Here is a 56,510-nt window from a genome sequence, read left to right as displayed (position 1 = left end):
ACTTTATGAATATGCAGACAAAACATTAAAGTCGAGACTAAGCTCAATTGATGGTGTTGCCTCTGTTGACGTATTTGGTGGCCGTGAGAGACAAATTAATGTTGAACTAGACAACAACCTTCTCATTCAAAACTATCTTTCAATTCAAGATGTAATCTCTTCAATTGCAAGAAAAAACCTAAACGTTCCAGGTGGTTCAATTGACAGAAGTGATTCAAAAATTAACGTTCGATTTGTAGGTGAATTTGCTGATGTTAATGACATCGGCAATCTGGAAATTGTATCTCGTGAAGGTAAAATTCTAAAATTGAAAGAAATTGCAACAGTTACAGACAGCTATAAAAGAGTTGAAAAGATGGCCCTTTACAATGGAGAAGAGGTCGTTGGTCTGGATGTTAAAAAACTTTCTGATGGTGATGCTGTTAAGATCGTAAAAACGCTAAAAAAATCTCTTGAAGATATTAGAGCATCTCTCCCAGAAGGTATGACTCTAGAGCTAGCGCTAGATACGACTCAGGTAACTTTAGATGATACGATTAATACACTTAAAAGTATTGGTCTTGGGGTTATCCTAACAGTACTCATTCTCCTTACTTTTCTTGGTGATTGGAGAGGCGCGATTATCGCGGCCGTGGTTATCCCGACTTCCATTATTTCGACATTTTTCTTAATGGACATGTCAAACTTCACTATCAACATGATGACTCTTCTTGCTTTTGGTACATGTTTAGGGACACTCATTGCCAACGCTTTGATCATTATTGAAAACGTAAACAAACACCTTCTATTGGGTAAAGATTCTGTCAGCGCATCAGTAGATGGTACGAAAGAAGTTCTTCTTTCTGTATTCGCATCTTCAGGTACAAACCTTGTAGTATTCACTCCCCTAGCTTTTATGGGTGGGATTGTTGGTAAGTTCATGTTGCAATTTGGTATGACTGTTGTTTATACAACTCTCTTTTCAATTCTTGCATCAGTAACTCTAACACCAACACTTTGTGCTCTTTTACTTAAAGACCCTAGAACATTAAAAAGTCCATTTATGAAACTTTCAGGTTTTGTAGATAGAATTCTTGCTGCTGTAACAAGAGAATATAAAAGATTCTTTAATATGATGATGAAATTTCCAATCACGACAATCATCATTATGACAGCGATTTTCTTAACAGTAGTTTATCCAATTAAACGTCTGGGTGGAGAATTTGTTCCAAAATCAGATAAGGACCTTTTCAACATTAGTGTTTTGATGCCTGATGGAACTCCTGTTTCGAGAACGACAGAAATTGCCAAAATGATCGAGAAAAAAGCAAGAGAATATCCAGAAGTAAAATCGGTTCTAACAAACGTTGGATATGATGGTGAAGAAACAGCTCGTTTGTCTGTTAACCTTATCTCAAAGAGCGAAAGAACACGTGATTATAAAGTTTTAATGGATGATCTTCTTCCTAAAATTGCAATGATTCCTGAAGCTGAAATTACTCTATCAGGTGGTAGTTCTACAGCATCAAACTATGGTGATATCACTATTGATATTCGTGGAACAAGTTTCAAAGATATGGAAGACACAGCGATCAAAATGAAGCGTATTATGGAAAAAACAGGTTATTTCAGCTCAATTGAATCATCTTTCAAAGAGCCTAAAATGGAAGTGCGCTTTACTCCTGATCCAAAGTCTATGATTAAGCAAAATCTAACAAACTCAGAGGCCGGAACAGTCATTCGTGGACTTGTTAATGGTAACGACGATGCTACATATAAAGAAGGCGGAGAAGAATACGATATTAACGTAACTCTTGCTCCAGAGTTTAAGCAATCAATCGAAGACTTTGATAAATTTCTAATCTTAGGAAAAGACGGACTCCTTCCAATTTCAAAAGTTGGTAAAATTGAATATACAAAAGCAACATCTCCTCTCAAGAGAAGAGACAAGAGTAGAATTATTCAATTGAACGGTTATCTTGTTAAAGGTACACCAAGTGTTGTAACAAATGAGCTTAATGAGCAATTTGAAAAAGCAAATTTCCCAAATACTGTGAAGTATGCGTACACAGGTAACGCTGAAAACCAAAATGAATCAAACCAAGAGCTTGGTAAGGCCTTTATTCTAGCTGTAATTTTAACTTACATGCTTCTTGTGGCCGTACTTGATTCATTTGTTTTCCCTGTTTCAATTGGTTCATCAATTCTAACGTCATTTCTTGGTGTATTTCTTATGCTCTACTTCTTCGAACTTTCAATTAATATTGGTTCGATGATGGCCATTGTAATGGTTGTAGGTCTTGCGGTTAACAACGCGATCTTAATGATTGAGTATGCTCAGCAAAAACTGGAAGAAGGTGTTGAGATCGCAGAGGCCCTTTGGATTGGTGCTTCAGAGAAGCTAAAGCCAATTCTTATGACTTCTATTGCGATTATTGCCGGTACGGCCCCACAACTTTATGACCCAGATCAGATTAAGTCATCTATGGGTGCAGTAGTAATTGGCGGTATGATAGGTTCAATGTTCTTTACGTTCTTCATGGTTCCTTCGGTTCACTTGATTACGTATCGATTTAAGAGATTCTTTAAAAGAGTTCTCGCTGGTAAAGAGCCCGACTATCAATTAGATGAAAGCTTTTCCGAGTAAATACCTCGGGATAAAGGCCAGCTAATTTAAGCTGGCCTTTTTTTTCTCTTGAACTGAACAGCTGTCTAAATTATTGTATCAATATGCCTAAAGATATAAATAATCATATTCTCCTCGTTGATACAAAAGTTGCGAGACGTGACACTCTTGCCTCTCGTTTTCGTATGCAAGGTTTTACGGTTGATCTTGCAAATAGTGGCTTTCAAGCACTCAGTCTTATCGAAAACACTTATTACAAAAGCATTATTCTCTTAGATAATTTTCCAGATATGGGGGCCAATGAAACTATCGATCTTATAAGATCAATGGTTCCCAAAGAAAATTTACAAATCATTTTAGTGTCAAGAAACTCAGATCATGAGGAAGTAATGGAAGCGTATGCTCTAGGTGTTAATGAATATCTAGTTTACGATGAAAAAATCTTTATTCCACTACTTGAAAAAGTAAAATCATATAAATCACCAGGTGTTTATCAACGTCATTTTCTTGTGGAAAATCAATTAGATGATGCTCAAGAGATGGCAAAAGAAATCGATAAAAAATCCCAGCCTTGACACTCATTTATTTGCTCCCATCTTGCTATTAGCTATGAAGGAGCAAATATGAAAACACTTTCTGTATGTCAAAAATGTAATTCTCTAAATCAAGTAGATAGCGAAAAAGCAAAATCAAAAAAACCAACTTGTGGTAAATGCCAAAGCGAACTTCCTATGCACTCTCTCGTTTCTGAAGTTGATGCAAGTGCTCTAGAGAGAATTTTGAAAAAAGCAGACCGTCCCGTCATTGTTGATTTTTGGGCCTCATGGTGCGGACCTTGTAAGATGTATGGGCCAGAATTTGAAAAGGCCAGCACTATGACAGACAAGGCCATCTTTTTAAAAATCAACACTGAAACCAATCAGGCCCTAAGTGCAAAGCTTGGAATTAGAAGTATTCCCACAACAATCATTTTCAATCAAGGAAGTGAAATCAAACGTCAACCTGGCGCCCTATCGGCCAGTGGTGTGGTTTCTCTAATTTAAGACTCACAAAATTGGGAATCTCCAAATAGAAACAAAACAGTTTCAATTCAGGCTGATTCCCTTCATTGATATAAAGCCAGTACTGCTCTTCTGAATACTCATCATTATAAATTGTATCCCCAACTAGAGGATATCCAATCGATGCGAGATGAACACGTATCTGATGCAAACGACCTGTCACTGGATAAGCAACTCCAAGAATATAATCTTTAAAAGTTTCTATGCTGGATATTACTGTTTTTGATTTTTTACCACTTTTATCAATTTTTTGTTTCAAAGAAATAGAACTCAATCGATCGGTATCAATATTATTATCTATAACTCCTTCGCATAAGCGAGTTTGGTCTGAAATTTTCGTGAGAAAATAATATTTTTTTATGACTTGATTTGAATCAAATAATTGTCTTAAGTTCGTGGCCACTTTAGAGTTCTTAGCAAAACACAGTAGGCCACTTGTTTCTTTATCCAGCCTATGAACAGGATAGATCTTATGATTACAGTATTCTTCAATTAATACACTTGCAGCATTGAATAAGTGACGTCCTGTAGGGTGCGAGAGCATTCCGGCGGGTTTATTAATCACAACGATGTCATCGCTCTCAAAAACGATAGTATTTTTGATATCAAAAAAATTATTTTCATTAATATAAAATATTATTACTTTGTCTGATTCTACGATTCGCGAATGTGGAGCATTCTTTGTCTGTCTGGAAATAATTGAAATATTACCACCTCTGATCATCCTTTTTATGGATTCGCGTGATAAAGACTTTAAATAGCCCATAGCAAATTCATCTAAACGCTGGCCCTCCTCCTCTTTTTCAACAAGAAGGACAACTTCGGCCTTGGTATGAGTGTATTTTTTAGTGACTATCAACATATTTGTTTAAACTTTAGCCAATGCTATCAGAAGTTTTGCACTTTTTTACTACATATTTTCAAAAGATATGAATTTTACTGTCTAAAATTTGGCATCGACTTTGTATATATCTCAAACATCTGCTTGGAGGAAATTATGAATACAAAGAAAATTGCACTGACAATGTTTACCTTAACATTTGCGGCAGCCCCAATGTTTTACTTTGGTAAATCATTCGATTACAAAGATAGAGCACCTGCCTCTATTTATGAAGTAGACCTCCTGCATTTTGAAAACGTAAATCAGTCATTAGATTATTTTGAGTCTATTGGCAAAGACATCAAAAAAATTAAACAAATAAGAAAAGATATTCTTGAATCTAAAGAATCAAATCAAGCAAAGCTAGATGGGCTTAAAGATGTTCAAGAACAAATCGAAAAAATGAATAAAAACCTCGAGAAGGCCCTTATTAAAGATGTGGCCATTACGAAAGCTCAAAGAGATGAGCTTAAAGAGATTCACGAGGGAATTATTAAATCTGTCGAAGAAATCGATTCTTCCAAAGAAATTGCTTCATTAAAAGAAGAAATCGGCAGTGAAAGCGATGAGCAAAAGGACTGTAAAGCAAAAGAAAATCCAATTAAAAAATTGGCCTATGAATTTGATAAATTCTTTAAACAAAATGAAAGTATTCTTGCCATGTTTAGGACAACACCTACACAGCAAGGCCTAAATATTGGAAACCCGTTTCAACTTGTAAGTATGCAAGCTCAAATGCAAATGCAGTTACAAAACCAGATGCAGATGCAAATGCAAATGCAAATGCAGATTCAAATGCCAATGAATCCATTTAACCTCTTTGGTTTCAACCCACTATCGTCACTTGGAGGGAATCCTTCCTTCTCAAGGATGATGGCAATGGCGGCAACTAATACTCTTTTTAAACCTGCCAATGCATCGGCCCCTGTGATGGGAATGCGCATGGCCCAAGATGTTGTGGCCACAGATGTTGGGATTAGACCAAGTCTAAACTCTGGTCAAAAAAGAGAAAGTATCACTGTAGAAAGTTTTGACATCTTAAAATAACGTCTCCCCCCAAGCGAAAGAAGTGGAGTGCAAACTGTCTAATAGTTTGGCACTCCACTACTTTTTTACACATTGAGAATTCCATTGATATTCAATGCCCTGAAAATACATGTCAGTTCTTGGCACATCATTTGTATATATTAGATCATTACAATTACATAAAGCCTGGGGAGGATTTATGAAGAAGTCAGTGAACATGGCCGTTTTGGCATTTGCCTTATTATCGTCATCATATCTTGGTCAAGAAGCCAGAAAGATCCAATCACAACGTGCTCCTGCTAGTATCGTTGCAACAGCAGGAATAATGGCCTACATCCACCGTGATGACATCAAACAAAAATTTGAAGAAATTCAAACTAGAGCAGTTGAGATATTCAACTCAATGAAAGAAAAAAATAAAAAAGAACTTAGTCAAAATGAAGAACCTTCAAAGGTTGGAACTCCTGAAGAGCTCGTTACAGTAGTTGATGAAAAAATTGAAGAATCTGAATCAGATCTCAAAAAATTATATGAAGAGCAAAAAATTATCTCTGATGCACAAACTCAGCGTGCAGATGAGTTGGCCAAGGCCATCGACAAAATTGCTTCGGAAAAAGAAGAACTTCAAAAGCTAAAATCAGATTTAGAAGTCATGATTTCTGAAATAAAAACTTCTAATGATGAAATGAAAAAACAAATCGAAGAAAAAGATAAGGAAATTAGCGATCTAAAATGTATCGCAGATAAAAATAAATCTCTTGAGGAAGAAATTAAAAAACTTATTACTGAAAATGAAAAAGTTGCACAAAAAGTCGAAGAACTAGAGATCGCAAAAGAAGAAAAACGTGAAGAGAAACAAGAAGACAAAAAAGTAGCGAAAAAAGAGAGCAAAGAATCTGATAAGAAAAAAGAAAAACAAGAAGATCCAAGTGCTCTTGCAATGATTTTTGCGCAGATGATGGCCATGCAACAACAGCAGCAAGCGGCACAATTCGCTCAACCATTTTCAAATGTTGTTGGAATTAATTCACCATTCCAACAAACGGATAATATGTTTAATCAAATGATGATGCTTAGTATGCAAAAACAAATGTTCGAAAGCATCATGAATAAAAACTCTTATGGATGGACAGACATGTATCAATCTCCATGGGGTGGATTTAAACAACAAGGAATGAATACGTTTCCTCAAGGATACGCAGGACTAAGACAATACTCTATTATCGAAGATACTTATGGAATTGATCCATACATGGGCTCACTCCCATACCCTGGTGTAAGTTCAATCGGTGGTGCTTTTAACTTTGGTGGCAACCCGATGGACATGGCCGGATTCTAATTAAAAGACTTACTTCTCCCTCCCTCCCCTCATATTAATGGCCGAGTAATTTCGGCCATTATTATTTTTTTCTTGGAACTTTTTTCCGCTTTTTTCTAAAAGATTTCTCAATTTGTTCGATGAGACTAACGAGGTTGTCCAATGGATTGGAGAATCAAAACAAATGCAGTGGAAGCATGTTTAAAAGGATATAACAATGAAACAAGAAGTTGAGCTTAGGAAGTCCACGCGTGTCCTCATCAAAAAATGCCATGTTTGTGGAAATTTAATGGAAGCAGTTAGAGAGATTGAAAAGTGCGATTGTTGCGAAAAATCTTTCCTGCCATCAAATTACTTCTCTAAAGTGCATGCAAAGAACACGGAAGAGTTCAAAAACCTTTTTTGTTCAATTGATGAAATGCAAGAAGAAGACCTCATACGCGGTATTTCAGTTATTTGGTAAGCACATTTTGTGCTTACCATTACATCTCCCTAAATAACGCGTCGCCACTCACAATATTCCAAATATTTGAAACTCGTAAACTTACTTATCAATGCCTTTTCTCCGTGATATCTTTTACAGATGCACACACAAACACAATCCACATCGGCCCCTCAATTTTCACCAGTAATCACTCGCCTCTTTCAAAAAAGAGGGATGGGACCCAAAGAAATTTCTGAATTTCTGTCATGGGATCTTAAAAATTTACCCTCTCTAACTGATATGATCGATATGGATAAGGCCTGTGAGAGAATCATCAAAGCGATGGATCACAATGAGCTTATCGGAATTTACGGTGACTACGATGTCGACGGGACTACATCTTGTGCTCTATTTTTCCGCTTCTTTCAAATGATTGGACATAAAGTTGAACTTATTCAACCGAGCCGTTTTATCGAAGGATATGGTATTCACCCACCTTCCATTGATGCTGCTGTTGAAAAAGGGATAAAACTTCTTATTACTGTGGACTGCGGAATTACAAATAACGAAGCTGCTGACCATGCTAAGGCCATGGGACTAGATCTTATAATTACAGACCACCATAAAGATGCTCGCGATCAAATGCCTGATGCCTATGCTATCGTAAATCCAAATCGCAGAGATGAGCCGGAATCATCACCTTTAAGACCTCTTGCAGGTGTGGCCGTTGCTTTTGCCGTTTGTATGAGAGTTCGTGAACTTTTATTGGCTAGAGGAGAGAAGATTGAATCAATTTACCCTCTTCTTCAATATGTTGCGATTGGAACAATTTGCGATCTTGCAACTTTAACTCCTGCAAACTTAAAACTTGTTCGTCATGGCCTTAAACAAGTACCAACGACAAAGTATGAAGGAATAAAAGCATTTTTTACTCCAGATGAAAGAAAGCGTGGCTTTGTTCCAAGCGAGAAGCTTTCATTCAATATTGGGCCACTCATAAATTCAAAAGGAAGATTAGATCATCCAGAAATGGCCCTTAATCTTCTTATTAATGACGACTACCATGAGTGTGTAGGATTTTATAATCAACTTGAAATCTGTAACAAAGAAAGAAAGGCCATACAAAATGAAGTCTTTCTAGAAGCAAAAGAGCAAGTTCTCGATTCAATTCGTGATGAAGAGCATAGAATCAGTATTGTCTATGCACCACATTTTCATGAAGGTGTTATTGGAATTGTGGCCTCTAAACTTGTTGAAACTTTTAAAGTTCCTGCTGTTGTATTCTCAGATAGCGAACATGAGGGAATAATTAAAGCTTCGGCCAGAAGTGCTGGGCATTTGAATATGTTTGCCCTTTTAAATAACCTTTCTCACCTATTCATTAAATTTGGTGGTCATAAAGCGGCCGCAGGCCTTTCTATGCCTAAGGAAAATTTAGAAGAGTTTATGAATGGAATGAATGCTCAATTGGCAGAAATCCCTGCCATCGAAAGGACCGAGCAAGATTACTACGATGTAGATATTCTCCCACAGGAAATCACTCCAGCACTTCTTAGAGAGCTTGATAATCTCGAGCCTTTTGGAATGGGCAATGCAAAACCAATTTTTAAAATGAAAGACTTTGTCTTAGATTCCTATGATATTTTAAAAGATGTTCACGTTCGTTGGAATTTCAAATCAAATGACGGTAAACATAGATTGAAAGGAATTAGTTTCAACTATATCGGCAAATGGGGTCTTCAACACCCAGAAGATGTCTTCCAAGCACAACGCCTAGGTGGCCAATTGACGGCCTACTTCACTCTAGGAGTGAACCATTTTAATGGTAATCAATACATTCAACTAATGGTTGATAAAGTCAGCTCTGAAGACTTCTAACAAAAATCAAACGAAATCCTAAATCTACTTTATGCTTAGCTCCTGCTAGCATTTTAGTATTTGGAGGATTTCATTGATTGTAAGAGATCTTGAACATGGAATTGAACTTGACCTTGCTTTGCCTATTCTGGGTAAACTTATGTCAATTCCCACAGGGTCTAAAAATCACCAGAACATCCTTGTCGCCTTGGATTTCATCACAGCAGTTGCTAAGAATCATGTTGATGAAATTTTAGAAATCCCTTCTTCTCTCGATGACAATCCTCCACTTACAATTCTTCGCGTTCATGGTGAGACAAAAAGAAGAATGGCCTTTATCATGCACATTGATGCCGTCTCTAATAATACCAACTTTAAGATCGAAGATGATTTCTATATAGGTCAAGGCAGTGCTGACAATAAGGCCTCTATTGCATTGATTCTGACTCTCATTCAAACAGAACGATTTAAAGCAATTTCAAAATTTTATACTCTTGATTTTATCATCTCACCTAACGAAGAACTTGGTTCTCTTGGCCACCATGATAGTTTCAAGTACCTCTCAAATGATTTAGATTATGTCTTTGGGCTTGAACCTTCTCCATGTGAAGGGCACCTTATCAGTTCACGCAATGGAAATCGTTGGTACAATATCACTTTCCAAGGTATCGCTTCACATGCCGGCAGATTTGATGACCCTTCTCTGAACTCATGTCATGAAGCAAGTGTATTTATTTCTGAGCTCATGGCCAGCTTCTCATACTCCCATGAGTATAGAATCAATGTCGGCCATCTCGCGACAAATACATCTGGTTTTAATACTGTGCCAGAACAAACTACGCTTAAACTTGATACTCGCTTTAAAAAAATTGAACATGCCGATAAAATTGATCTAAAAATCAACGAACTTCTTCTTAAGAATTCATTTCGCTGTCATAAAACTGAGCGCATGACCTTTAAAGCGATCTCAATTGCAGATGATTGTCCTCCAATGGAAGAGAAGAAGATGCAAGGGCAGGATCTTGGAATCATAGAAAATCTAATTCAAAAATACGAACACACACCATTACAACTTATTCATTCAGGTGGGGCCGCTGATATTAACTATTTTGACGCTCGCTTTTCAAAACTTGATGGACTAGGACCTATTGGCGGGAAAATGCACACAAAAGATGAATTCATGAGTATTTCATCTTTAAAGACCCGAATATTTCTATTGAATGACTTAATAGAACAATTAGGCAATGTTAGGAGAGACTATTATGTTTTTAAGCGAAACACTACTTGATACCAAAGGTATTCAGTTCACTGAAACCGATGATGAGTATGCTATTTTTGACATCTTTAAAAGATCAAGACCTCATCTTAATATTTACGTTGAAACACCTAAGTACATTCTTAAAACCGCGAATACTTTCCCTGAATTTAAAAAGTTCTTTTCTCTAAGACATGCGATCTTTACTGGTGAATATGGAGCAAAAACAAAATCATCTCGCTATGATTTCGATGAGTATGATGCTCTTTGTGATCATCTTATCATTATCGATAGATCAAATGATGAAATTTGTGGCTACTATAGAATGATTAGTGATGTCTTCAGTCATTCCTTCTATTCTGAGTCGGAATTTAATATTGATAAAATAAAAGAATTATATGGGAACAAGCTTGAACTTGGAAGGGCCTGTATTGCTAAAGATCATCGCAATGGTCAAACAATAAGTCTTCTATGGAAAGGTATAGGAGAATATGCAAAGAACTTAAATTGCCGCTATATATTTGGCCTTTCATCACTTTCAACAGACTCTCTTTTGTTAGCGAGTGCTATGTATTTTCACTTTGAAAACAATGATCAAACCACGGCCATTCCTTTAGCGAGAGCAACTGGTGATTATAAAGTGTCCTTGGTCGTAGAAAATTTGGGTGATACAAATAATATAAATGAAGAAGTTCCAAATCTTCTAAAAATGTATATTGCTGCAGGTTCAAAAATAGTTGGTTACCCTGCCTATGACAGAGATTTTAATTGCTTTGATTTTCTTACAATGCTTGATTTAAATGAAGTTTCTCCAAGTTTTAAAAGAAGATACTTTTCATGAATCAACTAAAAGCATCTTTGAAGTTTGTTCAATTTACAATGGCCCTTGCAAGTTATTTCGCGACGGCCATTTTTGTAAATGTCTTTTCAACAAATAAAGAAAAACATCTTCAGTACGTAGTTTCTTTTTATTGCAAATTGGCCTTAAAAATATTCAACGTTAAACTGACAACAAATTTATACAAAAAAGAAGTAAAGGGCGCTCTTTTAGTAAGCAATCACCTTTCATATTTAGATATAATTGCAATATCTTCACTTATTCCTTCGAACTTCATCACTTCAACTGACATAGAAAGAACGCCCGTTCTTGGTCAAATTTGTAGATTGGCATCTTGTATATTTGTCGATAGAAGAGGCAGAATGAATAGGGCCAATGAATTATCTAAGATATCAAACAGACTCGAGTCTGGCGAAAATATTGTCATCTTCCCAGAAGCGACAAGTACAAATGGTGAAAAAATAATACCTTTTAAAAAAGGATTATTTGAGGCCGTCATTCAAAAAGATTTAATGATAAGTTCCTTGTGTGTTCAATATTTAAGAATCAACAATACCCCAGTAACAAGAGAGAATAGAGATATTGTCTGCTGGTATGGTGACATGGACTTTTTACCTCATCTTTGGCTCTTATTACAACAAAATGAAATCGTCATGAATCTCAATTATATCGAAGAATTTTTTGGTCTAAGTTTTGATAACACTTCAGAACTTGTTTCTAATATTGAGCAAAGTATCAGGAGTTCTTACTGCCCCATTGAACGTCATTCATAATAAGAATATAGTCAAAGAATGAAGAAAACTTATTCGCAAATTTGAAAATAATTTTTCTAAAAATCAAATTACGACTTAGCATTAATGCTAGCTTGACCCAAATGGCATAGTTTAAATAAATAAGTCCGATTTTTAATTTATGAATGAAACTAAAATTCTCAAAGTTCTTAGCGATGACAGTAGCGGCCTTCAATCCCAAAGATATACCTTCACCAGTAATACCATCTAGAAATTTGTAGGCATCTCCGACTAAGAAAACAGGTCCTTTTTTCATCGCCATAGAAACAGTATTAAAAGGCCCATAGGCCTTAAAATCGTTAAGTTTAGTTTTTCCTTTAACTTTATTAGAAAGCTCTGGGAAAAGATTAAAAAGCCTCTCCTCTAAGTAGGCACCTTTTTCAATACTCTTTTCAAACCAAAGAAAAGCAATTTCTATTTTATGATTACCGACAGGGGTGACATAGGCCTCAACTCCATTGTTCCAATAAACTTCAACTTTGTCACACCAAGGCTCACATTCGAAATGGACTCTGGCCCCCATTCTATGTTCACCTTTTCTTTTTACTTCAAGATCAAGTTTTCTTCTAAACGTAGAGTTTAATCCATCGCAAATAAAAACATAGTCAAATACTTCAAAATTATTATTTGTACTTATAGATACGGCTTTATCATAAAGGGAAAGTTCGTCCACTTTAGACTGATCTTTTAGAGTAATCTTTGAATCAAGAAGGGCCAATTGATGAAGCTTTGAAGATAGAACTTTCCTATCCATACCTAGACCTGGTCTTTTCAAACGTCCCTCAATGACATTGTCCCCATCAATATAGCGAACGCCAGAAAAAGAAAAAGATTCTTCATTGTTTACTTCAATACCAATTGTCTTTAAAAGCTCCACACCACTTGGCATAATACCCTGGCCACAGACCTTATCAACTGGCCATGTCCCTTTTTCAAAGACAGAAACATAATGTCCACTCTTAGCAAGTAAGATTGATAAATAAAGCCCAACTGGTCCGCCACCGATGATGGCCATTTTTTTAGACATTCTTTCCTTGGATATTGAAAACTTCTCTATATTTATTATGTTCAATTAGGCAGTGCTCTTCTAATCGTATTCTAAAGTAGAGAATGACAAAATTTGCTAGAGTAAAAAATAATGCGATTCCATAAAAAGATGCCATTAATGGTAATGCTGCAATTTCGAGTACAACACCTAAATAATTTGGATGACGAAAGTAGTTGTAGATTCCTTTTTTAATTGCAGGGGCTTCAGGCAAGATCACAATTCTCGTAGACCATCTTTTTCCCAAAGTCGAAATCGCTGTGATTCTTAAAAACTGACCAAAGACAAAAAAGACCAATGACCCATAAAAAAGCGCAGGATCAATTTGATAATCCATAAAAAATGCGCAGTATAAAATACTTGCGAGCCATGTAGTATGGAGAAGAACCATAAAAATATAGTTCTTCTCTGCAATTATTTTTCCACCAAGTCCAGTGATGTGCTTTTCATTACTTTTTGCAATGAAGAGCTCGATCAATCTTTGACAGGCAGTAAAGACAACAATGGCCTTAAAGATTAATTCCATTTAAATAATCCCATCTCTGCACTAAAGGCCGGTCCCATCGCTAAACTAAGCCCATAATGACCTTTAAGATCAGGTGTCCTGTGATCTAAGTTTCTTTTAAAAATATCTAGCACAGAAACAGAACTCATATTTCCATTCTCCGCTAAACTCTCCCAACTATGTTTTAGACCTCCTTGCGGAAGATCCAATACTTTCTCCATGGCCAGAAGAACTTTTGGCCCACCTGGGTGAGCAAAATAACTAGAAATATCTTTTAATTCTAGACCCTGTTTTGAGAGAAATGAATGTAGAGGAGCAGGAAGCTCTCCTTCTGTAACCTCTGGAACACCTTTACTAAGAATAATTTTTAATCCTTTTTCACCTACACCCCATCCCATCACTCTTTCAGTATCAGGAAAGAATACGCTTTCTGATGATAGCCACTGAAGATGTGCTTTTTTGGCCAATGGATGTTCATCACCAACCATTAAAACAGCTGCAGCACCATCACCAAACAATCCCGTTGAAACTAAATTAGCAGGGCTAACATCATCCATTTGAATCGTAAGAGAACAAAGCTCCACAGAAAAAAAGATCACGGCCTCTTTCGGATAGGCCTTAAGATAATCAGATACTCTATTGATACCTGCGACTCCCGCCATACAGCCAAGCCCTAAAAGAGGTACGCGTTTTGTATTTTTAGCAAAGGGAAGCAAATTCATAACTCTGGCCTCAAGACTTGGTATTGCAAATCCCGTAACAGTATTACTCCATAATGAGCTAATATCTGATGCCTCTAAATTATGAGTCTTAAGAATCTTAGTAATGGCCCCTGTTGCAAGTTTTAAAGCATTTTCAATGAAGAGATTATTTTTTTCATCAAAGCTTTTAAGCTCAAAGTACTTCTCTAGAGGAAGTGCAAGATGTCTTCCCTTTACAAGAACATTTGAATGAATTGATTCAACACGTGAAAGATTTGTTACCTTTCCCGACCAGGCCGTCGTTAATTTTTCAATAAGCTTTTCTTGTGTGTAATAGTTTTCTGGAAAACAAGTTTGGATATCAACTAAAAATGGCATAACGTCCTCTCTTACAATAATCTTTCGATTTTAATTTGAATGCGAATTTCATCTGACAACTTAGCAACAAGGATGCTTGGGTCAGGGATTTCCATTGTTTTTAATCCCCAAATTGTTTCACCTGATATAATCATTTTCCCGTTCTCTAAATGCTGTGACAATTCAATTTCAAATGGTTTTTCTTTTCCACGAATGTTAACTGAACCTTTGTACTTGTGTGTACGCGATTCTTTTAAAAATAATGGACCTGGAACTTTAACAATAATTTCAGGATAGTCAGTGTGAGATAAGCACAAATTATGAAGTTTAGTATCACGACTTTCATTATCAGTGTCCATAGTGGCCACTTTAATTTTAATAGTCATATCACTAAGTATCATGTGCTTCTCATCAAGCTTCGCCGTATAGGAAAACTCCTTCACATAACCATCAACATCTGATGCGAAAAGACCTGCTTTCGTACTTTCAACAATGAACTTCAGTTGTGAAGTCGCATTTTTTGCATCATCAAATGAGCTGTACTTCACAACTTCATTCAAATCTTTTGCATAAGTTGAAAAAGACAAAAATAGGAATAGAGATAAAATCATTTTCATCTTGGCTGCCCCCAAATTTTATAAGTTAAAAAATTATCCCATGATCTAGGCATAAAAGGAAACGCCGGGACTTCTTGAGAATAACTTTGGTATTTCTTATTTCTTCTTAATCTACGCTCTTTAAGTGAAGCGCCAAGTAAGATATAGGCCGTCCAAAAAAGTGACAAGTACAGTCGATCAATACTCACATTGGGACTGAACCAAATCATACCGATAAATGAGGCATAAATGGGATGGCGGCAAACACGGTAGGGACCATCACTTAACAATGTGTACTTTATCTTTTCGCCCTTTAAACTCTTCCACCACTCTTCAATTCCGCTTTGGCGAAACAGTCCCGTGGCCAGCATTGACCAGAACATGAATAGCCAGTTGAAGGCATAAAGTGCAATAACAACCCCTTCAGAAATCTGATCAAGGTTTAAAAGATTAGGCCCCATAGTGACCCAATAATTGTCCATCAAGACAATCCCAAGGCAAGCATGAAGGGAATAAAACGTCCCATAAAGAGCGTTGGGCATATATTGTAAAAACTTAACTTTTACCTTTGAATTAAGTAGCAAACTGTGAGGTGCACTAAAAAAGACAAGCAATGCCGTATTAATAACCAGCGCTAAAATTGGTGATTGGACTTCCAAGCGCCCAGAACTATTTAATAAAAAGAACCAAAGTCTTAAAATAGCATAGTGGAATAAGGCGATATTGAAGATCCCGATCCCAATAAAAACAAGCCTTTTACTCAATAACTCTTTCATAAAATTTTCCATTTTTTATCATGGCCTTTTGTTCGTCTTTCACAGTTTACGGAAAAATAGTAAAAGTTGATATCAGTCAATTTGCCTATTATACTGAAGTTACAATTACTTACACATAATATAGGTCAACCTTCCTATGAAAAAAGAACGATATCTCATTGGATTTTTACTCTTTGGAGTCGCACTGCTCACTATTCTAGACATGATCGAAGACTATTCCGAGGGGGCAGAAATCAGTCATTTATTCCTCGAGGGGGGAATTGCAATCTGTGCTCTTACAGCAATGATCTATCTCATCATGAGAATAAAGCGCGAGAAATATCTTACTAAAAAACTGACTGAAGAGAAAATCCTGCTTACAGAAATAGCTGAACAACACCATCAAAAGTCTAGAATTTTTATTGAGGGCCTAAGTGTCCAAATAGATCGCGAATTTGAGCAATGGTCACTATCCGATGCAGAAAGAGATGTGGCCCTTTTTCTTTTAAAAGGAATTGGTCCCAAGCAGATTGCTGAAATCAGAAATAGTAGTGAAAAAACTGTTCGTCACCAAATCAGCTCAATTTACAAAAAATCAGGACTTAAGGGAAGAGAAGAGCTCACTGCTCATTTTCTAGAAGATCTTCTCTCACCAATGGAAATGTAAAAAATGAAAAAGCATCAAATCTGGTCTGCCCTAATGACAATAGTTCTCATTCTATTAACCATTGGCGGTCTGATTTATGCCGATGATCTTGTTCAAAAAAATAAGGAAACAATCTTTCTAACCAGTGATGGGATTGAAAATTATGAACACTTTAAAGAGGCCTTCAATGAGAAGAACTTTATTGTGGCAAAGAAAGATTTCCCGAACGCTGTTAATGACGAAGATATTGCAACTTTTCAAGAAGAATTAGACAAGCTGCAAGAAAAGTGTGATGAACAATGTGAATTCATTACATCAAATTCACTACCTAATAACTTTGAAAGTATATTCCATCTCAGAGGCGACAATTTCCTTGGTGTCATTATTATGCTCTCTTTAGATGAGCATATAGTTAAAGATTTTTTCAAAAATATACAAAATTCACCCTACTGGGGAAAATATGGTCAGGAACTCCATCTCGTAGGTGTCCCCTACACTAATAGTCTTTTAAATAAATACTCTGAGAGTATTAAAAAGACACTTTTTCCCGCGCTTTTTATAGGAGTTCTCATCATCCTCATCGCAATTTTTAGGAGTTTGAAAACTGGACTGATCCTTTTCTTCCCTTGTCTGATGGCCTCTTCAATGAGTCTTAGTACGACGAAATTTTTCTTTCATGAATCAAATCTAATTAGCTCGATTGTCCCTCTTTTAATGTTTGTCATTAATCTCTCTTTGGTTCTTCATCTTTTTTATACGACATTGGAAAAGAAGGACTTCTCATTGGCACTCAAAGAAAAAATGAGACCGACTGTGCTCATGGTTATAACGACATTTATTGGTTTTCTCTCACTCTATTTTTCAGAGCTACAGGCCATTAGTCTCTTTGGTGTTCTCTCTGCTTTTCTTATCGTGGCCAGCGCATTGGTTTGTGTTCTATGGCTAAAAGGTGTCAATGATTCCATTGGCCTAATTCCAAAAGATCAGAAACAAAGTATCAAGCTCGATCTTTCAAAATATTTTGATCGTTTTTTCTCAGGAAAAAGCATACTACTCATTTCTTTTTTTGCCATTGTATTTGGAACTTATGCCTTTAAAGAAATTTCTATTCTTACAGATGCAACTCAATATTTTCCAAAAGACTCTGGTCTAAAAGAGAGCATCATCGATGTCTCACAAAACGTCCTAGGATCACCTTTAGTTGATATTGTTATTCATGAAGATCATGAATTTGATTTAGAAAAACTTAAAAATATTGATGAGGTGGAGACCGAGCTTCAAAAAAAGCTCTCAGAACTTGATGACCACTACAAAATGCTCTCACTTAATTTTTTTGTAAAAGGGGCCAATGAGGCCTATACCAAAGAGCGAGTTCTACCAAATCATATTATATCTTATCAAACTGTTCGCTCTAGAATTCCCGAATCAATTAAAGAAGGCTTTCCCCTTGAAAAAGACTACAGGATTACTATCCTTGGCCCTCCAATGAATGTAGCGAAATTTGAAGTCCTTCTTGCAGCAGTAGAAAGAACACTAACACAAAGAAAAATTAATCATTCATTTAATGGGCTGTACTATCATCTAATGATTGCGCAAAAGAAAATGATAACGACGTTATTCAAAAGCTTTCTTTTTAGTCTTATCATTATTTCTCTTATTGCTTACCTTACTTTTAAAAAGATTAAAGTGTTTTTTATCTTTATGTTCGTAAACATAATTCCAGTCTTTCTATCTTTTATTATTCTTAGAATCTTCAATTTGTCCTTTAATATTGCAACTGTCATGACTTACAGTATTTCATTAGGACTTATTGTTGATAGCTCTTTCCATATTTTGCACGTTCTAGAAAAAGAAGACATCACATATAATTATTTCTATAACACTGTTGTAAGACCAGTTTTGGGAGCGAGCCTTTTATTGAGTGCATGCTTTTTTATGTTTGCACTAAATGACTTCTTACCTATTCAACAATTTGGAATATGCTTGGGAATTATTATTTTTCTGGGTATGATTTTTGACTTAAAAATTCTTCCCTCTATTTTTCTAGGCAGAAAAAAGATATAAAAAAGGAACCCGAAGGTTCCTTTTTTTTATTTTCTTACGATTGTAACTTTTTCCATTACGACATCAGAAACGGGCTTATCCATATAATTAGTGTTTGTTACACCAATTTTTCTTACGATATCAAGACCATTAATAACTTTACCGAAAACAGTGTGACGACCATCTAAATGTGGAGTTGGTGCCAATGTAATGAAGAATTGTGAACCATTTGTTCCTGGACCTGCGTTGGCCATAGAAAGGATTCCTTCGCTATCGTGACGAAGAGCTGGAGTACACTCATCTTTAAACTTATAACCAGGACCACCCATTCCACTTCCATCTGGACATCCACCTTGGATAACGAAACCAGAGATAACTCTGTGGAAAGTTAGACCATCATAGTAAGGTCCCTCTTTCTTAGTTTCTTGTCTTCCTTCGGCCAGGTTAACAAAGTTCCAAACAGTTTCAGGACATTCTTTTGCATAAAGCTCTACTTCAAAATCTCCCATATTTGTTTGAAAGTTTGCATAAATTCTTTCTAATTCTTCTTTGTACTCTGATTTTTTTGTTCCACCTAAACCGAACATTGGACACTCCTTTTTATAATTTTCTGTGAATAATTTTTTTTCCGTTAATTACTTTTGGGATATTCTTTCCATAAAAATAAATTGCTTTTTTTCCAAAAAAGGCATCTAGGTTTATAGAAGGCTCTAACCCAGTTGTGAAATCACTATCGTATGGAGAGAACATCTCATAAGTTAAGAGTTCATAACTTCCATGATCAAGCCCATTGGCCTTAATTGCTTTTTGAAGATCAATTCTGGCCATACACAAAGAGGCAAAGACAGGAAATCCCTGCGTCATATCTTTTGAATCGAGCATCTTTTTAAGCTTCTTTATTTTTGTCTGCGAATTGATGTAATCATCGATCCATATAACGTGGACACGATTATAATTTGGTAATCTAAACAAGAAATTCCCTGCATGTACGCTATCTGAGACTTCAAAGAAAAATCTCTCAGCATCTTTGAAAGGGATAAAATCTAAGTTGCTTATAGCAAGAGATGACCATACTCGCGAGTTGTAAAGAAGTTGAAATTGAACAAGTTGCTCATAAGTAAATCCAAAACTCGATTTCATCTTTTGAAAATCGAGGTAACGCATACTTCTCGCTCTTCTACAACTTCCTTCCAAAGAGTAATTGGCCCACTGAGGTAGGATTGGAAGGAAATAGGTCACTATACCTGATTCAACATAGTACTCTTCCAAATTCCTGCGTTGTAATTTATTTGTATCTTCCTTCTTGCCCAAATTGGTGCAACCGAATGTGAGAATAAGAAGAAAAATTAAACTCAGTTTTTTCATGCGCGACTAAAAAACTTCATAATATCTTTTTCGATGGCCAAGATATCATTAAGTCCCTCTGCTAATGAGTAACGATCACCATGTTCTTTTTTTGTGGCGCCAAGAAAGTAAAATCCACTTTCACCTGTTTTTGCGTCACGAACCTCTGGATAATCCAATCCGTTATTAAAGCTTAGCTGTAAACCTCTGTAGGCAGTAACATCTTTTACATGACCTGTAGTCACAATTATAGCATCTGCACTAATTGTGATAAGTTCTTTATCTTCACTCAAATTTGGATTTCTGAAATTCACAGATTCACAAGTAACAAACATTCCTTCTCTATCAAGAAGTCTATCTACAGAAGATACAGAGTATCCTGTAAAAAATTCTACTTGCGAGCGAGGCTCAGCTGGTTTTGCAAGCTTTGCTCTCTCATAATCAGGAAGTTCTTTCCAGGCCACAACAGCTTTTTCAAATTCCATAATTTTCGAGATAAGTGTTTCTTTATTTCTTTCAATAACTCCACGGGCCTTTTCAAATATCCATTCCCTACCTATTGCACGAGAAAGTTTTTCGAAAAGATTCATTTCTGTCGTTACAATTTTTAAAGAACGAGAAGGATCAGCATAAACCCAATCACCATATACAGCTAATGTCGCTGCTGCAATTTCTCCCGTTCCCACAACTAGAATAGTTTTATGATGTGACGTTATTTCTTCAAAGTTTTTAATTCCTTGAAGACCGTAATAAATTGGACAGTTCTGGGCAAGAGACTTTTCATTAAGCGCAAAGCTCTGTCCTGCCCCCATTGGATTAGGATTCGAGAAAACACCTGTTGCATCAAGAACAATATCAAAATCTTCAAATGACTCCACTGGCATGGCCAATGAATCAAGAACATCCTGACCCAATTTTTCAAAGGTCTCTGGGTTCTCTTGCATTTGCTTTAAGACATTTTCTTTTGGATCGACACTATAAATGACACGAAACAAGTCGTGTAAACGATCCTTGCCCATTGGTGTTTCGCCCAGTGAAAGAAAACGCTTGTGAACACGAGTCACATCGGCCAACTTCACGAGCCCTCTTTCCATTAATGAACGGCCAATCGGAGTTAGATAATTCTCTAGATAGTCTTTGAATGATTTAATTTCATTTTGATCAAGGCCACAGATATCGAGACCTGTTTGAGTTAAATGATGTGATAGAAATTCTCCCGACTCGGGAAAATGAGTTGCTGCTAGTTTAACACTTCCCCCTAAGGCATCTCGGCTAAATAAAGTAACCGCTGCCCCTAGTGAATCAAAGTGTGCTGCTGCTTCTAGTCCTAACGGACCGCTTCCAATAATTGCTATTTTCATAGGCCTTTTTTAACACGACTTCCACACTCTTAAAAGAAAAGACCCGCAAAAAGCGGGTCTTCATAAGTCATATCTGTAACTTTATTTAGAGAAAATAAGCTCTCGCATCGCCCTTATCAATAGTCGAGTGCTCTGCGAAGGCATACATAAAGCTGATAAAGTTCTTCATCGCCTCGAAAGAAGGAAGAGTCTTATCAAATTCACAACCGTAATGCATATATGTTTGGCCATTTGTATCAACGTATTCTTTGCCATAACGGATATTAACCACAACAGGAATATACGAATGTTTAGTAAAATACATTCTCATCTTGATTTCAGTATCAGTTTTGAAGGCCTTGTCTTTATCAAAGTTCCAAGGAATCTGGAAAAGGCATCCATCGTATGAAATATCAACTAGTTCAACAGGATATACTGTTTCATTAGCATCGATTACCGTGTAGGCGCCAAGAAAGTTTTGAAACAATAGACGTTCAAAATTACGTCTCTTCTTTTCAATATTCTCTTTTCTCTTATCTACAAAATTCAATACCTTATTTGCCATTCTTTGCTCCATTAATTACGTCAGACGACTATCCCTTGTCCTATCGGTCAAGCTAGGCCTTGTCTTTAATGGAGAATGAGAGAATCTAAGTATTAAGAGTACTTATTCTGCTTTTGCCAGAACGGGGTTTGACAAATTTCCTCATGAATTCGCATATAGGATTCTAAGCGCGAGTGCACAAGGGCCCCTTCTTCGGTTTCGGGATCAAGTTCAGATGACCAAAAACGACAACCCTTTACACCTTCTTCATGAGTGCAGTTATTAAACTGGCAGTTCACCGCAATCTCTTCGAGATCAGGAAAAAGAGAGAGAAGATCATCGGGATCAATATCATCTAATGAGAAAGAACGAATTCCAGGGGAATCGATAACTTCAAAATTATGGCAGTTTACAATTTCAGACCAAGTCGTGGTGTGTGAACCTTTCCCGGCCCTACCAACTTCTTGTGTTTTTAAAACGACATCCCCTTGAGCAAGGGCCGTAATCGTTTTACTTTTTCCAACCCCAGATTGTCCGACAAAGATTGAAGTTTTATCTTTTACGAGGGCCTGCAGTTGTTCAAAACCTTCTGCCAAATACTTGGCCTTGTAAGCTGTATCCTTAGCAGAGATTTCAAAACATTTGGCGCCTAAACCCTCAAGTCTTTCGGCCTCGAAGTTGATATCAAATTCTTCAGGATCGTATTGATCCATTTTGTTAAAAACCACCACCGGTAAAATCCCCCATTGGCAAGCGCGAACTAAAAAGCGATCTATAATTCCGCGTTTGTATTGAGGTTTTGATACAGATGAGAGGATAATTAATAAATCCACATTGGAAGCCGTAACTTTTCTTTTTGCTTCACGAATGAGAATTCTAAAAATTTCATTTTTACGATCATCTACTGAATTGATGATATATTCGCCTGTTTCTTCAATGAGTGAAATATCAACGTAATCGCCAACGACAATCGAGTCACCTTTTTTAAGTAGATTACCTAAGGCCTTTGCCAGAACAAGCTCACCTGTCTCTAGCACTCGACAAGTAAACTCTCTTTTTGCAGACATATATACGCGGGCCTTCGTCACTACTGATTATCCTTGATATTGAAATATCCCATTGGGAAAAATTTATTCGCCGGATCGTACTTCTTTTTCAGAAGATAAAAAACTCTTTTTATCTTTTCATTGTAAAAAGGGCCCATAAATTTCTGTTTAATAAGTCCAATTCCGTGCTCTGCAAATGGAGAACCTTTTAACAAGTGAATCTTGTTATAAAAACTCACGAGAGCTTCATCACACTTATGCACTTGTTCGCTTGTTGGAAGAAAATTAAAGTGAAGATGAGCATCCCCAAAATGGCCAAATAAGATGCAGTCAATTCCTAGCTCTGCCATTTCTTTATAAGTATCAAGTAGAAGAGAAATCTTATCCCTTCTCACTTGAGCATCGGTTCCCTTTTTAATAATACCAAGCCTAGAGTTTCTCTCATTAATCGCTCTTGGAATTTGTAGGCGCATCTGCATGGCCTTAGAGTGACCAACCATAAGAACTTGGTCCATATGAAAATTCTGGATATCAGACAATTCATGATAAACGTCTTCTAAGACATCTTGATCTACTTCCATAAAAAGCACATCACCCTTTTCAAAAGGGCGCACACTTTTATCGAGATAATTCATTGAGGCCTCGTCCATTAATTCAACTGAATAAATATCGCCTCTTCTCGTTTGTGCGTATTCAAATAAGGCCAAATGCATTCCATAATCTTCTTGCCAGCGAGGCAGGTTGATAAAAAGAAAATCGCTTAGCTTTTTTGGTCTAAGCTTGAATGCCGCTTTGGTAATAACTCCCAACTGCCCTTCAGTTCCAACCATTAAATCAGTAGCTTTTTCAAAACGCGGAAACGGTCCATTTTTAAAATGACTATAAGGAGAATACTCTTTTTCATATTCACCGAGGGCCTCTTGCAATACTTCATCTAGCTCTACTTTGAGATCTTGAGAAGATTCTAGTTTAGAAATCTCTCCCTGTGAGTTCATGTATTCAAGCCACACGACATGATCGCGAATGGCCCCAAAGCCAAAACTCAACTCACCAGTTGCAGAAGTGGCAATTCCAGAGAGAACATAGGCTGACTCCTCTGTGGGCATGGCCATTAGATCAAAATTTTGCGATTGGGCCAAGGCCCTCGCTTCGGCCCATGTGACAGGACCCGTAACGACCAAATGGGAGTCAATAATTTTTGCTTCTTTAGGCAGACAGCTTAAATCAAGGCATGAGACGTCTTCTAAGCGATCAAAAGGCAGCACAGTAGAGGTCTTAGCTCCTGTTAAAACAAGGGCCTGCCCATTAGTAATAAGCTCTTGGAGCTGCACCAGTGACTTCGGTGTAAAAATATTCTGTTTTCCAATTAAATTCATGCTGTTACCCTACCATATTTTCGAAATTTGAAAAACTTACTGTGAGTGTATTTTATCCGATCTTTGTCTTGACATTTAAGGCTTAGACCTTTAATTTAACTCTCCACAGACCGGTATTTTATATCCAATGCACTCGTAGCTCAGCTGGATAGAGCAACCGCCTTCTAAGCGGTAGGTCAGAGGTTCGAATCCTCTCGAGTGCGCCATTTTTCACACAACACCCCAACATTAATATGAATTCGAAAGCTTTTTAATCCAAAGCGTATATTCTTGCTTGGTTTTACATCAAGATATCCTAAATTCTTTGTTTTCAATGCTTTCGAGCAATTAAAGTCCTTTATAATCATATTGTATTTTCCAATTATGAATGGATCCTATGTATCCAGAGTTATGAGTTCAGTATGAAACAAAGGCAAAAGTCATCTGAGGATTTAGTTAGAGTTCTAATGCAGAATTTCATTCTTACAGTTCTCTTTTTTGTCATGGGGAAGCTAAGTCTTATTATGGCCATCCCTCCAGGGTTCGCTTCCGCTATCTTTCCACCCACCGGAATTGCTTTGGCCTTCCTATATGCCTACGGCATCAATTGTCTTCCTGGAATTTTCTTCGGTTCATTTTTTTTGAATATTACTTCACAAATTAGTGCGGGGGGAGACTCTTCCAGCGCTGCTTTATATGTGATTCCGGTAATCATTGGTTTGGGTTGTGTTGCTCAAGCGACATTTGGTTATCTTTTTTCTAGACCTTTTTACAATCACCAACTCCCACTTGTTAAGGCCAGAGACGTTATTTTCTTTCTACTCTTGGCCGGTCCCGTTAGTTGTTTGTTTAATTCAATTTTTGCAACGACAGTTTTATATCTTAACGATCAAATAGATTTTAAAAATGTTCTATTCACTTGGTTTAACTGGTGGGTAGGTGACACTCTAGGGATACTCTTAGTATTTCCCATACTCATTAGCTATATTGGTAAAGAAAAAAGTTTATGGAAACAAAGAAGACTGGCCATTAGCTCCCCCCTACTTGTTAGTGTCATCCTTTGCATGGTTGTTTTTTGGAACTTAAGCCGTAGCGAATACAATCGCATGGAAGAGGACTTTGGTAAAATCGCGATGAAAATGCAAATGAGCATTCAAGGCGAATTTCAAAAGACTATTAGTAAAGTTGAATCAATTCGCAATCTCTTCTATGCCAGTAATAATGTTGATCGCAGTGAATTTCATGAATTCGTCTCCCATATTATTGGTGACGAAGGAGGATTGACCTCTTTTCAATGGGCACCTTTAACGAAGGCCCATGATGTGAAAAAGCTGCGTGATCAAATTTCAAAGGAAACAAGAAGAAAGATTGAAATCAATCAAGAAGACGTCTACTCCAATGGTGAGGCCTTTATAGTAGAATATGCCTCTCCGGCCAGTGTTTTAAATAATACCCTAGGAAAAAACATCAATAACGATGAAGAGATTTTAAAGGCCATTAATTATGCCATCGTCCTTTATTCTCCTACCTTATTAAGTGTGACTCATCATAATAGCCATGGAGATGAGAAAGAACTCCTTCTCATCATTCCCGTTTATAACAAGAAAAAATATGTTGAAAGTAAAGAAGAAGTCCTTGGCGTTATCCTTGGATATATCAATGTGAATACCTTTTTCAGAAAGGCCTTAGATAATCAGGATTTCACAGAAATTCATTTTGAATTCAACTTTGTAACCGATAATATTAACGACACCCTCTACACTATCAATGATACTCAAGTCCCAGACTATCCTAATATTCTTTTTCACTACCCCGAAAAAATCTATAATCGCGATTACAATATCAGTATGTCTCCAAAAATGACCTACTTCTCTAGAAGTGAGACCATGCTCTCTTGGGCCATACTTATCGGAGGACTAAGTCTATCGTGTTTATTAGGAATCTTTCTTTTAACTTTTTCAGGACGCGGTCAAGAAATCCAAAGAGAAGTCAGCAAAAAAACCAAAGAGCTACAAATTATCAATGCTCAACTCCAAGAAGCGACCTTGGCCAAAACTATTTTTTTGGCCAATATGAGTCACGAAATAAGAACTCCTATGAATGCCATCCTTGGAATGGCCGATCTCTTAGAAGACAACCTTACTAATAAAAAGCAAAAAGAAGACCTCCAAACAATAACGAAATCTGCCAAAGATCTTCTGATCATTATTGATGACATACTAGACTTTTCTAAACTTGAATCTAACAAATTAACAGTTCAAGAGCATAACTTTTCACTCAATCAATTGATTAAAGAGATAAGTGCTATGTTTAAACCCATGGCGGAACATAAGAATTTGGAGTTTTCAATTTCTAAAAAAGGTACAATTCACGACTTCATGAGAGGCGACCCTACTAGAATAAAACAAATTCTTATCAATTTGATCTCCAATGCCATTAAATTTACCAACAAAGGCTTTGTAAAAATTAGAATTTCGGCCAGTGAAAATGATCAGGCCACTTTTATTAAATTTAGAGTCATTGATAGTGGAATTGGTATTAAAGAATCTGATGCCATTAAACTCTTTACACCATTTGAACAATTAAGCTCTGGCGCCAATAAGCTTTATAAAGGAACGGGTTTGGGCCTTTCCATATCTAAAGGTCTCGCTTCAATTCTCGGAGGAAATCTTAGCTACGAAAAGGCCAATGATGGAGGTTCAATGTTTACCTTTGAAGTTCCTCTAGAGCAAGTCGATGAAATTGAGTATGAAATCAATAAAATCAATACTGTACGATTAAGTTCAGAGCTTTATTCTAAAAAAATATTGATCGTTGAAGATAATCTTATCAATCAAAAAATCACAGAGCGATTACTGGAAAAACTCGGACTTGAAAGTAAAACATGCAACGACGGAAGCATGGCCATTAATATGATTCAAAAAGAGCATTTCGATATTATTTTAATGGACTGTCAGATGCCAGTGCTCGATGGATACGAGGCCACAAAAGTTATAAGAGAAAGTCTAAAACTAGAAAATATCTATATCATTGCCTTAACAGCTAACGCCATGAAAGAAGACAAGGAAAAGTGTCTTAATGCAGGAATGAATGACTATATTGCTAAACCAATTGAGAGAAATCTGCTCATAACCGCCCTAAACAAATCCCTAACTAGAGCAAAAAGAACTTAGTCACTCTTTTTACATCAAATTCCTGTTACAAAAAATAATTCTTATTCTATAGTATAGGCATTTTAGCTTAAAAATGCCTTTTGGAGACTTTTATGACAAGAATTGAACATGACCTACTTGGTGAAAAAGAAATACCTAAAAATGCTTACTATGGTATCCACACATTAAGGGCCATGGAAAACTTCAATATCACACCTTCTTGTATTGGTGATTATCCCATCTTCGTAAGAGGAATGGTAATGACAAAAAAAGCAAGTGCCTTGGCCAATATGGAATTAGGAACAATTCCAGAAGATAAGGCCGCCATGATTATCAAAGCTTGTGATGAACTTTTGGAAAATGGTGAAAAGTACTACAGTTCATTTAAAACGGATATCTTTCAAGGTGGCGCAGGGACTTCTGTAAATATGAATACAAATGAAGTTATTGCCAATATTGCCCTTGAGCTTTATGGCCACGAAAAGGGTCAATACAATATTCTCGATCCAAACGATCATGTGAATAAATGTCAGTCCACAAACGACGCCTACCCTACAGGTTTTCGCGTTGCCCTTTATTTTAAAATGGGCCTTCTTATTGAAGAGCTTGAAAAGCTAGTTGAAAGCTTTTCTTTAAAAGGTAAAGAATTTGCTGCTGTTTTAAAAATGGGAAGAACTCAACTTCAGGATGCAGTTCCTATGTCTTTAGGACAAGAGTTCGAGGCCTTTGCTGTAACGATGAAAGAAGAAATTAAAACTCTAAAAATGTCTCAAGAACTTATTTTAGAGGTAAACCTTGGAGCAACTGCCATTGGTACAGGTATTAATGCCCCTAAAGAATACTCTGCACTGGCCATAAAACACCTGGCCAAAATTGCTGGCGCTCATTTTGTACCAGCTGAGAACCTTGTGGAGGCCACAAGTGATACAGGTGCATATGTAATGATGTCAGGAACGGTAAAAAGGGCCGCCGTTAAAATCTCAAAAATCTGTAACGACTTGAGACTCCTCTCTTCGGGTCCAAGAGCTGGATTGAATGAAATCAATTTGCCTGAAATGCAGGCCGGCTCTTCTATTATGCCAGCAAAGGTAAACCCAGTAATTCCAGAGGTTGTGAACCAAATTGCATTCAAAATTATTGGCAATGACATCACTGTTACTATGGCGGCGGAGGCCGGACAGCTTCAGCTTAACGTTATGGAACCTGTTCTTGCTAGTTCACTGTTTGAATCTCTTCACCTTCTGACAAGAGGTTTTTGGACTTTAAGAGAAAAATGTGTGAATGGCATCACTGCAAACTCAGAAGTTTGCTATAATAACGTCATGAACTCAATTGGGATTGTGACTTTCCTAAATCCATATATTGGACACCACAACGGCGACAGAGTTGGAAAAATTTGTGCTACTACTGGAAAAACTGTGAAACAAGTTGTTCTAGAAGAGGGCCTAATGAGCGAAGAAGAACTCGATAAGATTTTTACAGTAGAAAATATGATTAACCCTCAGTACATGGCGAAACGTTTTAAGTAGTAGGTAAAAAATGATTGAACTAGTAGTGTTCAAAACGTCAAAGAAGTATAGTGCTCCCAATTTTTCACCTTTTTGTGTGAAGCTCCAATGTGCTTTTAAGGCCATGGGGATTCCATTTAAAGAAATTCCCTTCGCAGGAAATCCTAAGAAAATGCCAAAGGGTAAACTTCCAATTATTCGCGATCACGGTTATGAATTCTGTGACTCTGAATTAATTTTGAAGTATATGAAAGAGAAGTATAACAAGGATCTTGATTCACATCTAAGTGCAATCGATATGGCCCATTGTAATGCTTATAAAAAAATGGTTGAAGACCATATGGGAATGGGACTTCTCTATTTTAGATGGCAAGTTGAAGAAAACTGGAGCAACGTTGCACCAATTTTCTTTGCACAAATCCCGGCCCCACTAAGAAAAATTATGGCCGGTCTTTCAAGACGATCTGTAGTTAGTACTCTCTATGCGAATGGCATGGGTAGACACTCACACGATGAAGTTTTGGATTTCCTAGAAGATGACTTCAAGGCCTTATCGACTTTGCTAGGAGACAAAAAATACTTTTTTGGGGATCAAATATCATCACTAGATGCAACAGTATTTGGTTTTATTACAAACTGTCTTCAAGTTTCAATGACGCCAGAGCTTTTCAAACTGGCCTCTAAGTATCAAAACTTGGTTGCCTTTGAAAAAAGAATTAAGAAGCTTCTTTTTCAAGCTCAAAAATAAAAAAGGAGAGCTTAGCTCTCCTTCCTTTTTTCTCTATGTTTTTCTTTACCGTCTTTACTTTCACGCTCTAGCTTCTTTTTCATACGCTCTTGTTTTTTCTTTTCATGCTTTTCTTTAAATTTATCAATCATGCCAGCAAGCTTTTCTTTTTGCTTATCATCAAGACTTGCATGGAAGGCCTCAATTTTAGATGCAATTTCTTTTGTATTTGCGACTCTAGCTTTCGCATCATCTTCAACCTTCTTTACAACTTCTTTTGCATTAAAACTTGAACCCGACAGCTGTGCCAAAAATGAATCTAGTGGGCGATCCTTCTTTTTCTCTGCCATTTCTTTTTGAACTTTCACGATAGCACTTTTTAAGTCTGATAATTTTACAATTTGAGCTTCACTCAACTCCAATTTCTTAGTTACACGATCAGAGATTTTATTAACTCTCTCCTCACCACCCTTACAAGAAACAAATAGTAATAAAGTCACTAATCCAGCATATTTCAAAATTTTCATAAGCACCTCCATGCTTTTCTTAGGATCAGTATGCCGAAGTTCCTGATTTTAATCTTTTCAGGATGGTAAAAAATTGTATCAAATTGTAACATATAGAAAACACTGATATTTCCATGATAGTATAGGACCAGAGAAAGGGGCCAAGCATGAAAATTAAAGCTCTTATTATTGATGATGATGAAAAGATTGGAAGCCTGCTTTCAAAGTTTTTCCTAGGCTTTGATATCGAGGCGAAGGCCATAACTTCACCAACACAAGGTCTCGTGGAATTAAAAGATAGCCCATATGATGTTGTCATTCTAGACATTATGATGCCTGAAATTAATGGACTCGATCTTTGTAAAGAGATCCGAACGTTTTCTAATGTTCCAATCATCATGCTTACTGCTCGAGGTGAGACACTTGATAAAATTATTGGTCTCGAAATTGGTGCCGATGACTATATGGCAAAACCATTTGAACCAAGAGAACTTGTGGCCAGAATACAATCTCTACTAAGAAGAATCGCACGTAACGAAAAACCACTTGGCAGCAATACGTTGATCGCCAAAGATCTTATAGTCAATCTCAATACTAGAGAAGTTCAAGTTGAAAATGAGAAGATACAATTAACGACAATGGAATTTGATATCTTAATTCTCTTCATGGAACATCCTGGAAAAGTTCTAAGTCGTGATGAAGTTATGGACCTTCTTAAAGGTGTCGACTGGAATGTTTTTGATAGATCAATTGATATTAATATAAGTCGCCTTAGAAAAAAGCTTAATGATTCATCAAAAGAGCCACGCTTTATTAAAACGATTTGGGGAAGCGGCTATATTTTCATCCAAGAGGTTCAGAAAGTATGATTATTTCATTTAATACCAAAGGACTTTTTGCAAAGATATTTATCACCCTCGCATTCGCAATGGGAATTGCATTTATTGCGGCAATGCTTTTCTTCAAGCTTTACTACAAACTTGATGACACTATCATCAAACGCGAAAAAGAGTCTTTAAGAGCACTCGTTCCCACGATTAGAGAATTAATAGAGCTCCCAATTGATGAAAAAAACTTGGAATCAATTGCCAATAAATACAAAATTAAGATCCTTGTAACTGAAGGAAAGACAATGTGGAAATCCCACCACAAAATTCCTCCTTTTGCATTTAAGCGCTCTAAAAACTTGAAAGAAAGTCCATTTCCCCTATCGCGATTTAAAATAGGATCACATCAAGTTACATTAGTTCCGAACGAGAAATTTCTTCCAAAAATCCCAACGCAAAAAAACAAAGTCTTGTTTAACTTTATCATATTTATTGTTCTTATAATTGCCCTAACTATGGTGGTTATTAGAAAAGTGCTAATACCGATAAAGAAACTAGACGCTGCTGTTCAACAGGTGGCCGATGGAAATTTAGAAACAAAACTTACACCATTAGGGATTAGTGAATTCGATCGTTTAGTCGAAACATTTAATTTGATGACAATCAAAATTAAAGATATGCTCGAATCACGCAATCAACTGCTCATTGATGTCGCTCATGAATTGAGAACTCCCCTAACAAGGTCAAAACTGGCCCTCGAATTTATTCCAGACAGTGATGAAAAGAAGCAAATTAAAGAAGATATTGTCGATCTAGAGAAAATAATCTCTTCTATCTTGGAATCGGAGAGATTTGGAAATAAAGACCTACTTCTATTGGAAGATTTCAACATAGAAGCTCTTATAAACGATTTGCAAAAGAAGTTCCCCTTTCTAAAAATAGAGTCATCAGAAAATTATTCTATAAATGGAGATTATGAAAGGTTAAAACTACTTTTCAAAAACTTAATAGAAAATGCTGTCAAATATTCAGTCGATGAAAATAAAACAAGAATAGAATTGCGCTATGGTCGTGACAATGTTGGAAAATACATTCAAATTAAGGATAATGGGATTGGTGTTAAAAAGGAAAACTTAAAAAATATCTTTGAACCTTTTTATCGTGCAGATCCGTCTAGAAACAAGGCCATTGAGGGCCATGGTCTTGGACTTTACATGTGTCAGAAAATTATAAAGGCCCATGGTGGGCATATCGAATTTGAAAGTGTTTTTGGTCAAGGTAGTTTAGTAACAGTTTATCTCAAATAAAAATGGGCCCATTCTCGGGCCCATTTTATTTTATACTGTCCTCTATAATTATTGAACTTCTGAGATACATCTAACAATCCAAAAGTCTCCACCTTGTGTTTTACCACAGGCCTTTACTTGAGGCGCAGTTGCTTTCACACGAGCTGCGACATCGATACATTCAACTTTGTACATATCTAATTGTACTGAGTCGATACATGCTACGACTACGTTTGGTTTAACTTCAAGTGATAATGCTGTTTCCACACAGCGGTTTGAGTAGAATGAATTTTGGATTGAAGCACAGGCCTTGATAATCTTAGTCTTCGCTTGTTGTCCCCCTCCATTTTGCTCTTCTAGCTGATCTTTAAGATCTTGAACTTGAAGATTTAGTCTTGCAACTTCACGCTTTAAAATCTCATTCTCATTTCTTAGACGTTCAACTTCTTCGCGTGGTCCTCTACGATCTTCACAAACCCTTAAGTCCTCCCTTAGTCTTTGAACTTTATCTTGAAGAGTATCTTTATCAGATCTCAGGTCCTTTACTTTAAGGTTTAGGGCAGCGTTATCATCTCTTAGAGTTTGGGCCTGTCTTTGAGCAGACTGAACATCGACTCTTAAGCTCGCTATTTGCTCATTTTGGAATCTTACTTTTTCACGACAATCTCTAATCGCCGGATCAAGAGGGCTGGCCAATGTGCTGATACAAAGTGGTGATAAAGTTGCTACTAACATTAATTTCGTCATCATTGCTCTCATCTCTCTCTCCTTTTCTGATCTTATTTCCCCTCTGGGTATGTTTTAAAAATAGAAAATTTTACGCGTGATTACTACTTGTAAAGTCAGACACTTACTTACTACCTAATAATCAATACTTAATTGCATTTAGTGACTTTTTGTCCCCATTAACTCTCTAAAAAATTTACAATGAGTTTGCGTCTAGGCCATGTGCGGTTCATTATGGCCCCACAATGAACGACAAAATCAGGATCATCCTCATTCTTTGCCTCGCAATTCTAGGGTTCGCACCCCTATCTATTGATGCGTGCTTTGAAAAGGTCACAATTTTTCATCAAGAAAGTTTTTTAAAAAATAAATTCGTTCAAAATCTTCTTGTAGGAAAGAATCATCAACTCATTAAAAAGGCCATTGAGTTTAGTTATCTAAAACACTACGGACAAATTAGAAAAGTAGATTCATCGCTTTATTTTTATCACCCTGTCAGAGTGGCCCATACTGTTTTAAATAATGGTGGAAGTACCAATCAAGTAATAGCGGCACTACTTCACGACACGCTAGAAGACACGAGCGCAACGTATAATGAAATTAGAAAAATATTCGGTAAGGAAGTTGCGAATCTAGTAAGGGAGCTTACAACAAATAAACTCCTGTCTCAGAGGTATGGGAAAGTTCATTATCTTTCTAAGAAGATAAATAGAATGTCTAGCGAAGCTTTTTTTATTAAGCTTTGTGATCGTCTAGACAATGTTTCTGATCTCAAAATTGCAGACCCTTCTTTTGCTATTCGATACTCTAAGGAAACACGCCATATCTTAGAAAATCTCATACGCTCAGTCTCAGACAAAGAAAAAGAAATTATTGATCAAATCATTTCTAATCTAATTGCTGAATAAGTCCTTCAAGATGTTTAATTGTCGGCAGATACTTAAATTTTTTATTTGAAGCAAAGTTCTCAAAACTAAAATGCCCTAAACCACCTACCCAAATTTGTGACTGCTTTGGTGTCTTTTTCATCAACTGTTCAATATACACATCAAGATCAATTGAGTTGTTTGTAACAACTGTCGTGCCAATGATTGCGGCATCAGCATTAAGAGACTTCATCGCATCGGCCAGAGCATCTGCAGGTAAGTTTGGGCCTAAGTAATAAAATGTGACTCCGAAGTGACAGCATAATAAGCTGGCCATCAGTATACCGAATTCATGAAGTTCGCCTTCTGGAGTTGTGATTACAATCAACGACTGCTTTTTCTTACGTTGCTGATAGCTTTGATAGATCATATGGCCAATGTGAAATTTTAAAATAGCTGAGAGAGCATGTTCCTGTGCAATAGAGAAGGCCTTTCTTTCAACACGAAATCCAACATCTTGAAGCAAAGGGATCATGATTTTATAGACAAAATCTTTTGGCGACAGTGCCAGAATTAGTTTTTTAACTTCGTGAGAAATTACATCCAGTTTATAAAATTCAAGAGCAAGAGTTAAACTCTTTAAAGACTCTGGTATATCAATAACACCGTTACTACTCTCTACTTTATTTTGATCTGAACTTGGTACCCTCACCTCACGACCGCTGAGTTTTTCCATCATCTCATTGAGTTCGCTTAATTGCTTAGAAGCAATTGCACCAATATTATTTCCTAGAGAACAAAGGTCACTTAGAAGACGAAGTTTTTCTACATCATCATCGCTATACAATCTGCGGCCAGAATCATTACGAACTGGCTCTACAGCATGATAGCGCTTTTCCCATGCTCTAAGTGTATGTACACCAACGCCTGAAAGCTTTGATGCCACTTGAATTGGATATTTAGACATATAAGAACCCCTTTTTAAGACCTCTACATAGGATACACATAAATCTCATAAATACGAAATTTGTCAAAGAATCAACAAAACTTATAAGTAATTGATTATAAAGACAAAATGTATAAATCATGAGATTTATCGAGGTTTTGTATAAACAATGTCTAACGACCAAAGATCAGATTAAGTAAGACAGAAGGACAGCAAGAACTATAATAAAGAGAGTAAAGATTGGAGGAAAATATGAAAGTTTTGGTAACTGGAGCAACTGGACTCGTTGGAAAAAAACTTTGCACGAATCTCGTACTTAATGGTCATGAAATCATAGTTCTCTCTCGTGACGCAAAAACTGCAAGGGAAAAATTGAATCTTCCTGGTCAATATTATAGCTGGCAACCAGCAAAGGACTTGGCCCCAAAAGAGGCCATCCAACAGTGCGATGCTATTATCAATTTAATGGGTGAAAACCTTTCTAGTAAAAGATGGTCAGATAATCAAAAGCAAAAAATTACAAGTTCACGAATAGATGGAACAAAAAATCTGGCAAACGCCATCAATCAATATCGAGAAACAAATCTTAAAGTATTTATCTCAACCTCGGCCGTAGGGATTTATAAAGTAAACTTGGCCACACCTGTTGCTGAAGATGGAGAACAAGACAACGGCTTCCTTGCTCATGTCTGCAGTGAATGGGAAAAGGCCTCTCATATCGCCACTAAGGTCGATCGTATCGTGAATCCTAGGATAGGAGTTGTTATTGATGCAAATGAAGGTATGATGGCAAAAGTGCTGCCATTATTTAGACTCGGATTAGGTGGACCTATTGGATTTGGTGCTCAAAAAATGAGCTGGATTCATGTGGATGATCTCGTTTCTATTTATATAGATGCTCTCGAAAACGAAAAAATAACTGGAGCGATTAATGCTGTTTCTCCGCAAATAGTGTCGAATAAAGATTTTTCAAAAGCACTATCAAAGAGTGTCGGTATTCCAAATCTTTTTCCGGCCCCAACTCTAATGCTTAAGATTGTCTTCGGTGAAATGTCCTCTCTTATGTTAGATAGTGTTCAAGTAATTCCCAAAAAGCTTTTAGACTTAAATTTCAAGTTTAAATACGATACTATCGAAAAGGCCCTCGATTCTGTATGTGATGGTGAAATACTAGAGACGCAATTCATTGAAAAAGAAAACAGTGATATCGTTCGCTTCTTTCAAGATCCAAGCAATCTTTCAAAAATTACTCCGAAAGAAATGAATTTTTCAATCATTGATCAGGCCCCTCAAAAGGTAGAGGAAGGAGTAGAACTTTCATATAAATTTAAAAAATATGGACTCCCATTAAAATGGGTAAGTAAAATTAAAAACCTCAAAGAACAAAGTTTTACAGATATCCAACTCAAAGGACCCTATAAAAAATGGATCCACGAGCACCATTTTTTCTCAGTGAACAATGGTTCTTTAATTATTGATAGAGTTCGCTATCAAATGCCACTTGGTCCCCTAGGAAGTATTGTGATGCCTCTTGTTCACAAGGATATTAAAAAAGTATTTGAATTTAGAAAAAAGGCCTTAAATGAAATCTTCAAATAAAGCTCTTGTATGGTTTAGGAGGGATTTACGCCTAGAAGACCATACTGCACTTGCTGCAGCAATAGCTCAGGGATATGAAGTTATCCCTGTCTTTGTTTTTGATAAAATAATCCTAGATAAAATAAAAGATAAGAAAGATCTTAGACTTACTTTTATCTATGACTCTTTAAAAGAAATTGAAGAAGAACTAATTTCACATGGATCATCACTCACAATACTCTATGGTGATCCCTGTACAGAAATTCCAAATATTGCAAAAGAACTTAAAGCTCAAAAAGTCTTTTTCAATAGAGACTACGAGCCTTATGCAATTACAAGGGACAATAATGTAATTAATGAGCTTAAAAAATTAAATATTGATGTCGAAAACTTTCGTGACCACGTTATTTTTGAAGGCAAAGATGTCGTAAAAAATGATGGTACTCCCTATAAAGTATTTACACCTTACTCTAGGGCCTGGTTGGCCCGACTACAACAAAACCCGCAACGATTAAAAAAATTCAAAGTCACAAAAAGCAGCTTCCACATATTCAATAATAAATTATCAATTTCTAACTTTGATTGGATGAATAGAATTGGGTTTCAGTACACTGAAAACATTTTTGTTAAAGGTGGACGATCAGAGGCCTTGGCCCGCTTAAAAAAATTTAAAACTAAAATTTACGACTATAATCATCTTAGAGACTTTCCATCAAGAGAGGGAACTTCAAATATTAGCCCTTATATTCGTTTTGGGCTCATCTCAATTCGAGAGCTTGTAGATATTTGTGCAGAGGGAAAGAATTCGGGAGAGAAATCTTGGCTAAATGAGCTTATTTGGCGTGAGTTTTATCAAATGATTCTCTTCAATTTTCCTAAAGTTGAGAAGGCCGCATTTAAAGACGAGTATAACGACATTCAATGGCCAACAGATAATAAGATTATAGAGAAGTGGAAACTTGGTGAAACGGGTGTCCCTATCGTCGATGCGGCCATGCGTGAGCTCTATCTTTATGGAACTATGCCAAATAGACTGAGAATGATTGTGGCCAGCTATTTTTGCAAAATAATGCTGCAAGATTGGAAAGTTGGTGAACAGTATTTTGCAGATAAACTAATGGACTTTGACTTAGCTGCAAATAATGGTGGATGGCAATGGTCATCATCAACAGGTTGTGATGCGGCCCCTTATTTTAGAATCTTTAACCCCTATGCCCAATCAAAAAAATTCGATGCTGATGGGGAATACATAAGAAGATTTTGCCCTGAGCTTTCACATTTTAGTAATAAAGATATTCATGCCCCTCACGAGTGTGATCTTCTTAAGCAAATTGAAGCAAAATGTAAAATAGGAGAAGACTACCCTTCTCCTATTGTGAATTATGCTGTTAGACGGGAAGAATGTTTAAAGCTCTATAAAACAATTAAATAAATCGTCTGAGCGCCAATTCTTCAGGATAAGGCGCAAAGATTTTCTGGGCGGCCAAGTATTTCACTTCATATTTTTTGGTAAGATAATTGAGAATTTCAAGAGGAACTGTCATTGGCAAACTTCCTCTTTTGTACTGATCTAGAAGTCCAAGAATATGATGCTTTTCTTTATCGTCAACAATCTTCTTAAAATAGCCATATATGTGAACAAGAGTATTATAGACCTTACCTGTATCTAAGGGGAGTTTAATCGTTTGACTAAATAGTTCATAATACTTGTCATAAACAGACTCAAAAGAATCATTATTTCTATTTGCGCATAGATCACCCAACTTCTTAAGAGCATAAGAATTATACGACATGAGAAGATATTTATATTCAGCATGAAATTTCTGAAGAGAACTTAAGCTTGGTTCTATGGATTTCAAATTAAACAGAGAAAAAATACCAATGACAAAGTGTTCTCTTAAGTGATGATCTATCAATCGCCCTTCGTCAATAAAGCTTGCATCTTTAAAAGTATCCATCAACACTTCAGCAAACACGCCCTTTTGTCTATGATCAATACTGTGTCCGTTGTCTAGATTATAGAGTTTTACTTTTTCAAGTCCACAACTTGGAGACTTGGCCTTCATTATAAAACCTTCGACGTTATGACATTTTTCGACAACAGGTGCTTTTGTAGCTTCAACAAGTTCTGTGTGGTCACGACTTGATTTGGATTCAACAATTAATTTTTTATGTGGATCACTTAAATGTACCCCCTGTCTAATTGCTGGGCGAGGAACGCCAAGTCCCATCATCATTTCAGGACAAATCGTGATAATATTCACGTGATTTGCAAGCTCATTTGTGATAAAGCGGCAAGTCGCCGCTGTTGAATTCCATCTCACGCTATCACCCATCAGACATGCACTTACAACAATTGTAGGTTTTTGCTTATCTAAAGTTGGCTTCATAATTGATGAACCTCTGTATTATTAGGTTTTATAAATACAACCTGTACATTAGAAATATTTCTCATAGCGAAAGCAGCTTCGCAGTAACAAAAATAATAAATCCATTTTCTTTTTAGCTCAAGATCATATCCTAACTCTGCAATTGTGCCCCAATTCTCTTCGAAGCGCTCACGCCACTTTCTTAAAGTTGTAGCATAATGAAGTCCAATATCTCTCAATGAGAAGATATGAAAGTCAGTTTTTTCAATTGCTCTATTCATGGCCCCTACAGATGGAAGCAGTGATCCTGGAAAAATATGCTTTTGAATCCAATCTACACCAGTTTTAAAAGACTCATATCTACTATCCGGACTTGTAATGGCCTGAATAACAAAAACTCCATTTGCACGAAGTAAAGAAGATGCTTTTTCAAAGTATGTTGGTAAAAACTCATCACCAACGGCTTCAATCATTTCAATAGAGACAATTTTGTCAAATTGACCTTCTAAATTACGATAGTCACAAAAAACAATATCTACAAGATCTTCTAGTCTGGCATTTGCAATTCTTTCTTTAGCATAATCATACTGCTCTTTTGAAATTGTGATTCCTTTCACTTTAACCTTATAGTGAGTCGCAGCATATTCTGCAAAGCCACCCCAACCACAACCGATCTCAAGAACATGTTCACCTTCTTTTAAATCAAGATCCTTGCAAAGTTGTTCATACTTAGCGAGTTGAGATTTATACAAATCTTCGCCATCTTGAAAAATGCCACATGAGTATGTCATCGTTTTATCTAGAAACAGTTTGAAAAAATCATTACTCATGTCATAGTGATATGAAATATTGGCCTGGCTACCAGACTTTGAATTTCGATTAAAAATATGTCCAACCCTATTCATAAGGCTCATTAAATTCATCATTGGACTCTTTCTTTTACTCCCCGAAGCCAGAGCAACATTGTCTAGATTAAAAATAAGCCATTTCACCACGGCCGTTAGATCAGGCGTATCCCAATCACCATCAGAATAAGATTCCCCAAAACCTATATCTCCACTAAGCATGCACTTTTTAAAAAAACCTTCGTTTTTTATTACTATTTCAGCACTAAGCCCTATGCCATCGCCGATTTGAACGATAAGACCTTCTGGAAATGTAAGAGTTAATCTCCCCTTGTTCATTCTTTTTAGTAAAGAACACACAAGTGTTCGGGCAAGACCTTTATTTTCTACTTTTTCAATATCTACATATTTTAAATTTTCCATATTTGAGCTCCTATTTGAAGATTTTTATCATCTGTTTTTTTGAAATATTTAATTCTCTTTAAAAATAAAATGAGGGCATGCCAATGAATAAGCGTAATTATCTTCAATGTGTTAAAAGGATATCGAATAGTCATCCAAAGAAGATTTATGACAGATAACTCTTCCTTTCTCCCACTTGCGACAGCACTAAGAACAACTTCGTCGTGAACACTTGAAGTCACAGAAATATTAATTTTCTTATTTTTTTCACTAAAGCAAAACTTCAGAACAGAATCCATCTGAATAAATGGAGATACATAATAGTTTTTTGTCTCGGTAATACTAAAACCGTTCTTATTCATACATTTTGAATGAACATAAAATGGTTTAATCTCATTAAAAGTATTTCCGACTTGAAGAATGGCCGACGTAGAACTGTCTGCGAAAGTAATTTTAAAGAACGAAACAGGATTAAAAACGTATCCGAGAAAACGCAAATTTGTAATCAATTCAACCTTTGTAATTTCCTTGGTTTCAAATTGAGAAACATAAGTTTTTACATTGTTCATTAGACTTGCTGAACCGAATTTCAAATGATCACTATCTTTAAAAACATATATGCCAAAATCATTATGACCAATGAGAGGAAATTTTCTTGTAATCTCATCAAGTTCATTTAAATCAATGCAAAACCAAAAGAACTTGGTACCAAAGGAGTATCTTTTTGGTGAAAAGCGAGTATGCTTAACTTTTACATTGATTAAATAAGAGTTCATAGAACCTCTTTTCCAAGAATGGACTCACATAAGTTTACTGCAGACAGAAGTCCATCTTCATGAAACCCATAACGTTGCCAAGCTCCACAAAAGTAAATATTTGAATGAGAAGCATTTAGCTCATGGATTCTTTTTTGCGCGTTAACAGCATGAATATCAAATACAGGGTGATGATATTTAATCTTTTTAATAATCTTATTTTCTGAAATAAATTCTTCGCCATTAATATTGATGAGATAATGATGCTTAGTTTTCAAATTCTGTAAGACATTCATATTGTAAACCGTAAAAGTTTGAGTTCCTCTCGCTCCAGTGTCTGAAATATAATTCCAAGCAGACCAGTTCTTTTTTAATTTCGGTAATACATTAATATCGGTATGAACAATCGCTGTATTTTCATGATAAGAAAATTGACTAAGAATACTTCTTTGCACATCTGTAGGGTTATCTATTACCGCATAGGATTCATCAGCATGAGAGGCCATTATTACTTTATCAAAAGAATGTTTAACTCCATTAACGTACACATCCACACCCTCTCGGTGCTGAACGACACGCTCGACTTTTGAGCTTACTTTTATTCTATCTTTAAAACTTGCAATTAACTTATCGCGATACTCACGACTTCCACCTTCCACTGTTTTCCATTGATGTTGAGTATTTAATCCCATAAAACCATGATTAAAGAAAAAGCGAACAAGTGTTTTGATTGGAAACTCTAGCATTTTATCATGTGGAGTTGACCAGACAGCAGAAGACATGGGAACGAGAAATCGATGAAGAAACTCTTCCCCCAATTGCCATTTCTCAACAAATTCACTGACAGTCATATCACTATAGAACTCGTCACTTAAAATCTGAGGAGATTTTTTATTAAAGCGATCTATATTGAAGAGCATTTTTAAATGCTTTAAGTTAAAAATATTTTGCCACTGAGAAAAAAGTCCACCGAGACTTGATCCATTATACTCAACACCAATATTTTTATCGGCCACGGAGAAACTCATCTGTGTATCATAGTAATTGACATCGAGTTTTTTAAACAACTTCAACAAATTGGGATAAGTAACTTCATTAAAAACCATGAAGCCTGTGTCAAAAACGGCCTTTTCACCCTCGTAACAAGTTTCAATTGTATTTGTATGACCACCGATATAGTCATTTTTCTCAAAAATCGTTATATCAAAATGATCTTGTAAAAAATAAGCACAGCTCATTCCAGAAATACCAGTACCAATAATGGCCATTTTTTTCATATATACCTACTTTTCAAATAAATAATGTCCCACTAGCCACTCACGACCATCATCAAAGGCCCATAATTCTTCGCAAGACATAAAGAAGACACGCCAATAATTAAACCATTTCATGGCATCTTTTGGACCATAGTGATCGTTGAAGACTTTCATAATGTCACTTTTGTTATCATCCATATTATTCAACCATTTTCTGGCCGTTTGAGCATAATGTCGCCCAGATAACGTCCAATGATTTTTAATAGATAAATCTTTCTGAAAATAATAAAGGAGGTGTTCACTCGGCATAATTCCGCCAGAGAAGAAGTACTTAGACATCCAATCAGTTTCATCATTCACTTCAAATTTATAACTAAATTTTGAATGAACAAAAATATGAACAAAAAGTTTCCCTTCGTCATTTAGCCATTTTGAAATTTTTTCGAGAAGTTTTTCATAATTTCTCATATGCTCAAACATCTCTACAGAAACAACTCGATCAAATTTCAAATCTGTATCAAAATCAATCATATTGGCAGTAATGACTTCAACATTCGAAAGCCCAAGCTTCTGTGCCTTATTCAGAATAAATTCTCTTTGTGTTTTACTGTTCGATACAGCTGTAATTGCTGAGTTCGGATACTGTTTGGCCATATAAAGAGTGATTGCACCCCATCCACATCCAAGCTCAAGTATTTTCATACCATCTTTGATCTGTGCCCTTTCGCAAGTAATTTTTAGCATCTTGGACTCAGCTTCTTTTAAAGATTCATTGCCCTTTTCAAAAAAAGCGCAACTATACTTCATGTTTTCACCTAGCACTTTCTCAAAAAAGCCTGAGGGAACTTGATAATGCTGGTCATTTGCTAAATCTGTTTCAATTGCAATTGGAGAGAGCTTCAACTCTTTGATTAAAGACTGGCGACGTTTTTCTAAAAGGTCGACATGAGCACTAGAAATTTCTTTCAATCTTTTTTGAACTAAATTTTGAATACCTTTACGTAAAAAGAAATCAGGAATCATTCCTTTGGCCACTATCGTATCAATCATAACGTCTCCCTTTTAAATAGATTCTTATTTTTGAAACAGAAAAATATTGCATATAGTGTTGTCCCCATACTTCCAAAACAAATGAATACGGGCAGCCACGCGAAGGCCACCAATCTCTTTCTTTCATTCCAAAGAACGAAAATCCAAATAACAAATTGGTTAATATAGAAATCAATTAGAGTTGCCCTAAACCAAGGCATATCGATATAACTTTCAAGCTCATCAAATAAATTAATTTGAAAAGATGCCCAAAGAGTCGTATAGACCATCGCTAAAAAAAGAATAAGATTAATGCTAATAATTACTTTTCTCATCTTAGCTCCTTAGGAAACCATGGAATAAAAGATGACGTTTTTCTTTTATAATCATCATATCCTTCTCTATTAGTATAATTTTTTTCCAACATTGAAACGCCCGAAACTTTCAAAATTAAAAATGTTAAAAATAAAGGCGAGAATAAACTCCATTGCCAAACTTGAGCACCTATAGACATAAGAAAAACACCCCACCAAACAAGGCATTCTCCAAAATAATTAGGATGTCGGCTATATTTCCACAGACCTGTTGTCACTAATTTATCAGGATAAGACTTTTTAAACTTATGCTTTTGCCAATCAGCAATTGTTTCAATAAGAAGTCCCAAGATAGAAATGAAAAAACCTGCATAATCCCAATAAGAAATATCATTTTCAGGAGATAAGTTTATAAACAATATTGGCAGGGAGATGACGAACAACAAAATTGTTTGCAGCCAGAAAATATTCGTATAGGCCTTTATATTTGCTTTATCTCCATAGCCCAATCTCATTTTTTTATATCGATGGTCCTCACCTTTGCCGATGCTGCGATAATGGATATACATAGACAAACGTAGTGCCCATGGAAAAACTATGGCCGAGACAAATATTTGACGAAGTTCAATATGTGAAGAAAAAGTAAGAGAAAAATATAGAGGAACGAGATGCCCAAGCCCCCAGCAAATATCGATGACAGAAAAGTCCTTTCGCCAAACGGCAACTGCATAAAACAAATGGAAAAGGCCAATTAAGCAAACTAAAGTCAAACTATAGGCATTCATTTTAGTCCCTAGGTTTGTGTATATTTGCTATTTTAGACCGAACTTAGACTGATGGCCCCTACAACAGAGTAGACAATAAGTAGACGGCCTACGAAAGTTAGCCCCTGACCTCCATACTTATGCTAAATTACTGTATTAGAAGGAGATGAAATTATGGTTGCCTTATACTTGCTTATCTTGCATTGGTTCTCTTCCTTATTTTGCCAATCTTTCTTTTTGCATAGATATTGTGCGCATAAGATGTTTACCATGTCTAAATTTTGGGAAAGATTCTTCTACCTACTTACCTTTATTTGCCAAGGATCAAGTTTTTTAAATCCACGTTCATATTCCATTCTCCATCAAAAACATCATGCACATAGTGACACTCCGAAAGACCCTCACTCTCCAGATAATCATAAAAATATTATGGATATGATGATTCATACTTATAAGTATTATCACGAAATTCTAAATACAGAGGATGAGAAAATCGACAAAACAATTGAGCATCACTATCCATCCTGGAAAAGCATTGATGATTTCTCACGCACAAATCTAAATGTATTTGTGTGGCCAATCGCATTTTTAATTCTCTATATATACTTAGAGGTTCATCCCCTAATAATTCTTTTCGCAGTTCCTATTCATTCAGTGATGGGACCCATTCAAGGAGCAATTGTAAATTGGTTCGGCCATAATCTTGGGCGTAGAAATTATGATCTAGGTGACAATAGTAGAAACACTTTAATTTGGGATATCCCTTTAATGGGAGAGCTCTATCAAAACAATCATCATTACAGCTGTCAAAAAATTAATTTTGCCCATAAGTGGTATGAATTTGATCCAACATTTTTTTTAATAAGACTTCTGGATTACTTTAAAATAATTAAAATTAAGAGATCCTGTTTATGAAATATTTTTTTTGGTTCTTACTCTTAGTTCACAGTACTTTTGCTTTAGAATTAAAGGGCAAAGCTCTTTTAGAATATTCCATTTTCGCAATTGATATTTATGAAATTAGTTACTATGCCAACAATGACAATACCCATGTTAAACTTGAGCTTTTATATAAACGAGACATTGATAGAGACATTTCAAAGCAAGGTTGGCAGGTTGGTCTTGAAAAAAATGATATAGATCTTTCAAAGAGACAAAAAGAATTTGAATGGATTATGAGTCATACCCCCAATCTCAAAGAGGGTGATAGATTTGTAATTTCTATAAAGAACAATACAGTTGAATTCATTTGTAACGATAAAACTTTAGGAGTCATTACAGATGAAAATTTAGCCAAACTTGTGCTTCTTCCTTGGTTGGGTCCAAAGCCAATTAGTGAAAAAATTAAATCATCACTACTTGGTCTTAACTCCTAAAATTTTATAAATGGCCTCAGGAGAACCCTCATAAGAGTATGAGAAAAATTCTTTATACAAGGTCTCTTCATTATTAAAGTCGTAACTAGGATGCTCGCTTTTGAAAGAATCCTTTTCTGACTTTGAGGCCTTCTCCCAAATTTCTTTGGCATGCTCTTTGGCCCTTGGAAATTTCGCATATATTGCATGTAAGTTTTCATGAGAAACTGTTTTATAGATATTTACATCAAATCCACTAATACCATCACCTAAAATGGTGTAAGGATTAACATAGATTGCGTAATCATGTTTAGAAAAGAGTTCAGGCAATGTAAGCTTGTGTGGACCGAATTTTTCGTTGATCCAACTTTGGCACTGCTCACCTTCTGTTGTTTTTGACCACTGCTTGTAACCTTCAATACCTTGCTTAGATAAACTCATTCCACGAACCGATAATGCAAAATACGATGGCGGAACAGAATCAGTTGTAATCAATTTAGAATACACGGCATAACAATACATTCTTTGAGTAAATTTTATCTGATCACCGACAACATAATACTCAACATTTTTCAGAAGTTTTTTCTTATTTTTGATCGTTTTTTTTACTGAGAGAAATTCTTTTTTTGCTTTTGTTTCAAAAGCATTTTTCCACCAACAATAATTATACTTCAATGCATCTTTAACGAGAGCAGAATACAGAGTTCCAAAGCTACAATCGTTTTTCGTTTTATCAAAGACAGTCGAAATGATTGTCATGAGATCATTTGTCCCACTTTGAATATCGCATTTCATCCCCTCAAGTTGACACCATTTTTTTAAACAATCTTCAACATGATCAACGGCCGCGCAAGAATTAATCAATAGTATTTCTGCTTGCTTTAAGGCACCAATATCAGTTTTTGTATATTCTTTTAAATCGAGTTTATATGGTTTCTTAGATATTTTTAAGTCGTTCTTACTCTTCTCAAGAAGAAAGTAACCTTTTTTCATATCGATCACATACTTTTTTCCTAAAAGCTGTGCCCCAAGATTTCCATCAAAATAGGCATGGGACAATGCTCCCCCAACCCCTCTGTACACAAAACCATCAATATTAAATTTCAACCCCTGACACTCAAGTTCACCTAAATCCACAAAGAGAGCTCCTTTGTGATAGCCCTTAAGCGTGGCCTTTTCTAATAACGAATTATTATTGGTAAAGTCAGAGTGATAAACAAGTGGCGCTTCTGAACCACTATCAAGCCTTAGAACTAAAGGCTTCCCTGCAACTGAACAACTTACTTTTATAATATTATTCCCGACAATTTCGAAGGGTAACTTTCCAGAGAGAGACTTCGCTTCTTTTGATTTGGGGTCAAAAACACTAACATTTTTTTTCTTGGTATCAACCAAAAGAGCATGTTCCATGATGAAAGGTGTTCCCAAAATACCACTACAACAATCTATTCCATCGTTCTTTTTATCAAAGCGCTTGCTGTTCATAGCATAAGTGGCCATCTTACTAAATCGGAATTTACCTAAATCAAAATTTAACTCATAGCCTTTGGCCTTAACACGTCCATTGAATGTATTCACTTCTCTATCAAGATCTTCATTGCGAACTAAATTCTTCGCCTTTTCGAATTCTTCAACGACTGTTGGATCTACAAAGTTTGCATTTGAGCCCGTATCCAATACAAACTTATGAGGCCTTCCACCAATGTTAATTTCTATGATGATGAGACCAGAAATCTCTTTAATAATGGGAATTTTAAAGGCGTGAGCACTTCCTAAACCAATAAAAATGGTTGCCAAAAGCACGAGTAAGATTCTAACTCTCTGAAAATACATAAATATCCTTAAAATTGGGCCTTCATTCATATCGGAAAAGCCCTGTGTTTTCTTTAGCTTAGAAGCTAATGCCGCTTTATAAATGGGGCTTAATTTGTTACTATTCTCGTGCTTAAGCTAAGTATATTTTTAATTAAGAGGACACTATGGAATACAATTTTCAGGACATTGAAAAAAAATGGCAAGATTACTGGGACGAAAACAAAACCTTCAAAACTGAAGCACTCGATAAATCAAAACCAAAATATTATGTTCTAGATATGTTTCCTTACCCATCAGGGGCCGGTCTCCACGTAGGTCACCCAGAAGGATATACTGCAACAGACATTCTTGCACGTTATAAAAGAATGACAGGTCACAACGTTCTCCACCCAATGGGATGGGACTCTTTTGGCCTACCTGCTGAAAACTATGCTATCAAAACAGGAACTCACCCAGATATTACAACGAAGAAAAATATCGAAACATTCAAAAGACAACTTAAGTCTCTTGGTTTTTCTTATGACTGGGACAGAGAGATTGCAACGTCAAACGTTGACTACTACAAGTGGACACAATGGATTTTCACAAAGCTTTACAATAAAGGCCTTGCTTTTGAAGATGAAATTGCAGTTAACTGGTGTCCTGCTCTTAAAACAGTACTTGCCAACGAAGAAGTTATTGATGGTAAATCTGAAGTTGGGGGTCACCCAGTAATAAGAAAACCAATGAAGCAGTGGATGTTAAAAATCACTGAGTATGCAGAAAGACTCCTTACTGATCTAGACGATCTAGATTGGCCAGATAGTATCAAAGAACTTCAAAGAAACTGGATCGGTAAATCAACTGGTGCAACAGTTCGCTTTGATATCAATGGGGCTTCAAAACAACTTGAAGTTTTCACAACAAGACCAGATACACTATTTGGTGCCACTTACATGGTTATTGCTCCTGAGCACGATCTTGTAGATACAATCACAACAGCAGAACAAAAAGAAGCTGTTAAGAATTATATCGATGCAACATCTCTTAAATCAGATCTTGAAAGAACTGATCTTAACAAAAATAAGTCAGGTGTTTTCACTGGTGCTTACGCCAAAAACCCTGCCAATGGAAAAGATATTCCAATTTGGATCGCTGATTACGTTCTTATCTCTTACGGAACAGGGGCGATCATGGCCGTTCCAGGTCACGATGAAAGAGATTATGAGTTTGCAAAAAAATATGACCTTCCAATCGTTGAAGTTGTGAGCGGTGGAAACCTTGAAGAAGAAGCCTTCACAGGTGAAGGTGCTCACGTTAATTCAGACTTCCTTGACGGGCTTATGAAACAAGAGGCCATTGATAAGATGATCGAATGGCTAGCAGGTAAAGGCATTGGAGAGAAGAAGATTAACTATAAACTTCGCGACTGGTTATTCTCTCGTCAAAGATACTGGGGTGAACCATTCCCAATTCTAAAATTTGAAGATGGAACTGTTCGTTGTCTTGATGAAGACGAACTTCCAGTAGCTCTTCCAGAAGTTGAAAAATATGAGCCATCTGGAACAGGAGAATCTCCATTAGCAACAATTGAAGAATGGCTATGGCTAACTGATCCAAAAACTGGCAAGAAAGCAAGAAGAGAAACAAATACAATGCCACAGTGGGCGGGCTCTTGTTGGTATTACCTACGCTTTATCGATCCTAAAAACGAAGAAAAGGCATGGGATGCTGATCTAGAAAAATACTGGATGCCAGTAGATCTTTACGTTGGTGGTGTTGAGCACGCAGTACTTCACCTTCTTTACGCAAGATTTTGGCACAAAGTTCTTTTTGATCTAGGCCTTGTTTCTACTAAAGAGCCGTTCAAACGTCTTGTTAACCAGGGACTAATCCTGGGTGAAGACGGTGAAAAAATGAGTAAGTCTCGCGGAAACGTTGTAAATCCAGATGATATCGTAAAAGAATTTGGAGCTGACTCTCTTCGTCTTTATGAAATGTTCATGGGTCCACTTGAAAAAGTTAAGCCATGGCAAACAACAGGTGTTAAAGGTGTTTATAACTTCCTACAAAAATCTTGTAAGTTTTATGGAAATATTGAAAACATCACAGATGCACCAGAAGATGCAGAAGTAACAAAGCTTCTTCATAAGACAATTAAAAAAGTAACTGAAGATATTGAAGGCCTACGCTTTAACACAGCAATTTCTCAATTAATGGTATTCAATAACACTGCAACTAAGAAAAAAACTGTAAATAGAGAAACGGCCGCATCATTTGCAAAGCTTCTTTCTCCGCTAGCTCCTCACCTTGCAGAAGAAATCTGGAATGTGATTGGAAAAACACAATCAATTTCTTTTGAAGCATGGCCAACATTTGATGCAGAACTTGCAAAAGATGACCTTATCACTATGGCCATTCAAGTAAACGGAAAAACAAGATCGACAATAGATGTACCTGCAGACATTTCAAAGGACGAGTTCCTTGATCTTGCGAAAAAAGATGAGAAAGTGGCCAAGAACATTGCTGGACTTACGATTGTAAAAGAGATCTATGTTCCAGGTAAGATTTGTAACATTGTAGTTAAATAAGGAAAAATAATGACATCAAAGTTTTATGTAACAACGGCGATCGATTATCCAAACGGTGCTCCACACATGGGGCACGCATATGAAAAAATCGTTGCTGATGCCTATGCTCGTTGGAACCGCTTCCTTGGAAACGAAACGCATTTTCTAACTGGTACAGATGAAAACGGCCAAAAACTCATTGAATCAGCAAAAGCTGCTGGAGAAGAGACGGCCCCATTCGTCGACAAACAAGTTTTAAAATTCAAAGAACTTATTTCAAAGCTTAATATCAGCAATGATGACTTCATCAGAACAACTGAAAAAAGACATGCTGACGTGTGTACTGATCTTTGGAATACTCTAAGTAACGGTGGTGAAATTTATCCAGGTAAGTACTCGGGTAAGTACTGTCTTGCCTGTGAATCTTTCTACACTGATCTTCAGGCACCTGAAGGGATTTGCCCAGAACACCACAAGCCACTTACTCTAAAAGAGGAAGAAGGATATTTCTTTAAGCTCTCAAATTACCACACATGGATGGTTGATTACTTAAAAGCAAATCCAGATTTCGTCGTTCCAAAATCAAAATACAATGAAATCCTATCTCGTCTTGAGGGTGAATCACTAAGAGATCTAGCGATCTCGAGACCAAATCAAGGCTGGGGTGTTCCTGTACCTAACGACGATAAATTCGTTATGTACACTTGGTTTGACGCCCTTATTAACTACTACTCGGCCCTTAACGATGACCAAAAGAAATTTTGGCCAGCTTCAATGCACGTAATTGGAAAAGATATTCTTTGGTTCCACGCTGTGATTTGGCCATGTATGCTAAAAGCCGCTGGTCTTCCACTTCCAAAGCAAGTTTACGTTCACGGAATGATCCTTGCTGAAGATGGAAAGAAAATGTCTAAATCTCTTGGAAATGGTGTTGATCCAATGGATATGGTTGCGAAGTACCCAGTTGAATCTTTCCGCTACTACCTTCTAAGAGCAATTTCTGCTGGAAGTGACGGGGCGTTTTCAGAAAAAGAACTCGTTCAAAAACACAATAGTGAACTTGGAAATGATCTTGGGAATGCCATCATGAGAGTTGTTAAACTTTCACTAAAGATTATTGATCCTAAAGTTGACGGTGTCGATGTTCCTGAAGAATTGAACTTCAAAGACACATTTACTCGCATGAAAACGGCCATGGAAGCTTGTGAACATAACAAGGCCCTAGACGCTCTATGGGAGTCTGTGAATAAAGTAAATCAGTACGTGAACGAGAAAGAGCCATGGAGACTAAAAGAAGATCCACAGGCCCTTAAAGTCGTTGTTTACAACTGTCTATTTGGGATTAACCAAGTGGCACTACTCATCAGCGCATTCATGCCAGAAACTGCTGCTGGTCTTCTAGGACCATTAGGTGTTGGGTTCACTAAATTTGAAGAAACTAAATTTGGTGAGGTTGTATATAACTTAACAAATCCCGAACCCCTATTTCCAAAAATCGAAAATTAAATGTCTAAAATTGCACGGAGGTTAACTTCCGTGCAATTTCTTAAGAAAAATCACATATCAAATATTAACTTCTTTAACGTTAATTTTTAATTTTTCCACCCGAAAAACCTCAGAATCTTTCAACACTCAACTACAATGGGTTTGAGGTGTTTTATGTTTCTAAAGAAAATTAGTGATTATTTGCGAGGCGGGGATCTTAAGAGAACTAAGCACTTTTTTATCATTAGAAATGAAACTTCAGGAATGAAAGTACACGATCTTGAGGCCGTAACTCCAAGTGAGATGAATACCAATGAGCTTATTTTAAGAGTTCCTGCAAAATCATGTCAAAAGGGTCAAAAACTCTTTGTAAATATATTTGATGCACAACTTGGTAAGAATCAAATTTTAAAAAAACTAAAAGCTAACAACTACAAGGGAAGTTTAGAGATTTATACAAGAGTTGAAAATATGACAGAAGATTCTTCAGGCCAAATCATTTCTCTTACATTTTTAGAATATGAAGAAAACAAATGGCGCAGCTTTATCAATCTTTATAAATCAGTACAAACAAAAATTACAAAACTCTCATCACCTATTTCTCCCGAATATGAATTGGAAGACGAAGATGAAAGCGAAGAAGGAAAAGAAGCAAGCTAATGAAAAACAAAGACGACAAAGTTAAAGAATATTGTACAAAGTACTTCAGTAAGAAGACAGCTCTAATCATTTGTCCAGAGACTCTTCATAGAACATCTTTAAAGAAGCTCCTTATAGAGCTTGGTATGGGAAATGCAAAAATACATATTGAAGAGGATTTTAAAGGCGCTGCGAAGTTCATTGAAAATAACAGACCCAATATTGTTATCTCTCACTACAACCTCATCAAGTATACAGCTCTTGATCTACTTGAAGTACATGTTAGAACGTTTCCAAATCGAATTGATGCCTGTTTTTTCGTACTCACAGACGACAACTCTCCAAGCGCAGGAAGATTGGCCCTAGATACAGAAGTTGACGCTGTAATCGCGACTCCTTTTTCCGTTAAATCTCTGGAAGAATCAATTGTTAAATCAATCAAGTACAAACTCAAACCATCACCGTATCATCTTTCAATAGAGAAAGCGAAGGCCATGATATTGTCTGAAAATTACAACGGAGCAAAAGATCTTTTAAATGAGGCGCTAACCTTACATAAGATGCCAATCATGGCGAATTTTTATCTTGCGAAGATTAGAAGAAATACAGGCGATAATTTAATAGCAGAAAAAGAATTACTCGAAATTTTACAAGATAATGGGACACACTATCCAACTCTTAGAGAGTTATATCTTCTTTATGGGGATATAAATGAAGCAAGAAAACAGTATAATATTTCATGTCAAATACTTGAAAACTACCCACTAAGCCCTAGTGAAATACCTGATTTGACAAGACTGAGTATTAAGAATGCCATGTTCGAGGATATTATTAAATTTGATCAAGTCTTCTCTAAGGTAAAGTACGCTAGTGATAATATAAAAGTTTATCTTTCAGCAGGTCTTGCAATTTGTGGTCGGTTTTTTGTAACAAAAAACCGATTCGACGAAGCAAGCAAGTCTCTACAAAAATCAGCACAACTTTCGTCAGGAAAACCAGAAATTTTAAAAAATCTCATCACAAGCTTTATCTATATGAACAAAGCGGAAGAGGCGCTTAACGTGCTCAATACATACAAGAGTAGTGACACTGATGAAGAAACAATTACGGCCTTAGAATTTATGGTCAACAGTAGCACTCTTCCCCTATCAAAAGTCATTGAAGAAGGAATGAGACTAATACAAAGAAATGTGAAAGATTACGATGTTTTCAAATTAACTCTTGATGCCATGGAAAAAGCAAATTTTCCAGACAATAAAAAAGAAGAGCTTGTAGATAAAGCAAAAAAGATTTTTCCGGCCTTTAGCTATTAATCATCATCTCTAAATGAAGTATTGCAACTAAGATCAATTGGCACGTGATCACTAATAATCTCTTGGTACACACCATAGAAAGTGTCATCACTCAATTGGTTTAGAAAAACTCGGCGCTCAAAAGTTTCAAGTTTACTTTGAACTGAAGTGTTTTCAAAAACGATTTTACCACGTTTAATCGTTCTCATGGCCTTCAGTTCTTCTTCATACTTTTTCATGGCCTTCTGATAGATCTTTTTACCAGAGGCAGTCATCTCATAATCAGGCGCGAGTCGATCATATCGCCCGACATTTCTTACGATATAATTTTCTTTCATATAATCAAGAATTTCACCTGAATAAAAATCAATTCTGTTCAAATGATATTCACCGCCTGAGCGACATTCTTTATCTGTTTCATTAAATAAAATGAAATGGTCGAAGTTCTTTGAGTACCCTTCACTATCGACTCCACCAACCACATATCTTTTATTGGCCAAGCTCGTGGGTTCTTCCATTAAAAAATTAATTCCATTGTATTTTGCTAGAATTGATTTAATTAAAGGCTCATTGTACTCAATATTAAAATCCCCACCTAAAATAAAATCTTGTTCTTTATAGGTTTTTTTGAATTTTCTAATAAAATCTAGAGTCATCTTCACTTCGGCATACCGAGCATAATTTTTCGAGTCAACTCCTGCCCCTAGTTCATCATATGATTCGACACCGAAGACTTTCGATAAGATTTTCCCCATGAGTTCTTCATCAGATGGTGAATTAAAAATAATATGAGTTCCCATTAAAACAAAGTCAAAGTTCCCTGATTGGAAACTGGCCATAAATGGTTTTCTAGAGAAAAGTCCTTCGTAGTTTTTATACATAAACTTGGAAGAAAACTCTGGGTAACATGCAAATGCTGGAAATGATTTTGTTTCACGAAATTCACTACAATGCTCATTTACCGTAGGACGAACTGAAGTTGCTCTATAATAAAAACCTACAAGCTCATTAATAAATGAGCCCTCAGTACCTTCAGGATTAGGAGAAATAATTAGCGCCCAAGAAGGATCAATTTTTCGAAGTTCGTTCAAGATTTGTAGGTAGCCAGGAGAGCGATAGAGAGTTTTTGCTTCTTTTAGATCAGCTTTTAAATCATCAATACTCTTCTTCGTTCGTTCGTATACTTTTGTACCGGGATTAAGGGTACTTAATTTATCCGTTAACTTTTTTAATTGCCATGGCCCATCATCCAAAAGTCCTAACACGGCTTCGTTATGTCTAAGATCATCACCGATTAGTGGTAAAAGCTCTTGAACAGTGACAACATCCCACTGATTTAAAATTTTTGCGACAAGCTTAAAGTCTTTAAATTGAGTTTTTCCAATACCTGGGTGGAAAACATTCCACGATCCAATCCTAACCTTAGAATTACTATTGGTCAGATAAGAGTAATTGTATGATTGAGAGTTATAATGATGGTAATAAAGGCCACAATCAACCGAGTAATCCACTTCAGATACGTATTCAGCATTGCGCTCACATTCTTGCGAGAAGTCGATGCGTTCTGCAAAATCATCAAAGGCGTCAAAGCCTAGGACCACATTTGAGAAACACAGAATAATGAGTTGCAGGGCCAAAAACTTAATAAGCTCTCTCCTCGTAATCGGACGTCTACAATACCCCGAGCAGAGACCATTAGCAAATTTTGTGAAAACGTAAACCATTGAAAACCCGTCCTTGTAAATATTAGAGTTAGGTTAAAATTTTCAGGGTTTTGTGATTAGTAGAGCTAAGTCCTGAAAAAGGCGATATAGAACCCCCTACAAAAATTTAAAGGAATCCATCCCATTACCCGATAAGATAGGGACTCTATTTAGGTTAAAGAACCAAAAAAGGAATGAGAATGAGAAGAACATTTCAGAAATCTATTTTTGCATTAATTCTATGTGCAGGAATTTCAACACAATCATTTGCAGCAGCAAAACTATTTCAATTTCTTGCTGAAGAAAGTGGAGTAACTGAGCTATTAACGAAAAAAGGTTTTGACGTTGAGGCTTCAAAAGTCGCTTCAGAAAAAATCAGACTTTCCCTAATGAAGCTTTCACCTGCTCAAGGTAAAGTACCAACACAAGCTGAAGTAACAAAAGTTCTTAGCACTATCGAAGATAAGGCAGACAGAGCTGAAGCTATGAAAATCGTAAAGCTTCTTGATACTGATTCAGACAAAGTTTCTAGAGAAGAGCTTGAAAAAGCTATCGCTAATCTAATCTATATTGCTGACAGACACGGATTGAGTTCATTTAACTCTCTTTCATGTTCTACATGTGCTGCTGATGTACTAGCTAAAAATGGTATTACAGCTTCAGAAAACACTATTGATGATCCAACAGTTGTTAAATCAATTGAAAAAGTAAAAAAGAACTACAAAACTAAGAATCAACTTCAAAACTTTATTAAAAAAGGTATGAGAAGTTCTAAATTAGGAACTTTCAATGCTGCAAAAGTTGCGAAAGAAGACGAAGTTGCACTAGCAGTTCTTGTTGATCTTTCTAAGTCTGGTACACCAGCTCACAAAGATGTAATTCAAGCAATGGCTAAAATGAGTACTGATGATAAAGGACGTGTTAACCTTTTAGGTTCAGGTCACAAAATGTATAGAATTTTTGCTGAAAACGTTGATACAACTAAACTTCCCGAGTGGACAGCAAGATTCGAAAGAGTTGCTAAGATTAGAAAGTCTGAAAACCTAGATGTTAAAGATGCTTTCTACAAGTCTCTTGAAGAAGATATTGAAGCAACAACTGATGCAACTAAAAAAGCTCAGATGCAATCTGCTTACGACGATATCAAAACAAGTAATTGTCTATTTGAATAAAAAAATAAGGGCCTTTTCGAAGGCCCTTTTTTTTTATAAAATTTCCACAATCCCTTTTTGTTTTTTCATTACTAAAATTCTTAGTGCATTCAGATAATCATTAAATTCAGCAGTATTGTTATATAACGATAGCTTTCTGATTACTTGGTGGGCCATCCCTTCAAGTGACTTGGTACCGATGAATTTTTCGATATCAACAGCTTTCCATAAAGCATTACCGAGGGCCTGTTCTTCAATAGTAGTTGAATGAAACATTAGTGACTTAATTCTTGCTTCTGAGATATCATCTCCTAAAAGCTTGGCAATTTTTTT

General features: G+C 36.2%; 52 protein-coding genes and 1 tRNA gene. 28 read left to right on the top strand and 25 right to left on the bottom strand.

What is annotated here, in order from left to right; genetic code table 11:
- From M899_RS07430 to trxA, 3 genes are all read left to right on the top strand, one after another.
- A partial coding sequence (locus M899_RS07430) for an efflux RND transporter permease subunit (protein ID WP_021270790.1) occupies positions 1 to 2,626 on the top strand: 2,626 nt, incomplete at its 5' end.
- Positions 2,627 to 2,709: 83 nt separating this feature from the next.
- Positions 2,710 to 3,180 carry a response regulator gene (locus M899_RS07425; RefSeq protein ID WP_021270803.1) on the top strand — a complete coding sequence of 157 codons (471 nt, stop codon included), beginning with the start codon at positions 2,710 to 2,712 and terminating at the stop codon, positions 3,178 to 3,180.
- Between the two features lie 48 nt (positions 3,181 to 3,228).
- Positions 3,229 to 3,648, top strand: coding sequence for a thioredoxin (gene trxA / locus M899_RS07420; RefSeq protein WP_021270773.1), 420 nt, complete (start codon positions 3,229 to 3,231; stop codon positions 3,646 to 3,648).
- On the opposite strand, the gene M899_RS07415 is transcribed toward trxA, so the two are convergent.
- Entirely contained in the window at positions 3,596 to 4,528 is a 933-nt protein-coding gene (locus tag M899_RS07415; protein WP_034728375.1) for a pseudouridine synthase, read from the bottom strand. The two genes, trxA and M899_RS07415, sit on opposite strands and share 53 nt — an antisense overlap.
- A 135-nt stretch (positions 4,529 to 4,663) precedes the next feature.
- Between M899_RS07415 and M899_RS07410 the strand changes: the two genes are divergently transcribed.
- From M899_RS07410 to M899_RS07380, 7 genes are all read left to right on the top strand, one after another.
- A complete protein-coding gene (locus tag M899_RS07410; protein WP_021270766.1) occupies positions 4,664 to 5,593 on the top strand; it encodes a hypothetical protein in 930 nt (309 codons plus the stop codon).
- Positions 5,594 to 5,771: 178 nt separating this feature from the next.
- Positions 5,772 to 6,911 (top strand): hypothetical protein, encoded by a 1,140-nt coding sequence (locus M899_RS07405; RefSeq protein ID WP_021270814.1) that lies wholly within the window; start codon positions 5,772 to 5,774, stop codon positions 6,909 to 6,911.
- 196 nt (positions 6,912 to 7,107) lie between these two features.
- Positions 7,108 to 7,353 (top strand): hypothetical protein, encoded by a 246-nt coding sequence (locus tag M899_RS07400; protein ID WP_021270775.1) that lies wholly within the window; start codon positions 7,108 to 7,110, stop codon positions 7,351 to 7,353.
- 120 nt (positions 7,354 to 7,473) lie between these two features.
- The gene (recJ, locus tag M899_RS07395; RefSeq protein WP_021270801.1) at positions 7,474 to 9,192 is read left to right on the top strand and encodes a single-stranded-DNA-specific exonuclease RecJ; all 1,719 of its coding nucleotides are present in this window, start codon (positions 7,474 to 7,476) and stop codon (positions 9,190 to 9,192) included.
- Positions 9,193 to 9,265: 73 nt separating this feature from the next.
- Positions 9,266 to 10,459, top strand: coding sequence for a M20/M25/M40 family metallo-hydrolase (locus tag M899_RS07390; protein ID WP_021270804.1), 1,194 nt, complete (start codon positions 9,266 to 9,268; stop codon positions 10,457 to 10,459).
- Complete coding sequence (locus M899_RS07385; RefSeq protein ID WP_021270774.1) at positions 10,434 to 11,267, top strand: GNAT family N-acetyltransferase; 834 nt, start codon at positions 10,434 to 10,436, stop codon at positions 11,265 to 11,267. The genes M899_RS07390 and M899_RS07385 overlap by 26 nt, the downstream gene beginning before the upstream one ends.
- A complete protein-coding gene (locus M899_RS07380; protein WP_021270794.1) occupies positions 11,264 to 12,037 on the top strand; it encodes a lysophospholipid acyltransferase family protein in 774 nt (257 codons plus the stop codon). Before M899_RS07385 ends, M899_RS07380 begins: the two co-directional genes overlap by 4 nt.
- On the opposite strand, the gene M899_RS07375 is transcribed toward M899_RS07380, so the two are convergent.
- From M899_RS07375 to M899_RS07355, 5 genes are read right to left on the bottom strand one after another with little or no spacing between them, the layout of a single operon-like run.
- A complete protein-coding gene (locus M899_RS07375; protein WP_021270786.1) occupies positions 12,000 to 13,082 on the bottom strand; it encodes an NAD(P)/FAD-dependent oxidoreductase in 1,083 nt (360 codons plus the stop codon). The two genes, M899_RS07380 and M899_RS07375, sit on opposite strands and share 38 nt — an antisense overlap.
- Entirely contained in the window at positions 13,075 to 13,626 is a 552-nt protein-coding gene (locus M899_RS07370) for an isoprenylcysteine carboxyl methyltransferase family protein (protein ID WP_021270771.1), read from the bottom strand. The genes M899_RS07375 and M899_RS07370 overlap by 8 nt, the downstream gene beginning before the upstream one ends.
- Positions 13,617 to 14,684, bottom strand: a complete 1,068-nt coding sequence (locus M899_RS07365) for a type III polyketide synthase (RefSeq protein ID WP_021270797.1) — start codon at positions 14,682 to 14,684, stop codon at positions 13,617 to 13,619. Before M899_RS07365 ends, M899_RS07370 begins: the two co-directional genes overlap by 10 nt.
- Before the next feature lie 11 nt (positions 14,685 to 14,695).
- Positions 14,696 to 15,280, bottom strand: coding sequence for a YceI family protein (locus M899_RS07360; protein WP_021270813.1), 585 nt, complete (start codon positions 15,278 to 15,280; stop codon positions 14,696 to 14,698).
- A complete protein-coding gene (locus M899_RS07355; protein ID WP_034728370.1) occupies positions 15,277 to 16,035 on the bottom strand; it encodes a methyltransferase family protein in 759 nt (252 codons plus the stop codon). The genes M899_RS07360 and M899_RS07355 overlap by 4 nt, the downstream gene beginning before the upstream one ends.
- A gap of 136 nt (positions 16,036 to 16,171) precedes the next feature.
- Between M899_RS07355 and M899_RS07350 the strand changes: the two genes are divergently transcribed.
- Complete coding sequence (locus M899_RS07350; RefSeq protein ID WP_021270799.1) at positions 16,172 to 16,681, top strand: helix-turn-helix transcriptional regulator; 510 nt, start codon at positions 16,172 to 16,174, stop codon at positions 16,679 to 16,681.
- 3 nt (positions 16,682 to 16,684) lie between these two features.
- Positions 16,685 to 18,724: a hypothetical protein gene (locus M899_RS07345; RefSeq protein WP_021270780.1), complete on the top strand. Its 2,040-nt coding sequence runs from the start codon at positions 16,685 to 16,687 to the stop codon at positions 18,722 to 18,724.
- Positions 18,725 to 18,750: 26 nt separating this feature from the next.
- Here the strand turns inward: M899_RS07345 and M899_RS07340 are convergent, their stop codons facing one another.
- From M899_RS07340 to M899_RS07315, 6 genes are all read right to left on the bottom strand, one after another.
- Complete coding sequence (locus M899_RS07340; protein WP_021270791.1) at positions 18,751 to 19,290, bottom strand: peptidylprolyl isomerase; 540 nt, start codon at positions 19,288 to 19,290, stop codon at positions 18,751 to 18,753.
- Between the two features lie 13 nt (positions 19,291 to 19,303).
- Positions 19,304 to 20,068: a hypothetical protein gene (locus M899_RS07335; RefSeq protein ID WP_034728360.1), complete on the bottom strand. Its 765-nt coding sequence runs from the start codon at positions 20,066 to 20,068 to the stop codon at positions 19,304 to 19,306.
- Positions 20,065 to 21,408, bottom strand: coding sequence for a hypothetical protein (locus tag M899_RS07330; RefSeq protein ID WP_021270810.1), 1,344 nt, complete (start codon positions 21,406 to 21,408; stop codon positions 20,065 to 20,067). The genes M899_RS07335 and M899_RS07330 overlap by 4 nt, the downstream gene beginning before the upstream one ends.
- An 85-nt stretch (positions 21,409 to 21,493) precedes the next feature.
- The gene (locus M899_RS07325) at positions 21,494 to 21,952 is read right to left on the bottom strand and encodes a PilZ domain-containing protein (RefSeq protein ID WP_021270770.1); all 459 of its coding nucleotides are present in this window, start codon (positions 21,950 to 21,952) and stop codon (positions 21,494 to 21,496) included.
- Between the two features lie 92 nt (positions 21,953 to 22,044).
- On the bottom strand, positions 22,045 to 23,019 hold the full coding sequence (gene rsgA, locus M899_RS07320; RefSeq protein ID WP_021270789.1) for a ribosome small subunit-dependent GTPase A: 975 nt from the start codon (positions 23,017 to 23,019) through the stop codon (positions 22,045 to 22,047).
- Positions 23,019 to 24,353, bottom strand: coding sequence for an FAD-binding oxidoreductase (locus M899_RS07315; RefSeq protein WP_021270787.1), 1,335 nt, complete (start codon positions 24,351 to 24,353; stop codon positions 23,019 to 23,021). Before M899_RS07315 ends, rsgA begins: the two co-directional genes overlap by 1 nt.
- Positions 24,354 to 24,482: 129 nt before the next feature.
- Here M899_RS07315 and M899_RS07310 point away from each other — a divergent pair.
- The 4 genes from M899_RS07310 (at position 24,483) to M899_RS07295 (ending at position 29,740) form a co-directional block, all read left to right on the top strand.
- A tRNA-Arg gene (locus tag M899_RS07310) sits at positions 24,483 to 24,559 on the top strand.
- Between the two features lie 195 nt (positions 24,560 to 24,754).
- Complete coding sequence (locus M899_RS17625; RefSeq protein WP_021270812.1) at positions 24,755 to 27,505, top strand: response regulator; 2,751 nt, start codon at positions 24,755 to 24,757, stop codon at positions 27,503 to 27,505.
- A gap of 92 nt (positions 27,506 to 27,597) precedes the next feature.
- Positions 27,598 to 29,013, top strand: coding sequence for an aspartate ammonia-lyase (gene aspA / locus M899_RS07300; RefSeq protein ID WP_021270769.1), 1,416 nt, complete (start codon positions 27,598 to 27,600; stop codon positions 29,011 to 29,013).
- 10 nt (positions 29,014 to 29,023) lie between these two features.
- A complete protein-coding gene (locus tag M899_RS07295) occupies positions 29,024 to 29,740 on the top strand; it encodes a glutathione S-transferase family protein (protein WP_021270772.1) in 717 nt (238 codons plus the stop codon).
- Between the two features lie 11 nt (positions 29,741 to 29,751).
- On the opposite strand, the gene M899_RS07290 is transcribed toward M899_RS07295, so the two are convergent.
- On the bottom strand, positions 29,752 to 30,246 hold the full coding sequence (locus M899_RS07290) for a Spy/CpxP family protein refolding chaperone (protein WP_021270784.1): 495 nt from the start codon (positions 30,244 to 30,246) through the stop codon (positions 29,752 to 29,754).
- A 146-nt stretch (positions 30,247 to 30,392) separates the two neighbouring features.
- Between M899_RS07290 and M899_RS07285 the strand changes: the two genes are divergently transcribed.
- Together M899_RS07285 and M899_RS07280 are read left to right on the top strand one after the other, a co-directional pair.
- On the top strand, positions 30,393 to 31,094 hold the full coding sequence (locus tag M899_RS07285) for a response regulator (protein WP_021270776.1): 702 nt from the start codon (positions 30,393 to 30,395) through the stop codon (positions 31,092 to 31,094).
- Positions 31,091 to 32,359 carry a sensor histidine kinase gene (locus M899_RS07280; protein WP_021270800.1) on the top strand — a complete coding sequence of 423 codons (1,269 nt, stop codon included), beginning with the start codon at positions 31,091 to 31,093 and terminating at the stop codon, positions 32,357 to 32,359. Before M899_RS07285 ends, M899_RS07280 begins: the two co-directional genes overlap by 4 nt.
- A 48-nt stretch (positions 32,360 to 32,407) precedes the next feature.
- On the opposite strand, the gene M899_RS07275 is transcribed toward M899_RS07280, so the two are convergent.
- The gene (locus M899_RS07275) at positions 32,408 to 33,097 is read right to left on the bottom strand and encodes a hypothetical protein (protein WP_021270765.1); all 690 of its coding nucleotides are present in this window, start codon (positions 33,095 to 33,097) and stop codon (positions 32,408 to 32,410) included.
- A 212-nt stretch (positions 33,098 to 33,309) separates the two neighbouring features.
- Between M899_RS07275 and M899_RS17620 the strand changes: the two genes are divergently transcribed.
- Entirely contained in the window at positions 33,310 to 33,972 is a 663-nt protein-coding gene (locus M899_RS17620; protein ID WP_021270767.1) for an HD domain-containing protein, read from the top strand.
- On the opposite strand, the gene M899_RS07265 is transcribed toward M899_RS17620, so the two are convergent.
- Positions 33,953 to 34,897, bottom strand: a complete 945-nt coding sequence (locus M899_RS07265; protein WP_021270792.1) for a MerR family transcriptional regulator — start codon at positions 34,895 to 34,897, stop codon at positions 33,953 to 33,955. The genes M899_RS17620 and M899_RS07265 overlap by 20 nt on opposite strands.
- A 231-nt stretch (positions 34,898 to 35,128) precedes the next feature.
- Between M899_RS07265 and M899_RS07260 the strand changes: the two genes are divergently transcribed.
- Together M899_RS07260 and M899_RS07255 are read left to right on the top strand one after the other, a co-directional pair.
- Complete coding sequence (locus tag M899_RS07260) at positions 35,129 to 36,475, top strand: TIGR01777 family oxidoreductase (RefSeq protein ID WP_021270808.1); 1,347 nt, start codon at positions 35,129 to 35,131, stop codon at positions 36,473 to 36,475.
- Positions 36,459 to 37,886: a cryptochrome/photolyase family protein gene (locus tag M899_RS07255; RefSeq protein WP_021270768.1), complete on the top strand. Its 1,428-nt coding sequence runs from the start codon at positions 36,459 to 36,461 to the stop codon at positions 37,884 to 37,886. The genes M899_RS07260 and M899_RS07255 overlap by 17 nt, the downstream gene beginning before the upstream one ends.
- Here M899_RS07255 and M899_RS07250 read toward each other — a convergent pair.
- From M899_RS07250 to M899_RS07220, 7 genes are read right to left on the bottom strand one after another with little or no spacing between them, the layout of a single operon-like run.
- Positions 37,879 to 38,844: a YbgA family protein gene (locus M899_RS07250; protein WP_021270782.1), complete on the bottom strand. Its 966-nt coding sequence runs from the start codon at positions 38,842 to 38,844 to the stop codon at positions 37,879 to 37,881. The genes M899_RS07255 and M899_RS07250 overlap by 8 nt on opposite strands.
- Positions 38,841 to 40,091, bottom strand: coding sequence for an SAM-dependent methyltransferase (locus M899_RS07245; protein WP_021270777.1), 1,251 nt, complete (start codon positions 40,089 to 40,091; stop codon positions 38,841 to 38,843). The genes M899_RS07250 and M899_RS07245 overlap by 4 nt, the downstream gene beginning before the upstream one ends.
- Positions 40,079 to 40,846, bottom strand: coding sequence for a DUF1365 domain-containing protein (locus M899_RS07240; protein ID WP_021270793.1), 768 nt, complete (start codon positions 40,844 to 40,846; stop codon positions 40,079 to 40,081). Before M899_RS07240 ends, M899_RS07245 begins: the two co-directional genes overlap by 13 nt.
- The gene (locus M899_RS07235) at positions 40,843 to 42,102 is read right to left on the bottom strand and encodes an NAD(P)/FAD-dependent oxidoreductase (RefSeq protein WP_021270805.1); all 1,260 of its coding nucleotides are present in this window, start codon (positions 42,100 to 42,102) and stop codon (positions 40,843 to 40,845) included. Before M899_RS07235 ends, M899_RS07240 begins: the two co-directional genes overlap by 4 nt.
- A gap of 6 nt (positions 42,103 to 42,108) precedes the next feature.
- Positions 42,109 to 43,131 carry an SAM-dependent methyltransferase gene (locus tag M899_RS07230; protein WP_021270785.1) on the bottom strand — a complete coding sequence of 341 codons (1,023 nt, stop codon included), beginning with the start codon at positions 43,129 to 43,131 and terminating at the stop codon, positions 42,109 to 42,111.
- Entirely contained in the window at positions 43,128 to 43,445 is a 318-nt protein-coding gene (locus M899_RS07225) for a DUF1475 family protein (RefSeq protein ID WP_021270788.1), read from the bottom strand. Before M899_RS07225 ends, M899_RS07230 begins: the two co-directional genes overlap by 4 nt.
- Positions 43,442 to 44,209, bottom strand: a complete 768-nt coding sequence (locus M899_RS07220; RefSeq protein ID WP_021270779.1) for a DUF1295 domain-containing protein — start codon at positions 44,207 to 44,209, stop codon at positions 43,442 to 43,444. The genes M899_RS07225 and M899_RS07220 overlap by 4 nt, the downstream gene beginning before the upstream one ends.
- 153 nt (positions 44,210 to 44,362) lie before the next feature.
- On the opposite strand from M899_RS07220, the gene M899_RS07215 reads away from it, so the two are divergent.
- Entirely contained in the window at positions 44,363 to 45,103 is a 741-nt protein-coding gene (locus M899_RS07215; RefSeq protein ID WP_021270781.1) for an acyl-CoA desaturase, read from the top strand.
- Positions 45,100 to 45,564, top strand: a complete 465-nt coding sequence (locus M899_RS17615) for a chalcone isomerase family protein (RefSeq protein WP_021270802.1) — start codon at positions 45,100 to 45,102, stop codon at positions 45,562 to 45,564. Before M899_RS07215 ends, M899_RS17615 begins: the two co-directional genes overlap by 4 nt.
- Here M899_RS17615 and M899_RS07205 read toward each other — a convergent pair.
- Positions 45,544 to 47,376, bottom strand: coding sequence for a retropepsin-like aspartic protease (locus M899_RS07205; protein WP_021270778.1), 1,833 nt, complete (start codon positions 47,374 to 47,376; stop codon positions 45,544 to 45,546). The two genes, M899_RS17615 and M899_RS07205, sit on opposite strands and share 21 nt — an antisense overlap.
- A 146-nt stretch (positions 47,377 to 47,522) precedes the next feature.
- On the opposite strand from M899_RS07205, the gene leuS reads away from it, so the two are divergent.
- The 4 genes from leuS (at position 47,523) to M899_RS07185 (ending at position 53,344) form a co-directional block, all read left to right on the top strand.
- Entirely contained in the window at positions 47,523 to 49,928 is a 2,406-nt protein-coding gene (leuS, locus tag M899_RS07200) for a leucine--tRNA ligase (RefSeq protein ID WP_021270809.1), read from the top strand.
- A gap of 9 nt (positions 49,929 to 49,937) precedes the next feature.
- Positions 49,938 to 51,413, top strand: a complete 1,476-nt coding sequence (gene metG / locus M899_RS07195) for a methionine--tRNA ligase (protein ID WP_021270796.1) — start codon at positions 49,938 to 49,940, stop codon at positions 51,411 to 51,413.
- 153 nt (positions 51,414 to 51,566) lie between these two features.
- Positions 51,567 to 52,052: a hypothetical protein gene (locus M899_RS07190; RefSeq protein ID WP_021270783.1), complete on the top strand. Its 486-nt coding sequence runs from the start codon at positions 51,567 to 51,569 to the stop codon at positions 52,050 to 52,052.
- The gene (locus M899_RS07185; protein WP_021270798.1) at positions 52,052 to 53,344 is read left to right on the top strand and encodes a hypothetical protein; all 1,293 of its coding nucleotides are present in this window, start codon (positions 52,052 to 52,054) and stop codon (positions 53,342 to 53,344) included. The genes M899_RS07190 and M899_RS07185 overlap by 1 nt, the downstream gene beginning before the upstream one ends.
- Here the strand turns inward: M899_RS07185 and M899_RS07180 are convergent.
- Positions 53,341 to 55,047: an endonuclease/exonuclease/phosphatase gene (locus M899_RS07180; protein ID WP_021270795.1), complete on the bottom strand. Its 1,707-nt coding sequence runs from the start codon at positions 55,045 to 55,047 to the stop codon at positions 53,341 to 53,343. The two genes, M899_RS07185 and M899_RS07180, sit on opposite strands and share 4 nt — an antisense overlap.
- 179 nt (positions 55,048 to 55,226) lie before the next feature.
- Here M899_RS07180 and M899_RS07175 point away from each other — a divergent pair, with 179 nt between their 5' ends.
- On the top strand, positions 55,227 to 56,198 hold the full coding sequence (locus M899_RS07175) for a hypothetical protein (protein WP_021270811.1): 972 nt from the start codon (positions 55,227 to 55,229) through the stop codon (positions 56,196 to 56,198).
- Between the two features lie 33 nt (positions 56,199 to 56,231).
- Here the strand turns inward: M899_RS07175 and M899_RS18540 are convergent.
- Positions 56,232 to 56,510, bottom strand: a 279-nt coding sequence (locus tag M899_RS18540; RefSeq protein ID WP_034728357.1) for a hypothetical protein, incomplete at its 5' end; no start/stop codon positions are given.

The sequence above is a fragment of the Bacteriovorax sp. BSW11_IV genome (assembly GCF_000447755.1).
Lineage (GTDB): Bacteria > Bdellovibrionota > Bacteriovoracia > Bacteriovoracales > Bacteriovoracaceae > BSW11-IV.
This window is presented reverse-complemented; position numbering and strand designations above follow the sequence as displayed.

Coding starts and splice junctions, on each gene's coding strand:
- M899_RS07365 (WP_021270797.1), bottom strand. CDS start 14,684: ATGCCATTTTTAGTTGATATCCAAACTTGTTTTCCAGAAAACTATTAC.
- M899_RS07295 (WP_021270772.1), top strand. CDS start 29,024: ATGATTGAACTAGTAGTGTTCAAAACGTCAAAGAAGTATAGTGCTCCC.
- M899_RS17620 (WP_021270767.1), top strand. CDS start 33,310: ATGAACGACAAAATCAGGATCATCCTCATTCTTTGCCTCGCAATTCTA.
- M899_RS07405 (WP_021270814.1), top strand. CDS start 5,772: ATGAAGAAGTCAGTGAACATGGCCGTTTTGGCATTTGCCTTATTATCG.
- M899_RS07240 (WP_021270793.1), bottom strand. CDS start 40,846: ATGAACTCTTATTTAATCAATGTAAAAGTTAAGCATACTCGCTTTTCA.
- M899_RS07255 (WP_021270768.1), top strand. CDS start 36,459: ATGAAATCTTCAAATAAAGCTCTTGTATGGTTTAGGAGGGATTTACGC.
- M899_RS07220 (WP_021270779.1), bottom strand. CDS start 44,209: ATGAATGCCTATAGTTTGACTTTAGTTTGCTTAATTGGCCTTTTCCAT.
- metG (WP_021270796.1), top strand. CDS start 49,938: ATGACATCAAAGTTTTATGTAACAACGGCGATCGATTATCCAAACGGT.
- M899_RS07325 (WP_021270770.1), bottom strand. CDS start 21,952: ATGGCAAATAAGGTATTGAATTTTGTAGATAAGAGAAAAGAGAATATT.
- M899_RS07360 (WP_021270813.1), bottom strand. CDS start 15,280: ATGAAAATGATTTTATCTCTATTCCTATTTTTGTCTTTTTCAACTTAT.
- M899_RS07340 (WP_021270791.1), bottom strand. CDS start 19,290: ATGTTCGGTTTAGGTGGAACAAAAAAATCAGAGTACAAAGAAGAATTA.
- trxA (WP_021270773.1), top strand. CDS start 3,229: ATGAAAACACTTTCTGTATGTCAAAAATGTAATTCTCTAAATCAAGTA.
- M899_RS07370 (WP_021270771.1), bottom strand. CDS start 13,626: ATGGAATTAATCTTTAAGGCCATTGTTGTCTTTACTGCCTGTCAAAGA.
- M899_RS07355 (WP_034728370.1), bottom strand. CDS start 16,035: ATGAAAGAGTTATTGAGTAAAAGGCTTGTTTTTATTGGGATCGGGATC.
- M899_RS07215 (WP_021270781.1), top strand. CDS start 44,363: ATGGTTGCCTTATACTTGCTTATCTTGCATTGGTTCTCTTCCTTATTT.
- aspA (WP_021270769.1), top strand. CDS start 27,598: ATGACAAGAATTGAACATGACCTACTTGGTGAAAAAGAAATACCTAAA.
- M899_RS07375 (WP_021270786.1), bottom strand. CDS start 13,082: ATGTCTAAAAAAATGGCCATCATCGGTGGCGGACCAGTTGGGCTTTAT.
- M899_RS07265 (WP_021270792.1), bottom strand. CDS start 34,897: ATGTCTAAATATCCAATTCAAGTGGCATCAAAGCTTTCAGGCGTTGGT.
- M899_RS07275 (WP_021270765.1), bottom strand. CDS start 33,097: ATGAGAGCAATGATGACGAAATTAATGTTAGTAGCAACTTTATCACCA.
- M899_RS07205 (WP_021270778.1), bottom strand. CDS start 47,376: ATGTATTTTCAGAGAGTTAGAATCTTACTCGTGCTTTTGGCAACCATT.
- recJ (WP_021270801.1), top strand. CDS start 7,474: ATGCACACACAAACACAATCCACATCGGCCCCTCAATTTTCACCAGTA.
- leuS (WP_021270809.1), top strand. CDS start 47,523: ATGGAATACAATTTTCAGGACATTGAAAAAAAATGGCAAGATTACTGG.
- M899_RS07385 (WP_021270774.1), top strand. CDS start 10,434: ATGTTTTTAAGCGAAACACTACTTGATACCAAAGGTATTCAGTTCACT.
- M899_RS17615 (WP_021270802.1), top strand. CDS start 45,100: ATGAAATATTTTTTTTGGTTCTTACTCTTAGTTCACAGTACTTTTGCT.
- M899_RS07180 (WP_021270795.1), bottom strand. CDS start 55,047: ATGGTTTACGTTTTCACAAAATTTGCTAATGGTCTCTGCTCGGGGTAT.
- M899_RS07285 (WP_021270776.1), top strand. CDS start 30,393: ATGAAAATTAAAGCTCTTATTATTGATGATGATGAAAAGATTGGAAGC.
- M899_RS07185 (WP_021270798.1), top strand. CDS start 52,052: ATGAAAAACAAAGACGACAAAGTTAAAGAATATTGTACAAAGTACTTC.
- M899_RS07290 (WP_021270784.1), bottom strand. CDS start 30,246: ATGAAAATTTTGAAATATGCTGGATTAGTGACTTTATTACTATTTGTT.
- M899_RS07280 (WP_021270800.1), top strand. CDS start 31,091: ATGATTATTTCATTTAATACCAAAGGACTTTTTGCAAAGATATTTATC.
- M899_RS07415 (WP_034728375.1), bottom strand. CDS start 4,528: ATGTTGATAGTCACTAAAAAATACACTCATACCAAGGCCGAAGTTGTC.
- M899_RS07410 (WP_021270766.1), top strand. CDS start 4,664: ATGAATACAAAGAAAATTGCACTGACAATGTTTACCTTAACATTTGCG.
- M899_RS07175 (WP_021270811.1), top strand. CDS start 55,227: ATGAGAAGAACATTTCAGAAATCTATTTTTGCATTAATTCTATGTGCA.
- M899_RS07330 (WP_021270810.1), bottom strand. CDS start 21,408: ATGAAAATAGCAATTATTGGAAGCGGTCCGTTAGGACTAGAAGCAGCA.
- M899_RS07400 (WP_021270775.1), top strand. CDS start 7,108: ATGAAACAAGAAGTTGAGCTTAGGAAGTCCACGCGTGTCCTCATCAAA.
- M899_RS17625 (WP_021270812.1), top strand. CDS start 24,755: ATGAAACAAAGGCAAAAGTCATCTGAGGATTTAGTTAGAGTTCTAATG.
- M899_RS07230 (WP_021270785.1), bottom strand. CDS start 43,131: ATGATTGATACGATAGTGGCCAAAGGAATGATTCCTGATTTCTTTTTA.
- M899_RS07345 (WP_021270780.1), top strand. CDS start 16,685: ATGAAAAAGCATCAAATCTGGTCTGCCCTAATGACAATAGTTCTCATT.
- M899_RS07260 (WP_021270808.1), top strand. CDS start 35,129: ATGAAAGTTTTGGTAACTGGAGCAACTGGACTCGTTGGAAAAAAACTT.
- M899_RS07245 (WP_021270777.1), bottom strand. CDS start 40,091: ATGGAAAATTTAAAATATGTAGATATTGAAAAAGTAGAAAATAAAGGT.
- M899_RS07350 (WP_021270799.1), top strand. CDS start 16,172: ATGAAAAAAGAACGATATCTCATTGGATTTTTACTCTTTGGAGTCGCA.
- M899_RS07425 (WP_021270803.1), top strand. CDS start 2,710: ATGCCTAAAGATATAAATAATCATATTCTCCTCGTTGATACAAAAGTT.
- M899_RS07380 (WP_021270794.1), top strand. CDS start 11,264: ATGAATCAACTAAAAGCATCTTTGAAGTTTGTTCAATTTACAATGGCC.
- M899_RS07250 (WP_021270782.1), bottom strand. CDS start 38,844: ATGAAGCCAACTTTAGATAAGCAAAAACCTACAATTGTTGTAAGTGCA.
- M899_RS07190 (WP_021270783.1), top strand. CDS start 51,567: ATGTTTCTAAAGAAAATTAGTGATTATTTGCGAGGCGGGGATCTTAAG.
- M899_RS07315 (WP_021270787.1), bottom strand. CDS start 24,353: ATGAATTTAATTGGAAAACAGAATATTTTTACACCGAAGTCACTGGTG.
- M899_RS07235 (WP_021270805.1), bottom strand. CDS start 42,102: ATGAAAAAAATGGCCATTATTGGTACTGGTATTTCTGGAATGAGCTGT.
- M899_RS07225 (WP_021270788.1), bottom strand. CDS start 43,445: ATGAGAAAAGTAATTATTAGCATTAATCTTATTCTTTTTTTAGCGATG.
- M899_RS07335 (WP_034728360.1), bottom strand. CDS start 20,068: ATGAAAAAACTGAGTTTAATTTTTCTTCTTATTCTCACATTCGGTTGC.